The sequence below is a fragment of the Pantoea sp. MBLJ3 genome (genome assembly GCF_000816655.1).
In the GTDB taxonomy this organism is placed as follows: domain Bacteria; phylum Pseudomonadota; class Gammaproteobacteria; order Enterobacterales; family Enterobacteriaceae; genus Pantoea; species Pantoea eucalypti.
The window spans coordinates 1-57,671 of sequence record NZ_JSUT01000008.1 but is presented as its reverse complement, the minus strand read 5'-3'; the positions used below and the strand labels follow the sequence as shown (position 1 = coordinate 57,671).

Annotated in this window: 48 protein-coding genes and 1 pseudogene (1 of these 49 running past the window's edge); 32 read left to right on the top strand and 17 right to left on the bottom strand. The window is 56.7% G+C overall.

Annotated features, from left to right (window positions below):
• A protein-coding gene (locus NP77_RS14325; protein WP_039660652.1) for a GMC family oxidoreductase crosses the window boundary here: on the top strand, positions 1-992 show its 3' portion. Its footprint begins 793 nt before the window's first position; only the last 992 of its 1,785 coding nucleotides appear in the window; its start codon lies beyond the left edge, outside the window; the stop codon is at positions 990-992.
• Between the two features lie 10 nt (positions 993-1,002).
• A complete protein-coding gene (locus NP77_RS14320; RefSeq protein WP_039660692.1) occupies positions 1,003-2,313 on the top strand; it encodes a cytochrome c in 1,311 nt (436 codons plus the stop codon).
• A 45-nt stretch (positions 2,314-2,358) separates the two neighbouring features.
• Here NP77_RS14320 and NP77_RS14315 read toward each other — a convergent pair whose 3' ends face one another.
• A complete protein-coding gene (locus NP77_RS14315; RefSeq protein ID WP_003855702.1) occupies positions 2,359-3,768 on the bottom strand; it encodes an MFS transporter in 1,410 nt (469 codons plus the stop codon).
• A gap of 380 nt (positions 3,769-4,148) precedes the next feature.
• Here NP77_RS14315 and nadS point away from each other — a divergent pair.
• A pseudogene (gene nadS, locus NP77_RS24010) lies at positions 4,149-4,268 on the top strand (NadS family protein); the annotation flags it as partial.
• A gap of 80 nt (positions 4,269-4,348) precedes the next feature.
• Here the strand turns inward: nadS and abgT are convergent.
• The 3 genes from abgT to NP77_RS14295 all read right to left on the bottom strand — a co-directional run bounded on the left by abgT (position 4,349) and on the right by NP77_RS14295 (position 8,778).
• Positions 4,349-5,866 carry a p-aminobenzoyl-glutamate transporter gene (gene abgT, locus NP77_RS14305; protein ID WP_033763392.1) on the bottom strand — a complete coding sequence of 506 codons (1,518 nt, stop codon included), beginning with the start codon at positions 5,864-5,866 and terminating at the stop codon, positions 4,349-4,351.
• A 159-nt stretch (positions 5,867-6,025) separates the two neighbouring features.
• Positions 6,026-7,468: a M20 family metallopeptidase gene (locus tag NP77_RS14300; RefSeq protein ID WP_039660650.1), complete on the bottom strand. Its 1,443-nt coding sequence runs from the start codon at positions 7,466-7,468 to the stop codon at positions 6,026-6,028.
• Complete coding sequence (locus tag NP77_RS14295) at positions 7,465-8,778, bottom strand: amidohydrolase (protein WP_039660649.1); 1,314 nt, start codon at positions 8,776-8,778, stop codon at positions 7,465-7,467. The genes NP77_RS14300 and NP77_RS14295 overlap by 4 nt, the downstream gene beginning before the upstream one ends.
• A gap of 114 nt (positions 8,779-8,892) precedes the next feature.
• Here NP77_RS14295 and NP77_RS14290 point away from each other — a divergent pair, with 114 nt between their 5' ends.
• Both NP77_RS14290 and yjdN read left to right on the top strand, forming a co-directional pair.
• A complete protein-coding gene (locus NP77_RS14290) occupies positions 8,893-9,789 on the top strand; it encodes a LysR family transcriptional regulator (protein ID WP_003855692.1) in 897 nt (298 codons plus the stop codon).
• Between the two features lie 72 nt (positions 9,790-9,861).
• A complete protein-coding gene (yjdN, locus tag NP77_RS14285; RefSeq protein WP_039660646.1) occupies positions 9,862-10,299 on the top strand; it encodes a VOC family metalloprotein YjdN in 438 nt (145 codons plus the stop codon).
• Between the two features lie 119 nt (positions 10,300-10,418).
• Here yjdN and NP77_RS14280 read toward each other — a convergent pair whose 3' ends face one another.
• The 3 genes from NP77_RS14280 to NP77_RS14270 all read right to left on the bottom strand — a co-directional run bounded on the left by NP77_RS14280 (position 10,419) and on the right by NP77_RS14270 (position 13,576).
• Positions 10,419-11,285, bottom strand: coding sequence for a nucleoside-specific channel-forming protein Tsx (locus NP77_RS14280; RefSeq protein ID WP_033743432.1), 867 nt, complete (start codon positions 11,283-11,285; stop codon positions 10,419-10,421).
• A gap of 279 nt (positions 11,286-11,564) precedes the next feature.
• On the bottom strand, positions 11,565-12,920 hold the full coding sequence (locus NP77_RS14275) for a HAMP domain-containing sensor histidine kinase (RefSeq protein WP_003855688.1): 1,356 nt from the start codon (positions 12,918-12,920) through the stop codon (positions 11,565-11,567).
• A complete protein-coding gene (locus tag NP77_RS14270; protein ID WP_003855687.1) occupies positions 12,917-13,576 on the bottom strand; it encodes a response regulator in 660 nt (219 codons plus the stop codon). The genes NP77_RS14275 and NP77_RS14270 overlap by 4 nt, the downstream gene beginning before the upstream one ends.
• A gap of 463 nt (positions 13,577-14,039) precedes the next feature.
• On the opposite strand from NP77_RS14270, the gene NP77_RS14265 reads away from it, so the two are divergent.
• From NP77_RS14265 to NP77_RS14255, 3 genes are all read left to right on the top strand, one after another.
• Positions 14,040-14,408 carry a helix-turn-helix domain-containing protein gene (locus NP77_RS14265; protein ID WP_003855685.1) on the top strand — a complete coding sequence of 123 codons (369 nt, stop codon included), beginning with the start codon at positions 14,040-14,042 and terminating at the stop codon, positions 14,406-14,408.
• A 167-nt stretch (positions 14,409-14,575) separates the two neighbouring features.
• Positions 14,576-15,472, top strand: coding sequence for a LysR family transcriptional regulator (locus tag NP77_RS14260; protein ID WP_039660644.1), 897 nt, complete (start codon positions 14,576-14,578; stop codon positions 15,470-15,472).
• A 110-nt stretch (positions 15,473-15,582) separates the two neighbouring features.
• On the top strand, positions 15,583-16,788 hold the full coding sequence (locus NP77_RS14255; protein ID WP_039660643.1) for an MFS transporter: 1,206 nt from the start codon (positions 15,583-15,585) through the stop codon (positions 16,786-16,788).
• Positions 16,789-16,844: 56 nt separating this feature from the next.
• Here NP77_RS14255 and NP77_RS14250 read toward each other — a convergent pair whose 3' ends face one another.
• Together NP77_RS14250 and NP77_RS14245 are read right to left on the bottom strand one after the other, a co-directional pair.
• Entirely contained in the window at positions 16,845-19,235 is a 2,391-nt protein-coding gene (locus NP77_RS14250; protein ID WP_039660641.1) for a glucose/quinate/shikimate family membrane-bound PQQ-dependent dehydrogenase, read from the bottom strand.
• A 276-nt stretch (positions 19,236-19,511) separates the two neighbouring features.
• A complete protein-coding gene (locus NP77_RS14245; RefSeq protein ID WP_033763389.1) occupies positions 19,512-20,111 on the bottom strand; it encodes a hypothetical protein in 600 nt (199 codons plus the stop codon).
• A gap of 401 nt (positions 20,112-20,512) precedes the next feature.
• On the opposite strand from NP77_RS14245, the gene NP77_RS14240 reads away from it, so the two are divergent.
• Positions 20,513-21,760, top strand: a complete 1,248-nt coding sequence (locus tag NP77_RS14240) for an MFS transporter (protein ID WP_003855675.1) — start codon at positions 20,513-20,515, stop codon at positions 21,758-21,760.
• A gap of 459 nt (positions 21,761-22,219) precedes the next feature.
• Here the strand turns inward: NP77_RS14240 and NP77_RS14235 are convergent, their stop codons facing one another.
• Entirely contained in the window at positions 22,220-23,377 is a 1,158-nt protein-coding gene (locus tag NP77_RS14235; RefSeq protein WP_003855673.1) for a Gfo/Idh/MocA family protein, read from the bottom strand.
• A gap of 271 nt (positions 23,378-23,648) precedes the next feature.
• On the opposite strand from NP77_RS14235, the gene NP77_RS14230 reads away from it, so the two are divergent.
• Both NP77_RS14230 and NP77_RS14225 read left to right on the top strand, forming a co-directional pair.
• Complete coding sequence (locus NP77_RS14230; RefSeq protein WP_039660639.1) at positions 23,649-24,533, top strand: BadF/BadG/BcrA/BcrD ATPase family protein; 885 nt, start codon at positions 23,649-23,651, stop codon at positions 24,531-24,533.
• 40 nt (positions 24,534-24,573) lie between these two features.
• Entirely contained in the window at positions 24,574-25,692 is a 1,119-nt protein-coding gene (locus NP77_RS14225) for an ROK family transcriptional regulator (RefSeq protein ID WP_003855670.1), read from the top strand.
• Positions 25,693-25,750: 58 nt separating this feature from the next.
• On the opposite strand, the gene NP77_RS14220 is transcribed toward NP77_RS14225, so the two are convergent.
• Together NP77_RS14220 and NP77_RS14215 are read right to left on the bottom strand one after the other, a co-directional pair.
• Positions 25,751-26,842 (bottom strand): ABC transporter ATP-binding protein, encoded by a 1,092-nt coding sequence (locus tag NP77_RS14220; RefSeq protein ID WP_008926639.1) that lies wholly within the window; start codon positions 26,840-26,842, stop codon positions 25,751-25,753.
• 12 nt (positions 26,843-26,854) lie between these two features.
• Positions 26,855-27,454, bottom strand: coding sequence for a GNAT family N-acetyltransferase (locus NP77_RS14215; RefSeq protein ID WP_039660638.1), 600 nt, complete (start codon positions 27,452-27,454; stop codon positions 26,855-26,857).
• A 550-nt stretch (positions 27,455-28,004) separates the two neighbouring features.
• Between NP77_RS14215 and NP77_RS14210 the strand changes: the two genes are divergently transcribed.
• From NP77_RS14210 to NP77_RS14195, 4 genes are all read left to right on the top strand, one after another.
• Positions 28,005-29,336, top strand: coding sequence for an extracellular solute-binding protein (locus NP77_RS14210; RefSeq protein WP_003855662.1), 1,332 nt, complete (start codon positions 28,005-28,007; stop codon positions 29,334-29,336).
• A gap of 57 nt (positions 29,337-29,393) precedes the next feature.
• A complete protein-coding gene (locus NP77_RS14205) occupies positions 29,394-30,266 on the top strand; it encodes a carbohydrate ABC transporter permease (RefSeq protein WP_003855659.1) in 873 nt (290 codons plus the stop codon).
• Positions 30,266-31,081 (top strand): carbohydrate ABC transporter permease, encoded by an 816-nt coding sequence (locus NP77_RS14200; RefSeq protein ID WP_003855657.1) that lies wholly within the window; start codon positions 30,266-30,268, stop codon positions 31,079-31,081. Before NP77_RS14205 ends, NP77_RS14200 begins: the two co-directional genes overlap by 1 nt.
• Before the next feature lie 103 nt (positions 31,082-31,184).
• Positions 31,185-32,516 carry a glycoside hydrolase family 28 protein gene (locus tag NP77_RS14195; RefSeq protein ID WP_008926641.1) on the top strand — a complete coding sequence of 444 codons (1,332 nt, stop codon included), beginning with the start codon at positions 31,185-31,187 and terminating at the stop codon, positions 32,514-32,516.
• A gap of 1 nt (position 32,517) precedes the next feature.
• On the opposite strand, the gene NP77_RS14190 is transcribed toward NP77_RS14195, so the two are convergent.
• Complete coding sequence (locus NP77_RS14190) at positions 32,518-33,588, bottom strand: tartrate dehydrogenase (protein ID WP_008926642.1); 1,071 nt, start codon at positions 33,586-33,588, stop codon at positions 32,518-32,520.
• Positions 33,589-33,652: 64 nt separating this feature from the next.
• Between NP77_RS14190 and NP77_RS14185 the strand changes: the two genes are divergently transcribed.
• Positions 33,653-34,591: a LysR family transcriptional regulator gene (locus NP77_RS14185; RefSeq protein ID WP_008926643.1), complete on the top strand. Its 939-nt coding sequence runs from the start codon at positions 33,653-33,655 to the stop codon at positions 34,589-34,591.
• 201 nt (positions 34,592-34,792) lie between these two features.
• Positions 34,793-35,887 carry a YncE family protein gene (locus NP77_RS14180; protein ID WP_039660636.1) on the top strand — a complete coding sequence of 365 codons (1,095 nt, stop codon included), beginning with the start codon at positions 34,793-34,795 and terminating at the stop codon, positions 35,885-35,887.
• A 29-nt stretch (positions 35,888-35,916) separates the two neighbouring features.
• Here the strand turns inward: NP77_RS14180 and NP77_RS14175 are convergent, their stop codons facing one another.
• From NP77_RS14175 to NP77_RS14160, 4 genes are all read right to left on the bottom strand, one after another.
• Complete coding sequence (locus NP77_RS14175; RefSeq protein WP_003855645.1) at positions 35,917-36,210, bottom strand: DUF1330 domain-containing protein; 294 nt, start codon at positions 36,208-36,210, stop codon at positions 35,917-35,919.
• A 10-nt stretch (positions 36,211-36,220) separates the two neighbouring features.
• Positions 36,221-37,084 carry a glutathione-dependent disulfide-bond oxidoreductase gene (gene yghU / locus NP77_RS14170; protein ID WP_039660633.1) on the bottom strand — a complete coding sequence of 288 codons (864 nt, stop codon included), beginning with the start codon at positions 37,082-37,084 and terminating at the stop codon, positions 36,221-36,223.
• Between the two features lie 217 nt (positions 37,085-37,301).
• Complete coding sequence (locus NP77_RS14165; RefSeq protein ID WP_039660632.1) at positions 37,302-38,180, bottom strand: sugar phosphate isomerase/epimerase family protein; 879 nt, start codon at positions 38,178-38,180, stop codon at positions 37,302-37,304.
• Positions 38,181-38,198: 18 nt separating this feature from the next.
• Complete coding sequence (locus NP77_RS14160) at positions 38,199-39,242, bottom strand: Gfo/Idh/MocA family protein (RefSeq protein WP_039660631.1); 1,044 nt, start codon at positions 39,240-39,242, stop codon at positions 38,199-38,201.
• A 327-nt stretch (positions 39,243-39,569) separates the two neighbouring features.
• Between NP77_RS14160 and NP77_RS14155 the strand changes: the two genes are divergently transcribed.
• The 15 genes from NP77_RS14155 to NP77_RS14090 all read left to right on the top strand — a co-directional run bounded on the left by NP77_RS14155 (position 39,570) and on the right by NP77_RS14090 (position 57,605).
• Entirely contained in the window at positions 39,570-40,595 is a 1,026-nt protein-coding gene (locus NP77_RS14155; RefSeq protein WP_039660629.1) for a LacI family DNA-binding transcriptional regulator, read from the top strand.
• A 150-nt stretch (positions 40,596-40,745) separates the two neighbouring features.
• Entirely contained in the window at positions 40,746-41,663 is a 918-nt protein-coding gene (locus tag NP77_RS14150) for a TIM barrel protein (RefSeq protein ID WP_039660628.1), read from the top strand.
• 10 nt (positions 41,664-41,673) lie between these two features.
• Positions 41,674-42,843: a Gfo/Idh/MocA family protein gene (locus tag NP77_RS14145; RefSeq protein ID WP_003855639.1), complete on the top strand. Its 1,170-nt coding sequence runs from the start codon at positions 41,674-41,676 to the stop codon at positions 42,841-42,843.
• A gap of 1,007 nt (positions 42,844-43,850) precedes the next feature.
• On the top strand, positions 43,851-44,351 hold the full coding sequence (tssB, locus tag NP77_RS14140; protein WP_039660626.1) for a type VI secretion system contractile sheath small subunit: 501 nt from the start codon (positions 43,851-43,853) through the stop codon (positions 44,349-44,351).
• A 24-nt stretch (positions 44,352-44,375) separates the two neighbouring features.
• Positions 44,376-45,923: a type VI secretion system contractile sheath large subunit gene (tssC, locus tag NP77_RS14135; protein WP_039660624.1), complete on the top strand. Its 1,548-nt coding sequence runs from the start codon at positions 44,376-44,378 to the stop codon at positions 45,921-45,923.
• 17 nt (positions 45,924-45,940) lie between these two features.
• A complete protein-coding gene (gene tssK / locus NP77_RS14130; RefSeq protein ID WP_039660621.1) occupies positions 45,941-47,281 on the top strand; it encodes a type VI secretion system baseplate subunit TssK in 1,341 nt (446 codons plus the stop codon).
• The gene (gene tssL, locus NP77_RS14125) at positions 47,278-47,967 is read left to right on the top strand and encodes a type VI secretion system protein TssL, short form (protein ID WP_008926652.1); all 690 of its coding nucleotides are present in this window, start codon (positions 47,278-47,280) and stop codon (positions 47,965-47,967) included. Before tssK ends, tssL begins: the two co-directional genes overlap by 4 nt.
• Positions 47,964-49,676 (top strand): OmpA family protein, encoded by a 1,713-nt coding sequence (locus tag NP77_RS14120; RefSeq protein WP_039660619.1) that lies wholly within the window; start codon positions 47,964-47,966, stop codon positions 49,674-49,676. Before tssL ends, NP77_RS14120 begins: the two co-directional genes overlap by 4 nt.
• A 4-nt stretch (positions 49,677-49,680) precedes the next feature.
• Positions 49,681-50,172 (top strand): type VI secretion system effector Hcp, encoded by a 492-nt coding sequence (gene hcp / locus NP77_RS14115; RefSeq protein WP_008926654.1) that lies wholly within the window; start codon positions 49,681-49,683, stop codon positions 50,170-50,172.
• A gap of 172 nt (positions 50,173-50,344) precedes the next feature.
• Complete coding sequence (gene tssH, locus NP77_RS14110) at positions 50,345-53,002, top strand: type VI secretion system ATPase TssH (RefSeq protein ID WP_039660617.1); 2,658 nt, start codon at positions 50,345-50,347, stop codon at positions 53,000-53,002.
• Complete coding sequence (locus NP77_RS14105; protein WP_039660616.1) at positions 52,999-55,377, top strand: type VI secretion system Vgr family protein; 2,379 nt, start codon at positions 52,999-53,001, stop codon at positions 55,375-55,377. The genes tssH and NP77_RS14105 overlap by 4 nt, the downstream gene beginning before the upstream one ends.
• Complete coding sequence (locus NP77_RS14100; RefSeq protein WP_039660615.1) at positions 55,378-56,163, top strand: DUF4123 domain-containing protein; 786 nt, start codon at positions 55,378-55,380, stop codon at positions 56,161-56,163.
• Between the two features lie 110 nt (positions 56,164-56,273).
• Positions 56,274-56,807 carry a DUF3304 domain-containing protein gene (locus NP77_RS14095; RefSeq protein WP_039660613.1) on the top strand — a complete coding sequence of 178 codons (534 nt, stop codon included), beginning with the start codon at positions 56,274-56,276 and terminating at the stop codon, positions 56,805-56,807.
• Positions 56,795-56,920 carry a hypothetical protein gene (locus tag NP77_RS23965; protein ID WP_255351909.1) on the top strand — a complete coding sequence of 42 codons (126 nt, stop codon included), beginning with the start codon at positions 56,795-56,797 and terminating at the stop codon, positions 56,918-56,920. Before NP77_RS14095 ends, NP77_RS23965 begins: the two co-directional genes overlap by 13 nt.
• 154 nt (positions 56,921-57,074) lie before the next feature.
• Positions 57,075-57,605 (top strand): DUF3304 domain-containing protein, encoded by a 531-nt coding sequence (locus tag NP77_RS14090; RefSeq protein ID WP_039660612.1) that lies wholly within the window; start codon positions 57,075-57,077, stop codon positions 57,603-57,605.
• Positions 57,606-57,671 lie beyond the last annotated feature (66 nt).

The window sequence follows — 57,671 nt, the reverse complement described above, 5'->3', positions numbered from 1 at the left end:
CGCTGCGTCAGGAGCCGAAGTTTGAGCTGCGCAACAACTCCTATGTACTGCGGGTCAATCTCAGCGATGACAAAACGCGTGCCACCGGCGTGACCTATGTGGATGGACAGGGCCGTGAGCAGGTTCAGCCCGCAGATCTGGTCATTCTTTCCGCCTTCCAGTTCCACAATGTGCATCTGATGCTGCTGTCGGGCATTGGCAAACCGTACAATCCGATGACCAACGAAGGCACTGTGGGCCGTAACTTCGCCTATCAGAACCTCTCTACGCTCAAGGCGCTGTTTGATAAAAACACCACCACCAATCCGTTTATCGGTGCGGGTGGTGCAGGCGTCGCGGTGGATGATTTCAACGCGGATAACTTCGACCATGGGCCACTGGGCTTTGTCGGCGGTTCGCCATTCTGGGTCAACCAGGCGGGCACCAAACCGATCTCTGGCCTGCCAGTGCCTGCGGGTACGCCTAACTGGGGCAGCAAATGGAAAGCGGCGGTAGCGGACACCTACACGCATCACCTGTCGATGGATGCGCATGGCGCTCACCAGTCCTATCGCGCCAATTACCTCGATCTCGATCCTAACTACAAGGATGCCTATGGGCAGCCGCTGCTGCGCATGACCTTTGACTGGCAGGATAACGACATCAAAATGGCGCAGTTTATGGTCGGTAAGATGCGCAATATTGCTGAAGCGATGAATCCAAAGATGATCATCGGCGGCGCGAAAAAGCCGGGCACCCATTTTGACTCCACGGTGTATCAGACCACCCATATCAGCGGCGGGGCGATCATGGGCGACGATCCCAAAACCAGTGCGGTTAACCGTTATCTGCAAAGCTGGGATGTGCCGAATGTCTTTGTTCCAGGCGCATCTGCCTTCCCGCAGGGACTGGGTTACAACCCGACCGGCATGGTGGCGGCGCTGACTTACTGGTCAGCCAAAGCGATTCGCGAACACTACCTGAAAAACCCCGGCCCACTGGTGCAGGCATAAGGATATGGCGATGAAAAATAGCATTCTGGCTCTGATTCTTGGCTCTCTGACGTTTGCCGCACTGGCGGAGAGCAACCAGGACGATCTGGTTAAACGGGGTGAGTATCTGGCGCGTGCCGGGGACTGTGTTGCCTGCCACACCAGCAAAGGCGGCGCGGCGTTTGCCGGTGGTCTGCCGATGGCGACACCCATTGGCACTATCTACTCCACCAACATTACGCCCGATCGCGACACCGGCATTGGTGAATACAGCTACGACGACTTCCAGAAAGCGGTGCGTCACGGCGTAGCGAAAAACGGCGAAACGCTCTATCCGGCGATGCCCTATCCCTCCTACGCCGTGGTCAGCGATGAAGACATGAAGGCGCTTTACGCTTACTTCATGCATGGCGTTGCGGCGGTTAATCAGCCAAATCGGGAGAGCGACATCCCCTGGCCGCTATCGATGCGCTGGCCGCTGGCGGTCTGGCGCGGGATTTTTGCGCCCGACGTGAAAGCATTCCAGCCTGCAGCAGAGGAAGATCCGGTGCTGGCACGCGGTCGCTATCTGGTTGAAGGACTGGGCCACTGCGGGGCCTGTCATACACCGCGTAGCATCACCATGCAGGAGAAGGCGCTGACTAACGAAGAGGGCAGCGACTATCTGGCGGGCAGCAGTGCACCTATTGATGGCTGGACCGCCAGCAACCTGCGCGGCGATAACCGCGATGGGCTGGGGCGCTGGAGCGAAGACGATCTGCGTCAGTTCCTGCGTTATGGCCGCAACGACCAGACTGCCGCGTTCGGTGGCATGACCGATGTGGTGGAACACAGTCTGCAGCACCTGAGCGAGTCTGATATCACGGCAATTGCGCGCTATCTGAAGTCACTGGGTGCGAAAGATCCCCATCAGGCAGCGTTCAGCGTGGATGATGCCACGGCAAAAGCGCTGTGGCGTGGTGATGACAGCCAGACGGGTGCTGCAACCTACGTTGACAGCTGCGCGGCATGTCATAAAACCGATGGCAGTGGCTATAAACGCTTCTATCCAGCGCTGCGCGGTAATCCGGTCGTTCTGGCGGACGATCCCACCTCCCTGATCCATATCGTGCTGGTGGGCGGGCAGTTGCCTGGCGTGAATGGCGCGCCCTCGACCATTACTATGCCAGCATTTGGCTGGCGTCTGAACGATCAGCAGGTGGCGGACGTGGTGAACTTCGTGCGCAACAGCTGGGGCAACACGGCGTCAAAACAGGTCAGCGCGAAACAGGTCGCTGAGCTGCGTAAAGATGAGAAAGATCGGCTGGGCAGTGCGGATATCAGCGTACTGGAAGGTAAATAACCGACAGTAACAGAGGCCGTCATCAACAGGATGACGGCCTTTTTTTTAAATATTCTCCAGATCGATTCCGCGTGTTTTCGGCCCGTAAATCCCTACCGACAGCATCACCATCACCATGCTCAGCACGATAAAGGTGATTACGCCTGGCGTGCCGGCATACTGCAATATCACCCCAATCAGAATACTGCTGAAGACCGTAGAAAGGCGACTGAAGGAGTAGCAGAAGCCGACTGCCCGCGCGCGGATATGGGTCGGGAAGATCTCGGTCTGATAGGCGTGGAAGCTGAAGGTCAGCCAGGCGTTGGACCAGGTGATCAGGAAGCCGCAGAGAATCAGCAACACTGGCTGCGTCTGGAAGGCGAACAGCGTGCCGAACACCACCGTCATCAGCGACGACAGGACGATCTGCCACTTATTCTCCAGCTTGTCAGCGTAGCGGCTGCAGATCAGCGAACCGAGCGGATAGGCCAGCGTGATGAAGAAGGCATAAAGCAAACTGTGCGTCACCGTGGCACCGTTTCCTGACAGCAGCGCAGGCAGCCAGTTACCAAAGCCGAAAAAGCCGATCGCCTGGAAAAAGTTCATCACCACCAGCATCAGGGTGCGCTTGCGGTAAGCGGGTGACCATATCTCGCTGAAACGCCCTCGTTTTGGCAGCTGCCCTGCGGCGTCATCGGGCTGAACAGCGGGGCCAGCCGGGATACCACAGCGCTGCTCCATCGTGGACAATACCTGATGCGCCTCCTGATGACGGCCCTGCTGCGCCAGCCAGCGTGCCGACTCCGGCAGATTTCTGCGCACCAGCCAGATCACCAGTGAACAGACCGCGCCTGCGATCACCACCCAGCGCCAGCCTTCAAGACTGAGCAGCGTTTGCGGAATCAGCCACCAGGACATCAGCGCCACGGCGGGTACCGACAAAAACTGCACGAAAAAAGAGAAGGCAAAGGCGCGGCTGCGAAGATGGGTCGGCACCCACTCCGACAGATAGGTGTCAATGGTCACCAGCTCGACGCCCAGCCCGATCCCCACCAGGAAGCGGAACAGAATAATCATCTCCGCACTCTGCTGGAACGCCATCAGCAGTGAAAACAGCCCATACCACAGCAGCGCACACATAAAGGTCAGACGGCGACCAAAGCGGTCAGCGTAGGGCGCCAGCAGGCTGGCACCGAAAAACAGACCGAGAAAAGTGGCCGAGGCGAATGCCGCCTGATCGGAGAAGCCCAGCACGCCTGCCGCGCCGGTGTGAAATACGCCTGCGGATAGCAGGCCGGTGCTGATATAGCCGGTTTCAAACAGGTCATAAAGCTCAAAAAAACCGCCCAGCGCCAGCAGCGTAATAAAGCGCCACAAACCCGTGGAGGAGGGCAGCGCATCAACCCGTGCGGCTAAGCTGTTGCGGGCCGCCGGTGAAGCGTGCAGTGGCGGCAGGCTGGTGGAGGTAGTGGTCATTTCAGCATGAACCTCAGGCAGTGTGAGACGACTCGCAGCCGGTCAGATAAGGATTAACAGAGTTAACCGTTAGCAAGCGAAGAAATAGCAGAATAATCAATTCATCCGCCGTTGCCGAGCGGGGCGTTGCTGACGATTTAACAATGTACGTTGCAGGTTTTGCCATCTGTGGCGCACGTACTCCGGCAGCGACGACTGGAGCAGGATCTGCATGCCGCAAATTCCGGGCTGTCTCTCAGCCCGGTCACGTGAGGGCAGGTCCGCATGGATGCAAATGGCGTCCTTGCGCTAGCATAGTCCCGCTTTGTGACACTTTCTTCACGGACGCGAAAAAAGCTGAGCTGAAGAAGCAGACCCAATTACGGAAAGATGAGGTTAACGTGAGTTTTTTTGACGAGCTGAAAGCATCGCTGGAAGAAGCTGTTGAGATCAAAAACGGCGTCCGGGTGCCTGGTCGTGTTACGCGCTATACGGTGGCCGATGTGAAGGCTATTCGGGCACTCAACCCATGCCCCGATATCCCCCAGCCGGAAAAGAGAGAAAGCGCCACCGATAATGCCTGCATCGGTGGCACTGAGACTTAAGGCAGTTTCGGCCAGACACCCGGCCCAATTGGCAGACCCAGCAGATACCACACCATCAGCAGCGCTATCCAGCTGATAAAGAACACCAGCGGATAGGGGAAAATCAGCACGTAATAGGTGCCGAGCTGCGCATCTTTCTGATAACGCTGCAAAAAGGCCAGGAACAGCGGCAGGAAGGGCGACATGGGTGCCAGCGGCAGTACGGCGGAGTCAGCGATGCGGAAAATCATCTGAGCGAAGGCGGGATGAAAGCCGAGCAGCATAAACATCGGCACAAAGACCGGCGCCAGAATTGACCAGATTGCTGAGCCGCTGGCGATAAACATACAGAGAAACGCCGACAGGAACATCAGGCCCAGAAAGGCGGGCGCGCCGCTGACGCCTGCGCTTTCCAGCACATCGGTCAGCCCGATTGCCATGAATTTTCCCATGTTGCTCCAGTTGAAGAACGCCACGAACTGCGACAGCGGAAACACCATCACAATAAAGCCCGCCATGCCCTTCATCGGATCGACCAGCAGCTGCGGGATATCATCCGGACGGCGGATCTGCCGTGTCACCACGCCGTAAGCAATCGCCACCACAAAGAAGAACAGAATGATGATGGGCACAATGCCCTGAATAAAAGGCGAAGGAATGATGGCGCCGGTGGTGGGATTGCGTAGCGGTGCATTTTCGGGCACCACCAGCAGCGCCATCAGGGCGATAAACAGCAGCGCGGCGATCCCGGCGGCCCGCAAACCGCGGTTCTCCAGAGGCGTCAGTGCCGCCAGCTTCTCACCGTTGCCCTGCCACTGCGGCAGGCGCGGCTCGACGAATTTATCAGTGAGCAGCGCGCCCACTATCGTCAGCACAATCACCGAGGTCGCCATAAAGAACCAGTTGTCGATGACGCTGACATGCACCGTGTCGCTGACGGCTTTGGCCGCTTCGGTGCTGATGCCCGAGAGCAGCACATCGGTGGTGACAATCAGCAGATTGGCGGTAAAGCCAGAGGCGACGCCGGCAATGGCCGCCAGCAGGCCTGCAACCGGATGACGGCCCACTGCCAGGAAGATCAGCGCACCGAGTGGCGGCATCACCACCAGCGCGGCATCCGAGGAAATATGGCTGAAGAAGGCGATAAACAGCACCATATAGCTGGCGTAACGACGGCTGACGCGCGACGCCATCTTCACCATCAGTGACTGTAGCAGGCCGACTTTTTCCGCCAGACCGGCACCAATCACCAGCGCCAGAATCGATCCCAGCGGGGTGAAGCTGCTGAAGTTTTTGATGATATTGGGCAGGATCCACTGAATGCCTGCGACGCTCAGCAGGTTGTTCACCCGCACCATTTCACCGTTACTGGGGTTCTTTACCGCCAGATCCATTGCGCTGATAATGGCGGTTGCCACCATCAGCACCACGATCAAATAAACAAACAGTAAGAACGGGTTGGGCACTTTATTGCCCACACGCTCGATCCAGCTGAAGAGCCTGCCGGGGCTTCGGTTCTCGGATGTTGCTTCCATGGTATGGGTTCTCGTCTTGTGTTTCCCTTATCGGCGCAGGCCCGGTCTGGCGTCGGTCATGGTATATGACCGACGGTGAGTTCAGAGTCGGCTCCGCTGAAGCAGGGATGTGTTTGCACTATTTTTATAGTGGTCCGTGTCAGAGACACGGCCGGTGGCTCATTCGGCCAGTTTTGTTGGTGTGATCCCCGCCGGGATCGGACAGATATAAGGCTGCGCGGCGCGCACCCGTTCAAACTCGGCCCGGCAGCCAGCCAGCGCCTGCGGATCCGTTAGCAGTGTTAACACCGTGGCCGCCATCACTTTGCCTGCCAGAAACATCCCCTTATGCCCGATAGTGGTGCGGCCCTGCGCCACCAGTTGCCAGGTGTGCAGCGGCGTGCCGAAGGTAAAACAGGGAGCAAAGCACTGTGCGGTCGGCGTCATCCAGCTGACATCGCCGACATCGGTGGAGCCATACAGCAGCTCACGCGTAACCGCATAGGGCGCGACCTCATCCATGAACAGCTTATTGCCCAGTTGCGCAGCCCAGGCATGACCGGCTTCGCCACCCGTACGGGCGGCATTGAGCCGGGCGTTGCGCAGATCGTCATCGGTCAGAGTGGCACGCAGTTCCGCCGCAAACGCGCGCTCTTCGTCGCTGTAGTCGGGCAAACCAAACTGATGCAAATAGCGCTCCATGACCGCTTCAAGTGCACGATTAGGCACGTAGTCTGAACAGGCTTTGTCAAAACGCACGGTCAGCGTGGTGTCGGTCATCAGTGCAGCGCCCCTGGCGATGTTAATCACCCGTTCGTAGATCGCCTGCGCCTGCGGCAGTTCCGGGGCGCGAATCAGGTAAAGCACCTCTGCATCGGCCTGCACCACATTCGGTGAAACGCCACCGCTATTGGTGATGGCGTAGTGCAGACGCGCTTCCTGCACGATATGCTCGCGCAGAAAGTTGGCACCGGTATTCATCAGCGTGACGGCATCCAGCGCGCTGCGGCCCAGGTGGGGAGAGTTGGCCGCGTGCGCCGCGATGCCTTTAAAGCTGAACGCCGCCTGGATATTGGCGAGCGTGCGCAAATTGAACATGCCGCTGAAGCCTTCAGGATGCCAGGTCACCGCGGCATCAACGTCGTCAAACAGCCCTTCGCGCACCATAAAAGTTTTGCCCGATCCGCCTTCTTCGCCAGGGCAACCGTAAAAGCGAACCGTGCCGCCCGTGTGATGCTGTTCCATCCAGGCTTTTACGGCGCACACCGCGGCTACACCTGCTGTACCGAGCAGGTTGTGGCCGCAGCCGTGTCCGTTGCCGTTAGCCTCCAGCGGCTGCGGCCGTGCACAGCCCGACTGCTGGCTCAGACCAGCCAGCGCATCGAACTCGCCGAGGATAGCGAGCACCGGCTTGCCGCTGCCCACGCTGGCGATAAAGGCGGTGTCGATGCCACCCACACCGCGTTCCACAGTGAATCCTTCTTTTTCCAGCGCGTCAGCCAGCAGAGCAGAGGATCGGGTTTCGGCAAAACGGGTTTCCGGCGTGTCCCAGATGGCGTCACTGAGCGTGCTGAAGCGGAGCTGATGGCGATCGATATACCCGGCAATAAATGCTTCAATCATTGTGATCCTCCGAACTGTGCCTGATTCAGCGCCAGCGTTGCCAGCAACGTGATGGCGTCTGGCATGACCCGCTCATCAAAGTCGAATTTCGCATTGTGGTGACCCGCCGCCAGTTCACAGCCAAAAATGACGTAAGAGGCCTGACCGCCACGCTGCTTTACGCGCTCCATCATGTAAGTGGCATCCTCCGAACCTGCCGCCTGCGCTTTACGATCGACCACAGAGTCGAATATGCCGAGTGCATCTGCCTGCTGATGGATAAAATCGACCCACGGCTGTGTCGGGGTACAGCTGCGTGCAGCACCCATTAATGAAACCTGCTGCTCAACGCCATACATCGCGGCTGCACCGGCAATCACTCGCAGCGCCTGCTGATAAATATCGTCATTCACCTGATTAGTGACGCCACGGGTTTCGACTTTCAGCAGGGCGCAGTAGGCCACCACATTGCGGCCGGTTCCTGCCTGTAGCACGCCAACGTTAACCCGCGCCACGCCGCCGCTGTGCTGTGTTAAGCCATGCAGCGCCAGCGTCGCCTGTGCGGCAGCCAGCAGGGCGTTGCGCCCCTCTTCCGGGCGACCACCCGCATGAGCACCGACGCCGGTGAAGTGAACATCCAGCTTGGTAGTAGCCAGGAAGCTGTCGCTGCCGCATACCACTTCGCCTGCCGGCACGCCGGTACCGATATGAATTGCGGTGAAACGCTCAACGTCATCGACCACGCCCGCCGCGACCATCGCTTTGGCACCACGCACACCCTCTTCGGCGGGCTGGAAGATCAGTTTAATTGTGCCGCTGAGTTCATCTTTCATCGCCATCAGCACGGAAGCGAGGCCCAGACCAATGGTGGTGTGACCGTCATGGGCGCAGGCGTGCATCATGCCGGCGTTGCAGGAGGCGAACCCTTCACGCTGTGGCAGATGATCGTCGGCCTGGCTTTCATTGAGATCCAGTGCATCCATATCGACGCGAAAGCCCATCACCGGACCGGGGCGACCGGTCTCAAGTGTCGCCACAATGCCGCAGAATCCGCCGGAGAAGTGGCTGATCCACTGCGGTAGCGCGCCCTGCTGTAACGCGCGCGCCTCCTGCTGCTTCAGTACGGCTTCGTCAGGTAAGCCCATCCGCGCATCGGCGTCGATCACTTCACGGCCCAGCTCCAGTTGATAACCGAGCTTATGCAGTTCTTCTGCGACTAACGTCGCGGTGCGGAACTCAAGCCAGCCCGATTCGGCGTAGTGATGGAAGTCGCGACGCCACTGTTGCAGCTTTGGCAGCAGGGCGCAGACATGCTCTGAAAGGGGTCTCATCGGCTCTCTCCTCGTTGTTGATTTTTTATGCACTGCATCGAATCTACACAATGGAGTTGGGCGGCATAAGATGCGAATATCTTGTGACTGATAAACAACGGTTATCGCAAAACTATGTCTGCCAATCTCAAACTTCATCAGCTGCGCGCCTTCACTGACGTGGCGCGACAGGGCAGTATCCGGGCGGCAAGCCGACTTTCCGGGCTGTCGCAACCGGCGTTAACCAAAGCGATTCAGGAGCTGGAGCGCGAGTTGGGGGCAAAGCTGTTTATCCGCCGTCAGCAGGGTGTCGTGCTGACCGATATCGGTGATAACTTTTTTCGTCATGCCAGCCTGGTACTGGCAGAGCTGCGGGTCGCCGAAGAGGATATCCAGCAGCGACTGGGGCTGGGCGGCGGTCAGGTGAATATTGGCGTGGGTGGCAGCGTGGCCCGCACCATCATGCCGCAGGTGATAAACCAGTTTCATCGCGAATACCCACTCGTGAAGGTGCGCATTGTTGAAGGCCAGCTGGTCTCTATGGTGCATGAGCTGCGTCAGGGGGCGCTCGATTTCACTATCAATACGTATGACCAGAGCCATCTCGATCAGGAGTTGATGTATGAGCGGGTAATGGAGCGCGAGTACAAAGTGGTGGTGCGCAAAGGCCATCCGCTGGAGAAAGCCCGTTCTCTGGCAGAATTACAGCAGGCAGACTGGACGATGCCAACCCCGAAAGGCAGTTACTATCGCTTGCTGCACGATCTGTTTGGCGAGCGCGGCATGGCACCTAAAATCGTGGTGACCTGTGAAACCTTTATGGCCTGCACCAGCCTGGTGGCACAAAGTGATTTCATCAGTATTCTGTCGGTCGACGTGATTGACGATCCCATTCTGGGCCGTTCGCTGGTGGCACTGTCGCTCGATGACCCTTTGCCGAAAGCGATCTTCTATCTGATTCAGCGCAAAGACACGACGCTGACCCCAATGAGCAGTTATATGGCACAACTCTTTCGCCGTTATTGTCAGTAAAATCAGTACGTAAAGTCGATCGTCTACACTGTTAAGGTACTGAAAAAATCCAACCGACAAATAGAGGTTACGATGCAAGTTAGTCCTTATCTGTTTCTCTATGGCCGTTGTGAAGAGGCTATCGACTTTTACCTGCAGGCAACCGGTGGAGAGTTACTCTCTAAAATGAAATTCGGTGATATGCCGGATCAGGGTGAGCAGGTCGGCGATGAGTCCGCAGCGCCACAGCCGCCAGAAAAGATCATGCATGCGCAATTACGCATTGGTGACGGTGAGCTGATGCTCAGCGATGGCAATACCGAACATCCGCCAGCGTCAGAGCATGCGGGTTACGCGGTCAGCCTCTCTACCCATGATGTTGAAAAGGGCAAAGCCTGGTTTGAGAAATTATCGGCAGGCGGCAAAGTGACGACGCCATGGCAGGAGACGTTCTGGTCGAACGGATTCGCGATGTTCATTGATAAATTCAACATTCCATGGCGCATCAATGTTGAGAAGCCGCAGAATTAAATGCAGAGCAGATGCAGTGCTTATCAGATTAGCCTGCAGCTGAAAAGCTGGCCCTGATGCGTGATGTCCTGGGCCAGCTCACCGACTAAACGGGCGGTTGTTGCAACCGCCCGCTATTATCAGAAGTTATAACCCGCCACCAGGTAGTAACCCCAGCCGGTCGATTTCACTTCAAACGGACCCTTGCCGAAGTTCAGCTCCTGGCCATCCGCCCACTGTCCGCCGTTATGGAAGTAACGCGCCACCGCAGAGAAGTGCCAGTGATCGTAACCCAGGGACAGAATGTGGCTGGAGGCAATAGAGTTGCTGGTGCGTGATGAACCGCCTTTCTCATTGAGATCGGAACCCCAGTCGAAGTTGGTGAAGCCCACATAGCCCAGGTTACCACCCCACAGCGTGGTGATTGGCACGAAGTATTTCACCTTAAAGCGATAGCCATCCCAGCTGTTTTCGTTCGCCGCGCCGTAGTTTTCCCACTGATATTTGGCATAGACGTTCAGCGACAGGCCGACATCGCTGTGCGTATCGATATCGGTGCCCAGACCCATGTACCAGGTGTTCTGGCGGTTATCGCTGTTACGGCCCATGTCGTAAATGTAGTTGTTGGCGAAATACCACTCTTTGAACGGGCCAAAGGCCAGGCTGGTGCCGGTCAGCTTGTCGATAGAGAAGCGTGGTTCAATCTCCATAAACATCGGTGAACCGTGGTCGAACACGCCATTGGCATTGCTGTTGCCCACGCCGAAGAAGTTAGGCACGTCGAGATAGCCGTAGAAATCAAACCAGTCTTTCCTGGCAAACGCTTCATATTCCAGATAAACGTCGTTGTTAAACTGCGGTCCGAAACGCGTGTGGTAACTACCGACCACGTTTACGCTCTGATGCCACCAGTCGGAGACATACTGCGGATCGCTTTCCGCTGCCTGCGCAGCACCACTCAATGAACATGCCAGCACGGCACCTGCTATCAACGTTTTATATTTCATTATTATCAGCCACATGCTTTTGACCGCCGCACAGCAGACGCAGTCAGAGAAAAATCGGTCCCTTGATGGGAATGAGGGTTTCACAGCAAATAACAGCCAGTTCTTCAGCCCGCGTAGCGTGCCTGTAACAGATCGATAGAAAATAGATTTTGCTCACGTTTGTCAAAAAGTGTTGCATTACAATTCAGCTAAAATGTGATGAGCTTCACAATAACGGCGTGGATCGAACGGAACCAGGCAACCGTTTACGTTGTCTGGTTCGTGATCAAACAGCGGGAATCAGGGAAGTGTAACGCGAACCTGCAAACCACAAATTGCACCCTGTGGCGAGAGGCAATTGGAAAGGGCGACGTGAATCTGATGCTTTTGAGCGACGTTGCGCACAATGGATAATCCCAGGCCGCTACCCTGGGCTTTAACGTCAGGCGAACGGGTAAAGCGATCAAATGCGCGCTCGATAAAGGATTCCGGCATGCCCGGCCCGTTATCCACAATATCGACCACGGTCTTTCCGGCAACCCGATGCAGCAGTACATCGACCAGGCTACCTTCCGGGGTGTGTAGCATGGCGTTACCAATCAGATTATCGAACAGGCTTCGCAGCTCGGAACGGCTGGCCTGCAGACGGTACTGCGTGGAGCCATTAAAGCCGATATCGATGCCGCGTTTATCCGCCACGACCATCAGCTGCTCAATGCTCTCTTTCAGCAGATCTTCCAGTTCGATATGCTCAACGCTGGCGACCACGCTCTGGTCATCCTGGCGTGAGACATTGAGTAATTGCGTGACCAGGTGACGGGTACGTGTCACGCCCGCTTCCAGCTGGCTGAACTGCCGGCTCGCTTCGCCTGGCTGAATATGCTGACGCAGGTTTTCCAGCTGTAACGTCACGGCCGTTACCGGCGTGCGCAGTTCATGGGCGGCATCTTCCAGGAACTGACGCTGTGACGACCAGGCCTCACGCAGTTTACTCAGCAGCGAGTTATAGGCGGCCACCAGCGGCAGGATCTCATCCGGCAAGCCTTCGGGTGAGACGTTGTGCGGATGATGCGTCTCCTGCGCCGCAATCTGACGCGAAGCGACCTGCAGATCCCGGGTGATCTTGCGTACGACCAGCCAGATCACCAGCAGCGACAGCGGCATCATCAGGATCATCGGAATGATCGCCGACAGCGCCCGCTTGACCATCAATGCCTTCATGTAGCTGAGGTTGTGCATCACCTGAATGGTTTTAATCTCACTGCCAGGCAAGCCGGGCCGGGTATAGATGCGCCATTCACAGTCGTCGCACTGACCGATATGGACGTCGCGATAGCCACGCTGGTTTTGCAGCGGGGCCTGCAGCTCCGGCCATGAGCTGGCGCGCAACTGACCCTGATCGTCCCATAGCTGCACCACAAAGGCGCTTTTCGCCTTGTCAGGCGCAATAAGCATCGGCATCAGGGCGGGCATCTGTTTATTGGTGGACCAGGCATCCGCGATTTTCGCCAGCTGATCGTCCTTCATGGTGCCGACCATATCGCCGTAGCAGCTGAAGAAATACCAGGTGACGCCACCGATCATCAGCAGATGAATAATCAGCAGCGTAGAGAGTAATTTGTTGCGCAGTGAGCGCATAAAGCGAAAAGGTTTCATATTGCCGGCACCCGCCAGCCCAGACCGCGCACGTTGCGGATCACGTCGTTATCCAGCTTGCGGCGCATCCCGTGGATCAACACATCCACCGCGTTGCTGCTGACTTCATCGCCCCAGCCATAGATACGGTTTTCCAGCTGCTCGCGTGACAGAATAGCGCCCGGCCGCTCCAGCAGGGCGTAGAGCAGGGCATATTCGCGCGCCGTAAGCTGCTCACGCTGGCCTTTGTAGAGCACTTCACGGGTCATCATATCCAGCTGCACATCGCCGCTGCCCAATACGGAATCTGCCGCGCCGTGGCTGCGTCGGGTAATGGCGCGCATCCGGGCCATGACTTCCTGTAAATCGAACGGTTTAAGCAGGTAGTCGTCAGCACCGCTGTCGAGTCCCTGAATCCGCTGCGCCACCGTGTCGCGTGCAGTAAGAATGAGTACTGGCGTCGCGTCGCCGCGCCCGCGCGCCCGGCGCAGGACCTGCAGGCCATCATCCCGTGGTAAGCCGAGATCGAGCAGCACGCAGCTGTAGCCGCCTTCGCTCCAGGCGTTCTGGGCATAGACGCCATCGCGCACCCAATCCACCGACCAGCCCGCGCCCTGCAGTGCCTGCTGCAGGTTAGCGCCGATCATTTCATCATCTTCAACCAGTAACACGCGCATGGCTGATCTCCTTCATAAAGATAAGAGAGAGTTTACTCACTAATTGTTAGGCCAGAATTATCCTTCCGCCGTCATACTTCGCACTATGGCGGCGTTGGCTGCGACTTACCGCCCAGGTCACTGACTGAAGTCAGCTCTCTGGGACGGCTGCGTCTGGCCGCCTTGCTACAGCACGAATTATTTTGGCGGACCGCAGCCGTCATACTTCGCACTGTGGCGGCACTGGCTGCTTTTGCTCACCCCATTCACTGACTGATGTCAGCTCTTGGGGATTCGCCCTTGCCTCAGCACAAATTATTTTGGCAGTCTGCCGGCCTTAACGTTTTGCTGGAGTCGCGTCTGGCCGCGCAATGCGGCACCCGTTTCCGTCCTTGCTAATTCTGCGCTAATTTTCTGCTAATTAAGGGATAAATTTAAACAAGTAAAGTGGTTCCACTGCACATCAGAATCGACAGGAGGAACCATGAATCAGCGCGAGTTTATTCGGAGTTTGCTGGACTGGATTGAGAATAACTTAGGACACGATCTGCACCTGGATGAAGTGGCGCGCCGCTCAGGCTATTCGCGCTGGCATCTGCAACGCCTGTTTCGACAGCATACTGGTTTTTCACTGGCAGAATATATCCGTCAGCGCCGCCTGACCGAGTCTGCGCTCACGTTGCTGAGCAGCAACGAAGCGATACTGCAGGTGGCGATGAACTACGGCTTCGATACCCAGCAGGCCTACACCCGCACCTTTAAAAACTATTTCATGATGACGCCGGGCCAGTTGCGCCGTCAGCGTCGCGTCGAGCCGGATCGGCTGCTGTTCCCCCTGGCGATGGCCAGCTGATGCCTGATAAGATCTTCCCGTCACAGCCAGCAGACGGGAAGGTCGGCCCGCGCTCTGCACTATTCTCCTCCTGCCTCTGCCTCGCTTTTTTTCCCGCCCGCCACAGCGTCCCAGCCTGAACGTGTTAGTTTGTTGCCAGCATCCCTTTATTTTCGGAGTCGGGAAACATGGAAAACGGCGCGAATTTAACCGCCATGCTGGTATTTGCTCGGGTAGTAGAATTACAGAGTTTCAGTGAAGCGGCCCGCGCACTGGGCTGGTCCAAATCCCATGTCAGTCGGGAGATCGCCCGGCTGGAGTTGCGGCTCGGTATCCGATTATTGCAGCGCACTACGCGGCGGCTGGCACTCACCGAGATGGGCCAGGCATACTATCCCTACTGTGTGCGAATGCTGGCTGAAGTGCAGCGTGCCGAAGCCTTTGTGCAGCAGTTGCATCAGCAGCCCGCCGGCCATATCCGACTTCAGGCACCCGTCACCTTCGGCTGCCAGTGTGTCGTTCCTGTTCTGAACCGTTTTCTGCGTCGTCATCTGCATATCAACGTTGATCTTGATCTGACCGATCGCAATCATGATCGGCTGGACGATCAGACGGATCTGGCGATTGTGATCCGATCCCGATCCCCGCAGCAGGGCAATTTCCGGGTATTGAGCGATATCGACTGGGGACTCTATGCCGCGCCCGCTTATCTGGCGCAGCGGCCCGCCATCACCCACCCCGAAATGCTGCCGCGCCACGACCTGCTGATGTTCCATGGTCCGGCACACACCGCCGCGCTGCCGTTCCGCCGGGATAAACAGCGACTGGCGCTGGACGTGCGCAGTCGTTTTCGCGCCAACAACAGCATGGCGCTGCTTAATGCCGCGCTGGCGGGCAGTGGCATCGCCTATTTGCCTTCCTACATGGCGCAGGAGGCGATGGCGCGTGGGGATATCCAGCAGCTGCTGCCGGAGTGGCAGATGGATCGCCTGCAAAGCTATCTCCTGCTTCACGACCATCCCGACCCGGTGTCACCGGTGACGCTACTGTGTGATGCACTGGTTGAGGCCCTAAATCCAGGTTGATTGTTGCCTGCTGACAACAATCAGCGCCACAGAGTAACTATTCTGCCAGGACTGTTGTTGCTGTGCGACTCCGGTTAGCCTGTATCCCTGATCATTCAACAGATATCACCATGCAACAGTTACCCGAAACGGCAGAGTTTCAACACTGGAAACGGAATTTAGCAGTCTGCGTCGCTGGCTCTTTTACCACTATCGTGGCGATGACGCTGCTGCTGCCGTTTCTGCCGCTCTATATTCAGCAACTGGGTGTTGAGCAGCCTGCGGCTATTGCCCGCTGGTCCGGGCTGGCCTATGGCGCAACCTTTTTCAGCGCCGCGCTGACGGCACCGCTGTGGGGCCGGCTAGCTGATCGTTATGGTCGTAAACTGATGCTGATTCGGGCCAGTCTCGGAATGGCGATTGCGATGTCGCTGATTGGCATGGCGACGGCGCCGTGGCAACTGGTGGCGCTGCGCCTGCTGGCGGGGCTGCTGGGCGGCTACGCATCGGGATCGACCATTCTGGTGGCAGCGCAAACCCCAAAAGCGCAGACCGGCTGGGCGCTGGGCATCCTCTCCTCGGGCATTATGGCGGGCAACGTGGTCGGGCCGCTGCTGGGGGGCGTCTTGCCGCCGCTGATTGGCATCCGTCAGACTTTCTGGCTGACGGGCGCGGTGATTTTTCTCGCTTTCCTCGCCACCACATTTTTACTCAGGGAGTTGCCGCGTGCTGCGGCGACGTCGCGCGGCAATCCGCAACAGCTGCCTGCAGAGCAGCCGGTTAACCACAATCTGGTGCGGCTGATGTGGCTCTCGGGCATGTTGCTGATTTTCGCCAGCATGTCGATTGAGCCGATTATCACGCTCTATGTGGGCGAGTTTGTGCGGGGTGACCATCAGGTCACAGTGGTAGCCGGACTGGTGATGTCTGCTGCGGCGCTGGGCACGATCCTGGCGGCACCCCGACTGGGTCGTCTGGCCGATCGGGTGGGGCACTGGCGGGTACTGACCGGCGGTCTGGTAATCAGCGGGCTGCTGCTGATTCCACAGGCATTTATCATGGCAGCCTGGCAACTGGTGTTATTACGTTTTCTGATGGGGATGGCCCTGGGCGGATTGATGCCGTGCATCACGGCAATTATTCGCCATAACGTGCCGGCCTCACAGGTGGGGCGGATGCTGGGGTTTTCGACCTCGGCGCAATATATCGGCCAGGTGAGCGGCCCGCTGTTTGGTGGGGTGATCGCCGGTGCGTTTGGGATGCGACCCGTTTTTCTGGCAACCTGCGGAGTAATGTTATTTTGCGCGTGGCTTAACTGGCGCGGAATGCAGAAATAGCGCGATCAAAAAAAGGCGGACCGGAGTCCGCCTTTTGTTATTCACTTTCCAGTGAATTACTTCTGATCAGGCAACGCGTAGGCAATCACATAGTCGCCCAGCTTGGTACCAAACGAACCGTGACCGCCTGCCGCGATGACAACGTACTGCTTGCCATTCACTTCATAGGTCATCGGCGTGGCCTGGCCGCCTGCTGGCAGACGTGCCTGCCATAACAGCTCGCCGGTGTCGGTGCTGAAAGCACGCAGGTAGTTATCTGCGGTCGCACCAATGAAGAACACCTTACCTGCGGTGGTGACAGGACCACCCAGCATTGGCATACCCATTTTGAACGGCAGCGGAACCGGTGCGCTGTCGCGAACGGTACCGATACGCTGTTTCCAGACCACGTTGTTGGTCTTCAGATCCACCGCGGAGACATAACCCCAGGCAGGCTGTTTGCAAGGCAGACCAAACGGTGACAGGAACGGGTTCAGCTCGACGCCATACGGCACGCCATACTGTGGCTGAATACCGGTTTCCGTACCTGAACCACCCTCAGCGCCTTTCGGCGGCTCAATCGGGTTGCCCGGGCCACGTGGAACCAGCTTAGAGACAAACGGCAGCGCCATTGGGTTAGCAATCGCGATCTGACGATTAGGATCGACTGCGATGCCGCCCCATTCGAACATACCGAGGTTACCCGGGAAGACCAGCGTGCCCTGCTCAGATGGCGGCGTAAACGGACCTTCATAGCGCAGACGCTTGAAGATCACGCGGCACACCAGCTGGTCGAACATCGTCGCGCCCCACATGTCCTTGTCCGTCAGGTTCTGTTTCGGACGGAAGGTCAGCTCAGAGTAGGGCTGAGTGGCAGCAACGTGGTCGCCTTTAGCGGCACCCTGTGGCACTGGCGTTTCTGGCGCGGGAACTACTGGCTTGCCGGTGCGACGATCCAGCACAAAGATATTGCCGGTTTTGGCTGGCGCGTAAACAACCGGTACGGTGTTGCCATCTTTATCTGTGATATCAGCCAGTGTCGGCTGAGACGGCAGATCCATATCCCACAGGTCGTGATGCACGGTCTGATAAGACCAGACCAGCTTACCGGTCGTGGCGTTCAGGGCCAGTACGCTGCTCGCATAACGTTCCTGCTCTGGCGTGCGGTTGCCGCCCCAGATATCCGGCGTGGTCACACCCATTGGCAGGTAAACAGTATCCAGTTTCGGATCGTAAACTGCCGGGGCCCATGAGTTAGGAGAGTTCATGGTGAAGGTGTGTTCATCAGCCGGAATAGCATTCGGGTCTTTCGCGCCCGGATCAAATACCCACAGCAGTTTGCCGGTATTCACATCAAAGCCACGAATCACGCCTGATGGCTCGCGAGTCGAGAAGTTATCGGTAACCGCACCCGCCATCACGATGGTGGTATTGGTAATCACCGGCGGAGAAGTTGGCTCGTACATACCCGCTGTGGTGACAGGCTGTTTATGCTGGAGATCCAGCTCGCCGTTGACACCAAAGGACGGGCAGCGTTCGCCAGTCTCTGCGTCCAGCGCAAACAGACGGCCATCGTTCACAGGCAGATAAATACGACGTGAGCAGATTGCAGGCTGAGTGTTCGCTGCATCGGCTGCTGCGGGCACTTCGTGGTAAGAGACACCGCGACAGGTCACGTGCTGGAAGGTTGGGTTCACCTTCATGCCCGGATCGAACTTCCACTTCTGCTTACCGGTTGCCGCATCCAGCGCAAACAGAATCTGGTGTGGCGAACAGAGATAAAGCGTGTCGCGGATTTTAATCGGGGTCACTTCGTCGGTGATTTCACCGGGATCGTTAGGGGTTTTCATGTCGCCTGTCTGGAACTGCCAGGCAACCTGCAACTCTTTCACGTTCTGGTGATTAATCTGCTTCAGCGGCGAGAAACGGGTCCCCTGCTGATCGCGCGCATACGCGGGCCAGTCAGCATCCGGGATGTTGCTCAGCGGCGTAGCCTGCGGAGCGTTGTCAGCGGTTTCTGGTACAGACCCGTTGATAACCTGCGGATCGTTGAATACCGCATAAGCCAGCACGATGGCACTGGCAATCAGCGCGACAGCCATCGAACCCAGTGCCGCTTTGCTGCCGGCATTGAAGCTGCGATAAACAAACGGCAGGATCAGCCAGACACCGAAGATCACCAGCACATCAGTGCGTGGTGCCAGTGCCCAGAAGTCGGTACCCACTTCCCACACGCCCCAAATCAGGGTGCCGATCAGCAGCAGCGCATAAAGAACCAGCGCGGTGCTTTTGCGACGGGAAAGCAGATAAGCGGTGATAAGCATAATCACACCGCCGAAAACGTAATACCAGGAACCACCAATGGCGGCTAACCAGCCACCGCCAATCAGCATAAACGCGCCCGTCAGCACTGCGAACAGTACTGTCAGGAAACGAATTACGCCAAAAGATGAGGAGTTTTTCCCCATAATATCGACCTCGTTTCGTTGCCATAAAACACACGAAAACAACCAGATAGGCTGTTTCCAGTTATCAAGTACAAATGATTAAAGGTGTTCTTGAGTATCTCTTCCGATAAGACAGACGGTCCCTTTGTGTTAAATGTTATAGCAAAATTAGATCGAGGTTTGATTTTTTTAGCTTAAAGCGCTTAACAATTGGAGTAATACGACATTTTATGAGGGATTAAAGGACGTTAAGCGCACCGCCATGTGCCCTTAACGCCGGAAGGCAGGATTTGTGAATCAGCCGCTAATAAGATCGCCATCCGAGCGTTGCTGTTGCCAGCCGCTGATGTTTATCTCAGTAAACTGTTCAGCGGTTAAAGGCGGCGTATGACATCGCACGATGACCTCTGCACCTTTTTCACGGAATGTCGCCATAAAAAAGGGAAAGGTAAATTTTTCGTAATTATCACTGAAGAAAGATTCAGTTAAAACAATACCTGAAAAAGGAAAGGATTCAAGTAGTCGCCAGTCTGCTCCCGGCGGTGCAAAATCATAAAGCCAGAAATCAAATTTCGTTGTTAATTCAAGCAGTGACGCACTGTTCGCAGCTAAGCTGGAATAATTTATTCCAATCCGGACGCGCTCATTTTGTAAATGTGCATAGGCGTCCGGAATCGCGATCATTTCCTGCAAACGAATATCGCCAACCGGAACAATCATTAATGCTTCTTCACTTGCAATTTTGTTGTGTAATGAAACAATGTTGTTTGTATTAAGTATATTTCCGCGGTCCTGGTTTTGCTCAAGATAAGGCACGCTATAGCAAATGCCTGTGACATTACGCTTAACGTGATGAATAGGTTCAGTAACATAAGGGTTATATAAACTGTTTTTCATTATCTCTACGAAATGCAATAAAAAGGATTTATTGATAATTAAGCATATAAAAAATCGCATTTTTTTAAACGCGTGAATAAATATAGATCAACTGCATAATCCAAATCACCCTTTTGTTGGATTAGAAAGTAAATATACCTATTAACAGTGAGATGATAATTCCTTTGGTATCTGATGATGTGCTGGAATATATTCAATGGTAGGTATCAATAGGTTGTTAATAATCAGGATGGGGCTGACACACCGTTACTGCAAAGTAATGCTGTGTATTGCGCAGTAAGACAGGGCTGGAGCCGCAGGCCATGCGCTCTCATCCGGGTCTGTTAACCGGGTATCGTCAACATTTACACCAATAACACCGCGCAACGACGCGGGTTTTCTCACCTGATTTGGGATAAGACATGGGATTTATGGCATCCGCAGCGGAAGAGTCGCTGTGGCGACATCGGACTTTTGTCGCCTTCTGGCTGGCGCGCACCTGCTCATCATTTGGTTTTCAGATGTTCTCGGTGGCGATCAGCTGGCAGATCTATGCGCTGACCAACAGCGCAATGGCGTTAGGGATGATTGGCCTGATGCAGTTTCTGCCGTCGGTGTTGCTGGCGCTGCCAGCGGGTCATCTGGCGGATCAGTATGACCGGCGGCGCATCGTCCTGTTCGGCCAACTGGTGGAATTTGTCGCACTGCTGGCATTAGTGGTGCTTACCTTATTTCATACTGCCGATAAGACCGCGCTTTGGGGGCTGGTCTTTATGATTGCGGTGGCAAAAGCGCTGGAGTGGCCGGCGATGTCTTCGATGTTGCCCTCACTGGTGCCTCCTTCGATTCTGGCACGAGCCATGGCGATGAATTCAGTTGGCGGGCAGGCGGCTGTGATTGTCGGGCCAACGCTTGGCGGGCTGCTTTATGTTGCTGGCCCGCATGTGGTGTATGGCGTTTCCGGACTCTTTTATCTGATTTCGCTGACGCTGGTGAGTCTGCTGCGCTATGAGCGCCCGGTGCAGGCCCGTTTGCCAATGAATTTAAAGAATCTGTTTGCCGGTATTCACTTTATCCGTGACCGTAAAGATGTGCTTGGGGTGATTTCACTCGATCTGTTCGCGGTGTTACTGGGCGGCGCGACGGCGCTGCTGCCGATTTTTGCCAAAGATATTCTGCACACCGGGCCCTGGGGGCTGGGGATGTTGCGCGGTGCGCCATCGGTGGGGGCGTTGCTGGTGGGTATCTGGCTGAGCCGTCATAAACTGGAAAAACATGTCGGGATGATTATGTTTGGCTCAGTAGCAGGCTTTGGCGTTGCGACCCTGCTATTCGCGCTTTCCACGCAACTCTGGCTGTCACTGCTGGCGCTTTGCGCCCTCGGCGGCTTTGATATGGTGAGTATGGTGATTCGCGGTGCGCTGGTGCAGCTGGATACGCCGGATACCATGCGCGGGCGGGTGAATGCGGTTAACGCGATATTTATTAATACCTCGAATCAGCTGGGTGAATTTGAGTCGGGGTTGCTGGCCGCCTGGGTGGGCGCAGCACCTGCGGCAGCAATTGGCGGCATCGGTACGCTGATTGTGGTGGCGTTGTGGATGAAGTTGTTTCCGCATCTGCGGCGGCGTCAGAAGCTTGAGAATGAGGTGGATCCGGTTCAGGACTAGCGTTGTAGCGGGTTGGGTTGGCTGAGGAGATGTGTGCGGTTATGGTCTGCGGTGCACGCTCAGGGAACATACGCCTTTCGCAAAGACGCAAAAGCGCCATTCCTGGCAGGCTCAGCGCGGGCGATTACGCACCTCATCCCTGAGGTGCGCCCGTTGCCGGGCCAACGCGTTGCGTTGTTCAAAAACGCTCCCTGCGTTTTTATCCGGGCGGCGCGATGCTTTGCTACAGGCGTATGCTCCCATCACTATAAGTGCGTAAGTTTCCTCGGGCTGAGGAGCGGTTTGTTTGGCTGGTTGTGGGGATTTGTGCGGTGAGTGCGTGGTCGCTGGCGCAGGTTTTATTAGCTGGCTCAGTACAAAGGTTGTAACTGGCCCGAAGGCCAGTACAGGAAGTTACCAGTCATACTGCCATTCAAATCCCGGGATCAGAGGGGGAGGCTGACCCGCAGGATGGGGCTATCAGGCCCCGGTTTTTCCCAGGTTGGCGTCAAATGTTTGCCAGCTTTCACGCATATCCACTACGCTGCGGGTTTTGCGCGCCTCATCGATTTTTATGGCGGTGAGGCCCGCTTCCAGCGCGTCCACGACTGAAACTTTCAGCGGTGTTCCCTGTTTAATATGTTTAACGATCTCTTCGGCCATCAGCGCATCTGCGCCATAGTGGCCATCATAAGCGTTGCCGCTGTAGGCGGTGTCGACCTCTTTCTCACCGCTGCGCGCGTTATGTACACGGAAGTAGTTTCGTACGAAGTCGCCTTCCGCCATGCCGTCAGTGCCCATGACACAGAAACGGCGGAACTCATCCGGCACGTTCAGGTTGGCGTGGAAGGCGAGTGTTGCGCCGCCTTCGTACTCAATCAGGGCAGTCTGGTAGTCGACGATATCAGCGTCGCTGTCGAAGACGGCGTCGGTGCTCGACCAGCCGCTGGGTTTCACGTGGTAGAGCTCTGACTCCGCGGTGATCGCACCCTGCGGCGCATGCGCGGGGGTAAAGGATTTCCGGCCACCAAAGCTGGCGACGCGGATCGGACGCTCCTGTAACAGCCCCTGGTAGAGGTCGATGTCGTGGCAACATTTTTCCAGAATATAGGGACCGGCGTACTTCTCCAGACGTCGCCAGTCGCGCTGGAAGAATGCGCCGTGGTAAGGCTTGATATGTTCTGTCGCCTCGATCGAGGTGATCTCACCCAACTGTCCGGCATCGCGTGCCGCCAGCAGATCGTGATAGAGCGGGGAGTAACGCAGCACCAGACCAACCAGAATGCGTGCCTCGCCATACTGGCGCACCAGTTTCGCCATCTCCATGGTCTGCTCTTCATTAATCACCACCGGCTTTTCGGTAAACACGGTGTAGCCCGCCGCCAGCGCCTGACCCACATGTTCCAGATGCAGGAAGTTGGGTGAGCCAACCAGCACCACATCCATTCCGCCGTGTTCAAGCAGCGCGTCGATGGACGCAAAGGACTGGCCGGGCGCGATACCAAAGCTGTGCAGATTAGGCAGTCCGGCGGGCGCCGGATCGTAATAACCCACTACCGAGAAGGCGTCGTCGGCTTTGCTGAACTCTTTGATCACGTGGGACAGACGAAAGCCGAGACCGATAATGCCTACTTTCATGTTAAACCCCTGCTCCTGAATTCGGATGATGCATAGCCCGCCTGTGTCCGGACGCGCCTGTTGATAATCTGACCACCAACTTATTACGACAGAAAAACTAATGTCAATAACGTGCTGCGCATTTTGCGAGGGTGATTTTTGTTATAACCATGTAAATTAAGGAAAAAGTGTCGATATGTTTTTGCCATATTTATTTGTTATTGCGATTTAAGTTTTTTTATCCTATCGTTCGCTCATTATGGCTATAACCCTTAATCAGGGAAGGAAGCGCGTGCAACCACACTATCTCCTTGGCATTGATGGCGGCGGTACACAGTGTCGTGCGCGGTTAACCGACCTGCAGGGCCGTGTGCTGGCGGAAGCCACTGGCGGTCCAGCTAACGTCTGGTCAGATTACGACGCGGCGCTGACCTGCGTCGGGCAACTGATTGACCGGATATTGTCACACGCGGGATTAGCCCCGGAGGCTCTGGCGCAGACCGCGCTGGTTGCCGGATTAGCGGGGGCCAATGTCGCCTCGGTGCAGGCAAGGCTTGCCAGCTGGCAGCCTGCCTGTGCGGCGTTACAGGTGGTCAGCGATGTGGAAATCGCCTGTGCGGGCGCACATTCCGGCGCACCGGGCGCTGTCTTTATTATCGGCACCGGCAGTCAGGGAGCCGCGTGGGATGGCGAGCAGTTTACATTGCTGGGTGGCTGGGGCTTTGCCCTCTCTGATCAGGGATCGGGTGCTGAGCTGGGTCGTCGTGCACTGCGTCTGGCGCTGCTGGCCCATGAGGCGATCATTCCACAGAGCGCCTTTACACAGCAGCTGATGACGCAGTTTGACGACAGCCCGGAAACCATGCTGCTCTGGACGCGCTCAGCGACGCCTGCAGACTGGGCCCGCGTAGTGCCGCGAATTTTTGCAGCCGCCGACGCAGGCGATCGTCACGCTCAGGATCTGCTGCATCAGACTGCCACCGATATCGGCCTGATGGTGCGCCGTCTGATTGCGCTGAGCAGCGGGCGGGTGGCACTGATGGGTGGCCTGGCCACGCCGATTCAGCGCTGGCTGGACGACGATATTCAGGCCCGGCTGGTGAGGCCGCAGGGCGATGCCCTGAGCGGCGCGCTGATACTGGCGCAGCAGCTGGCGCCTGTCCGATTACCGATCTGACGCTGGCGGAGCCTCTTCCGCCAGATAACCCGAGGAACTTATGACCGCTCCCAACGTAACCGCGCGCATTCTGCGGTTGATTGTTGAAAATGCGCCGATCAGCCAGTCAGACCTGAAAGTCCGAAGCGGACTCAGCATGTCGACCGTGTCGCAGGCCACTAATCGCCTGCTGGCGCAGGAGATTGTGCAGGAGCTGGGGCTGCGTCGCGTATCGATGGGGCGGCCAAAAACCCTGCTGGGCCTCAATCCCGATCGCGCCAGCGTGATTGGCATTCAGCTCAATGCGGAACGTAATCTTATCGTCATGACCGATCTCAGCGGCAATCTGCTGGGCGAACAGCAGATGCCCACTGGCACGCTGACACCCCGCCAGCTTGGCGATGCGCTGGCGAAATTCCTGCGCGGCGTGGAGGAGAAGCGGGTCGGTGCGATTGGTCTGGCACTGTCGGGTCTGGTGGATGCTGAAAATGGCTACTGCATCCGCTCTAAAGTGCTCGACTGGGACAACGTCCCGATTGCGCGTCTGCTGGAAGAACGTTTCTCACTGCCGGTATTTATCGAGAACGACGCCAACGCGATGGCAATGGCGGCGCTGGTGTTTGGTCAGCTTGGCAATGCACAGTCGGCGGTGATCGCCACCTATGGCAAAGGGATTGGTGCGGGCATCATCCTGAATCGTCAGCTCTACCGTGGCCGTCACGGCAAAGCGGGCGAGATTGGCAATGGGCTGGTGGGGGACGGCTCGCTGCGTCTGCTGGAGGATGTCGCCTCATCGCGTGCCATTCTGCAGCGGCTTGCAGCGCAGGAACCGGTGGAAGGCCTCACGTTGCAGGCGCTGGATCAGCGTCCTGCGCCTGAGGTACTGGCGGTGCTGGAAGAAGCAGGACGTGAGCTGGGCATTTCGCTGGCGAACCTGTCAGTGGCCTACGATCCGGATGTGGTTTATCTGGCGATGGAGCCGCACATGGCGTCGCGCATTCTGCTCGATCACATCACTCAGAGCTTCCAGGCCTACCGGCTTAAACTGACGCCACAGATGACGCCGCTGCAGTTCCTGACGGAATCGAACCGGATGTGGGCGCTGGGTGCGGCGGGTTTTGCCGTCAACCGGCTGCTTGATCTGCTGGCGGCGCAGGCCGATGAAGAGCCGGTCACCTGAGTGATCTCTCAAATAAAAAAACGGGCGCTGCGGCGCCCGTTTTTGTTTCCACGCGTCCTTAGCGCAGGCGCATTCCCTGCTCATCAAACAGCAGGCAGTGCGCGGCAGAAAAGCCCAGTTCAACCTGGGTTCCGAGCTCGCGCGTCGTCGCCTCGCGCTCTTCCACGACCAGCATCTGTTCACGCCCGATATCCAGGTAGAGATAGTTGGTGTGACCCAGCATCTCGCCATAAGCCAGCTCGCCGTGAAAGCGCAATGCGTCCGGCGTCTGCGCGGCAGGCTGGAAATGTTCAGGACGAATGCCCAGCGTGACGGTTTGTCCCTCGCGGCAGTCGGCGGCGATTTTCAGCACCAGCCCCTCAATCTTCAGTTCCGGCACCCGCAGTTGCACTTCCCCCGCGCCCGTGGCGCTGATTTCCGCCCGCAGAAAGTTCATTTTTGGTGAGCCGATAAAACCGGCGACAAACAGATTATCCGGGTCGTGATAAAGCGTCAGCGGTGCACCGACCTGCTCAATGCGGCCCTGACGCAGCACCACGATGCGGTCAGCCAGCGTCATTGCCTCCAGCTGATCGTGGGTGACATAAATCATGGTGTTGCCAAGCGAGGCGTGCAGCCGGGCAATCTCAATGCGCATCTGCAGGCGCAGCTCTGCATCAAGGTTAGAGAGTGGCTCATCAAACAGGAAGATGCGCGGATGACGGATAATCGCCCGGCCAATTGCCACGCGCTGCCGCTGTCCGCCAGAGAGCGCACGCGGCAGGCGGTCGAGCAGTTCGGTGAGATGCAGGCGGGCGGCCGTCTGGGCTATCGCCTCGTTAATCTCCGCTTTGGACTTTTTCATTACCTCCAGCGGATACGCCAGGTTGCCGCGCACCGTCATGTTGGGGTAGAGCGCATAAGACTGAAACACCATCGCGATGCCGCGCTCAGTAGCGGGCTGCTGTGTCATGTCCTGCTCCTCAATCAGCAACTGCCCGCTGCTGATCTCCTCCAGCCCGGCGATCATCCGCAGCAGCGTCGACTTGCCGCAGCCAGATGGCCCAACAAACACGACAAATTCGCCACTGTTTATCGTCAGATCGATGCCATGAATGACATTGACGTGTTCATACGACTTCTTCACATTCTGCAAGCGCAGGCTGGTCATCGGCTACCTCACTCAGAGTAACTGGCCCATGTAGATGGCATTGCTGCGCATGATTGGGGTAAACCCCATGCGCGCATAGAAGGCACAAACCTGCTCGTTCTGCAGGCTGACGCCAAGATGAACACCACTGACGCCAGCAGCGCGGAGCGCCGCCAGTTCATGCTCAATCATCCGGCGACCCCAGCCGCCTTTCTGTGCCGCCGGCAGCAGGTTGATATGCAGATGAGCAGGCCACTGCGTCACCAGGATCTCAGCGGCCTGGTCGGGATGGCGTATTGAATCGAGCACTTTGCTGTCGAGCGGGGCACTGGCGCTGCGATCGCGATATTTCTCCTGCAACTGCGGCCACCATTCGGCCTGAAGCTGCGCTTCAAACGCGCGGGTATCCGGCGCGGCGACCACGTAACCCTGCACCTCACCGTCCTGCTCCAGTACAAAAGCAAAGTCCGGCGCAAAATGCGCATAGGGCACGGCAAAACGCTGGCCGGGATAGTCAGGATCGGAGTAGAGCGCGCGGGCATCGCCGCCCGCATCGGCTGTTTCCAGGCAGATGCGGTAGAGCGCCGGGTAGTCCGCCGGTGTGGCCGGACGAATGACACCTTGATTCGCCATGGTGAGTTCTCGTGAGTGAGGGAACCGGTCAGGGATTGAACAGCTCCGCAGGTAAAAGTTACGTTAATGAAAGTGGACTTAGTTTTCAAGATAGAATAATTACCTTATCGCACTAACGCAGGCGGTTCGGCAATGTTTACCGGCATCGGGATGCACAACTGTGATCGCCAACACGCCCGGAACAGGGCGGCTGGCGGCAGATTCACGGCCGGTCAAAAGAGAAAAGTGTGAGCGTGATAGGATTTTCATATGTTTTATCAGGACGTTATTTTGCGATTATTCCTCTGGCATCTCCTGCTGCAGAAAAAGTGGCTGGCGACGTGCCGCCACGGTTAATGGTGTAAATGCCAGCGCGGCGTGCTGATTTTCACGCCATGTCACTGTTTATTTGCGCGTGCTCACAGCCTGACAATTCGGTCGGCAGGCTGTTTGACTTTATTTTTCTATTAAAGTAAGTATGAGTGAGTGCGTTTGTGTGCGGCTGCAGCCTGCAGGATGTCAGGCGGTGAGATGAAAGGATGCCGACCCTGGTCTGAAGAAGGTGAGCATAATGTCTGTTTCTTCCGTTCGTTCGTTCCGAATTCGCAATGTGGGTCGGCTGCTGGTAGCGGGCCTGCTGGCGGGCAGCGTCTCTCATGCCGCCCACGCTGCTGTCACTCTGAATGAGTGGGATATCTACAACTACCCTGAGCAGACCGCTGCGGTGGATGAAGGGATTAAAGAGTTCTCACAGCAGAATCCCGGCATCGTGATTAACCGCTCGGTTCACTCCTTTGAAGATACCCGTATTCCGCTGAAGCTGGCACTGACTGCCGGTGATGGCCCGCAGATCGCCCAGGTCAACCAGGGCGGCGGCGATATGGGTTCGCTGGTTAAAGATAAGCTGTTGCTGCCGCTCGATAGCTATGCCGCCAGCGACGGCTGGACTACCCGCTTCCCGGACTCGATTCTGAAACGTAACCGCTGGTCAGACAGCGGCGAGTTTGGTAGCGGCAAGCTGTATGGCATCGCCAGCCTGGGCGAAATGGTCGGGCTCTATTACAACAAAGCGGTGCTGGACAAAGCGGGCATTGCGGTGCCGAAAACGCTGGCTGAGCTGGAGAGTGCCATGGCGAAGCTGAAACAGCAGGGCACCGCGCCGATGATGCTCGGCCTGCTGGATGGCAACATGGGCCAGCAACTGCTTAGCACGCTATGGCAGGCGCAGATTGAAAGCCATGACCGCAAGACGCTGGATAATCTGATTTACGATGTGGGCGGCACCTTCAAAGACAGCAAGCTGGTCAATGCCGCCACGATGATGAAGAGCTGGACCGACAAAGGCTACTTCTTCCCTGGCTTCCAGGGCATTGGTCACGACGATGCGGCGACGCTGTTCCAGAACGGTCAGGCTGCGTTCCTGGTCAGCGGCACCTGGTATCTCGGCCAGTTTAAAGACAACAAAGATATTCACTTCGCCGCGATGCCTGCCGGTGAAGGCGTGAAACAGCCGCTGATGGTGGGCGGGACCGATCTGGCGTTCTCAATTACCAGCACCGCCAAAGGCAAAGATCAGCAGGAGGGTGCAGCGAAGTTCATCAACTATATGGTCTCTGATGCCATGGCGAACCGCTGGCTGAAAGTGGGCTTCCTGCCGGCCAGCACGAACAAAGCGGCCAAAATGCCAGCGGATAATCCGCTGCTGGCGGAAGCGTATCAGGTCTGGCTGACGCTCAACGACTACGACGGTTTAGGCCACTACGTGGACTGGGCAACACCGACCATGAACGCCGAGCTGAATCAGAACGTCCAGCTGCTGCTGGCGGGTCGTCAGACCCCCGATCAGATGGTGGTGAATTTTGATAACAACTATCAGCGTTACCTGAAAACCCTGAAGCATTAAGCCGGAGGCCCGGCGAACAGCCGGGCCTGAGCATCGTTCTGAACCACGAGTAGGGTTATGTTGAATTTAAGCAGCTGGCGTAATTTCCTCTATGTTCTGCCTGCGGTGCTGGTCTATGCGGTGTTTCTGCTGTTCCCGCTGCTGGCCTCGCTGGGCATCAGTTTTACCGAATGGGACGGCACCTCACTGCCGGTGTTTAGTGGCATCAGCAACTACATGCGGATGTTCAGCGATCCGGTGTTCTGGATTGCGCTGGGCAATAACGCCATCCTGATGCTGTTCTATACCCTGTTGCCGATTGGCGTCGGCCTGCTGCTCTGCAGCTTTCTGTATGACACGCGCAACAATAACGAACGTAGCGTGCTGCGCATTCTCTTCTTCCTGCCCTATATCATGCCAATGGCGGTGCTGGGTGTAGTATGGCGCTGGCTCTATAACCCGGCGTTTGGCCCCATCGACCAGATATTACGCGCGATCGGATTGCCCCAGCTGGCGCTCTCCTGGCTGGGTGATTTTACCTGGGCGCTGCCCGCTGTCGGTCTGGTCGCGACCTGGTACTTCTTCGGCTTCTGTCTGGTGCTGTTTATGGCAGGCCTGCAGCGTATGGATCCCTCACTGCTGGAAGCCGCCGATCTGGATGGCTCATCGCGCCGTCAGAAATTTATGCGTATTACGTTGCCCGGCCTGCGGCCCGAGCTGCGGATTGCGCTGCTGCTGACGGTGATCGCCAGCCTGAAAGCCTTTGACCTGGTCTATGTGATGACGCAGGGCGGCCCAGGCACCTCCACCATGGTCACCAACATCTTTATGTATAAGCAGGGCTTTGACCTGCACTATTTTGGCTACGCCTCGTCGGTGGCGGTGTTCAGCATGATTATTGTTTTAGGGATCAACTATCTGATTCATCTGGCCTTAAAGGAGCGTTACTGATGCGAAGCACGCCGGTGATTTCACGCGCGCTGATCTGGATCGTGGCGCTGATGACGATTCTGCCGTTTCTGATGGCGCTGATGACCTCGTTTAAAACCCAGATGGAGCTGTTTCAGGGCATCTTCACGCTGCCAGCCTCGCTGAATTTCAAAAACTACGTGACCGCGTGGCAGCAGGGACACTTTAACGTCTACTTCCTCAACTCGGTGCTGGTGGTGATTCCGGTCGTACTGTTCAGCGTGCTGCTGGGTATTCTGGCTGGTTTTGGTTTCGCCTGGCTGAAGATCCCCGGTAAAAAAGTGATTGGGGCGATGCTGGCCCTGGGGATGGTGCTGCCGAGTGAAGCCTTTATCATTCCGCTCTATCACGAGCTGCGCTGGATGGGGCTCACCAACACCTATCTGGCGCTGATCCTGCCGCAAATCGCCCTGTCGCTGCCCTTTACCACGCTGATGATCGCCAGCGCGTTTCAGCAGGTGCCGAAAGAGCTGGTAGAAGCGGCGGTGATGGATGGGGCGTCGCGGGTCAAAATTCTGTGGGGCATTCTGGTGCCGGCAATCTGGCCAACGCTGTCGACGCTGGGGCTGCTGCTGTTTATCTGGACCTGGAACGAGTTTCTGATCCCACTGATTCTGGTCAACAAGGATGAGCTGCGCACGCTGCCGATTGGCATGATGTTTTTCCAGAACAAAAACACCATCGACATTCCGGTGCTGATGGCGGGCGCAATGATTGTGATTATGCCGCTGATCGTGGTGTTCCTGATTTTCCAGCGCAAGTTTATCAGCGGCGTCACTGAAGGGGCCGTGAAGTAATTTGTGATATCCCGCACGAAACGGCGTACTGGCGACCAGACAAAGGTTTCCCGCGCCGTGTCGTGCTGGAATTTCTCCTCCTCAATCCTGCGGGAGACGCATGATGCACCTTTCCCTTGCTGATTTTCATCCTGTCGCCGATGGCGAAACCCCGGACACGGCCGTGCTGCAGCGCGCCATGGATCAGATTGCGGCGGCCGGCGGGGGGCGTCTTACCCTGCCTGCCGGGCGTTATCGCAGCGGCTGCCTGAATCTGCCATCTGATTTTGAACTGCACCTGGAAGCGGGTGCGGTGCTGATCGCCAGTCCGCGGCTGGCTGACTACCAGGCGGTGCAGGCACTCAGCTGTGCTGAGAAGTCCCATAACGTGCTGCTCTATGCGCTGGGCCAGCGCAATATCACTATCAGCGGCACTGGCCGCATCGATGGCGAGGGTGAAGCCTGGTTCGCCGCTGAGCGGGATGAGCAGGGTTATCGCCTGCCGCGTCCTGACCGGCCGCGCATTATCGTGTTTGAAGATTGCGAGCAGGTGACGCTGACCGCCTTTACCATCGTGCAGGCGCCAATGTGGACGGTGCATCTGGTGAGCTGTCGCCATGTGCATATCGACCATCTCACTATCGACAACGCGATGACTATGCCGAATACCGATGCGCTGGATATTGACGGATGCGAGGCGGTGTTTGTCAGCAACAGCTACCTCAGTGCCGCTGATGACGCTATCTGCATTAAAACCACCCACAAACCGGCTGCGCTGCGGCGTCCGGCGCGGCAGATTATGATCACCAACTGCCTGCTTCGCAGTTACAGCTGTGCCTTTAAAATCGGCACCGAAACCTGGGATGATGTGGAAGATGTCACGGTGACCGGCTGCACCATTTTTGATTCCAACCGGGGTATCGGCATTCTGTCGCGTGACGGCGGTGCAATGCGGCGTCTGCTGTTCAGTAACCTGACCTTTGCCTGTCACCATGCGCCGCCCTGTCACTGGGGCAAAGCCGATCCGCTGCATATTTCTGTGCGCCATCGCGATCCCGCCATCACACCTGGCGTCGTGGAGCAGGTGCAGTTCAGCAACATGACGGGCGTGGCGGAAGGGGCGATTAATCTGCATGCGGCAGAACCGGGCTGGATACGCGATGTGGTTATCAGCCAGCTTCAGATGCGGCAGACCGTGTCGCCGATGACGCAGGGACACTATGACGTGCGACCACCCTGTAACCCCGACTCACCGACCGGCATGGGGCTGGATAACGCCTACAAACTTGACCCGAAAACCGGTGAAGCCTTTGGCGTAGAGCGCTATCCCGGCGGTTTGCCGGGCCTGTTTGCGCGCGGGGTAGAGAACCTGCAACTGCACAACCTGGTGATCAACAGGCCCGCGCCGTTACCGCCAGGCTGGCATGCTGAATGCGTGGTGCAGTTGCCGGACTGATTTACAGCGCGGCGGCGATGGCCGCGCCGAGCTCTTCGGTGCTGGCGTTGCCGCCGAGGTCGCGCGTCAGATGCTCTCCCGCCGCCAGCGTACGTTCAATTGCATTTAACACCGCATCACCCGCCGCTTTGTAGCCGAGATGCTCCAGCATCATCGCCCCACACCAGATCTGCCCGATAGGATTGGCGATGCCTTTGCCTGCGATATCCGGCGCAGAACCGTGAACCGGCTCAAACAGGCTGGGAAACAGGCCTTCCGGGTTAATATTGGCGGAGGGCGCAATGCCAATGGTGCCGGTACAGGCCGGGCCGAGATCGGAGAGGATATCCCCAAACAGGTTGCTGGCCACCACTACATCAAACCAGTCCGGGTGCAGCACGAAGTTGGCGGTAAGAATATCAATATGATACTTGTCGACGCGAACCTCGGGGAACTGGCCGGACATCGCTTCGACGCGGCTGTCCCAGTAAGGCATGGTGATAGCGATGCCGTTGGATTTGGTGGCGGAGGTCAGGTGCTTCTTCGGCCGGCTCTGCGCCAGCTGATAAGCAAACTTCAGGATGCGGTCAACACCAGTGCGCGTCATCACCGTCTCCTGAATCACCACTTCACGGTCGGTGCCAGGGAACATGGTGCCACCCACGCTGGAGTATTCACCTTCGGTGTTTTCACGCACCACATAGAAGTCGATGTCGCCAGGCTGACGGTTTGCCAGCGGCGCTTTCACCCCTGGCATCAGTCGCACCGGACGCAGATTGACGTACTGGTCGAACTCACGGCGGAACTGTAGCAGCGAGCCCCACAGTGAAACGTGGTCGGGCACCACATCGGGCCAGCCGACCGCGCCAAAATAGATCGCGTCAAAGGCTTTCAGCTGCGGAAACCAGTCGTCAGGCAGCATTTTGCCATGCTGCTGCCAGTAGTCAGCGCTGGCGTAATCGAACCACTCCCAGCGCAGCGGAATGTTAAATTTCTCAGCAGCCGCATTCATTACACGGACGCCTTCCGGCATCACTTCTTTGCCGATGCCATCGCCAGGGATCACAGCAATAGAGTAGATTTTATCAGTCACAGGGCACCTTTCCGGTTGATGTTCGAATTGTGTACGCAGTATAACTGTCGATTCCGGGGAAATAATGAGCCTGAAAGGCAATCCATTGTTGAATCAAAGTAGAGAATCCCGCACCTCCACTGATGACTTAGCCTTCTTTGTTCGCCTGGCCGCGCTGGATAGTCTGACTGCGGCGGCGCGCGAACTGGGCCTGTCACTGGCAGCGGTAAGCAAACGTCTGAGCCAGCTGGAGCAGCGCCTTGGTGTGCAATTGCTGCGCCGCACCACACGCCGGCTGGAACTGACGCCGGAAGGCCGCCGTTATCTGGCGGGCGCGCGTCCGCTGCTGGATCAGCTTGCGGCGCTGGAAGAGGCGGTCAGCGGTGAAACAGCCCAGCTGCGCGGCACCCTCAACATCAACGCCTCCTTTGGTTTTGGCCGTCGCCATATCGCGCCCTGCGTCTCGGCTTTTGCCGCGCTGCATCCGCAGCTCTCACTGTCGTTACAACTCAGCAGCCAGCCGCTTAATTTTCTTGATGCGCACATGGATATCGATATCCGCGTTGGGGAGCCGCCTGACTCGCGGCTGGTGGCACGTAAGCTGCGAACCAATCCGCGTATCCTCTGCTGTTCGCCCGCCTATGCTGCCCGGCACGGCCTGCCTGCCACTGTGCGCGATTTGGCGCAGCACAACTGCATTTTACTGCGTCAGCACGACAGCGATTTTACCCTGTGGCGGCTGACCTGCGGTGAACAGAGCATCAGCCAGAAAGTGCGCGGCAGCCTGATCACCAACGATGGTGAAGTAGCGATGCGGCTGGCGATGGATGGACATGGCATTCTGCTGCGTTCCTGGTGGGATGCGCAACACAGCCTGGCTGCGGGCGAATTGTTGCCGGTGCTACCGGACTGGCAGGCACCTGATGGTGATATCTTTGCGGTCTGGCAGGCGCAACGCCAGCTTCCGGCTCGTATTACCGCGTTTGTGGCGTTTTTGCAGAATAATCTTCAGGTTGTTGATTAGTCGAGGTTATAAATTGAGTGACGGGCACAGAAAAGCGCCTGTGGACAATAAATATACCGCATTAAGCTGATTCGGTTGCTTCAGGGTGCCGTTGCGTTTACACCCTTTTTAGTGATGCGTATGATTCTCATTCTTTTTCTTCCCTGCCTGCCCGCTGTGTTGCGGCCTGCCGGGAGCAGCAGATGGATAGGGGAGTTAACTATGAAAGCGTTGTTCAGCTCGCGTAAAGCGGCACTCGCACTGGCGATAGTCACCACCTTCAGCCTGACGGCGTGCCAGATGAGAGCGAAAAAAGTGGATGGCAATGCGCTGATGGTGATGCAGCCCTCCAGCCCCGACAATCTGATTCAGCGCGAGCTGGGCGACGGATTATATGAGATGGCGTATCTGCCCGCCAAAAATACGCTCTATGTGGCCAGTGCGCCCGAGGGCAAGGATATCAGTGGCGGTATGATCTATCGTCTTGATGGCACCACGCTGCAAAGCACCGGGGCGGGGCATTACGATCTGAAAAATGCGGGTCTGAGCAGTGGACAGGATGGCAGCGCGCTTTACACCACCCAATCAGTGGATGGTGGCATCGCTAAGATCGATCCCGATACCGGCAACGTGCTGAAGCGCCTGATGTTTGACGAGAAGAATGAGAAAGGATCGCCGGTGAAAACCCGCGAGATCTTTCTGCATGACGGGCTGCTCTATGTCGGCGGCGCAGACGAACCTGGCGTGATCTGGGTCGTTGATGCGAAAACCCTGACGCTGAAAGCCCGGATTAAAAATGCTGGCAAAGGTGTTACAGGCATTATCTTCTCGCCAGTCAGCGATCGCATTTATGCGGCGAACGGCAGCGGTGAAATCCTGGTGATCAATCCGCGCAATCACAAAATCGAGCAGCGCCTGACGGCAGGTGATGGGCAGGACACTCACTTCCTGAATATGGCAGAAGATCCGGCAACCGGTCGCCTGTTTGTCACGGATAACGCCAAAGAGAAAAATACCCTGGTGTTTGATGAGCGCAGCGGCAAGGTGATTCAGCGCCTTGATCCAGGCGATTCAGTGGGGATTAAGTTTAACGGTAAGCGCAATGAGATTTATATCAGCCAGCGCGAATCGAAGAAGGTGCTGCAGCTGGATGGCACCACGTATGAAGTGAAAAACAGCTGGTCGTTTGAGGGGCATCCAGAAAGCCTGCTGGTCTCACCGGACGGCCAGACACTGTATGTGACTCTGAAGCAGGGCTTCAATGACGACCACAGCCATCAGCTTCTGGATGGCGTGGCGCGTATCACGCTGCAATAAAAAAGGCGGCATCGCTGCCGCCTGAAGTCTTACTTAGCTACACCCTCGACCAGCACCACGCGATAGTTCGCGCCTTTCAGACGGTGCGCTTTGGCAGCCTGATATTCCGGGCTGTCATACCATGCATGTGCTTCTTCACGGCTCGCGAATTCCAGAATTACCACACCTTCTGCTTCCTGACCTTCCAGCGTTTCCAGCTCGCCATAAAAGGCGAGAGGATTGATCTGATGATCGCCGCGCGCCTGGCCCGCTTTCTCGGCGTAGATCGCCATTTCGTCCTGGTTCAGGGTGTTATCACGAATAAATACAACGTATGCACTCACAGGTCTCTCCTTACGCTTTTTTATCCTGGGTTTCGGTATCGAAGTCAGCAGCATCATGACGCTCATGCAGCTGATCGGCCGGGTCGCCCATGACGCGGTTGACCTTGCGGCCACGAATAACGGCAGGACGCTGTGCGATCTCTTTCGCCCAGCGCACCACATTTTTATAGGACTGCACATCCAGGAATTCGGCTGCGCCATACTGGTCATTCAGCACCATGTTGCCGTACCACGGCCAGGTGGCGATGTCAGCGATGGTGTAGTCATCACCCGCCAGATAGCGGTTATCAGCCAGCCGACGATCCAGCACATCAAACTGACGCTTCGCTTCCAGCGTGAAGCGGTTGATGGCGTACTCAATTTTTTCTGGCGCGTAGTGATAGAAATGACCGAAACCGCCGCCGAGATAAGGCGCTGAGCCCTGCAGCCAGAACAGCCAGTTCAGGGTTTCAGTTCGGCCAGCGATATCTTTCGGCAGGAAGTAGCCAAACTTTTCCGCCAGATAGAGCAGGATATTGCCGGATTCAAATACCCGAATCGGCGGCGTTGCGGAGTGGTCGCTCAGCGCAGGGATTTTCGAGTTCGGGTTCACATCGACAAAACCGCTGGAGAACTGATCACCTTCGCCGATACGGATCAGCCAGGCATCATATTCAGCATCGTTGACGTTAAGTGCCAGCAGCTCTTCCAGCAGGATGGTGACTTTCTGGCCGTTAGGCGTGCCGAGCGAATAGAGCTGTAAAGGATGTTTACCGACCGGCAACGCTTTTTCATGGGTGGGACCTGCGAACGGACGATTAGTTTTCGCGCCGTTACCTTTGGCTTCAGGGTCCCAGGTCCAGACTTTTGCGGGCTGATATGCATTTTCCGACATAATGAAAGTTCGCCTTATGGTGTGGTATTGGTCTGGAGTGTAGCAGGTGCTGCAAAGGGGGTTTAACTCTGCTGGCTGTGCGAGGGTGTGCTAAAACGGGGCGAGCTCAGGCGGGTCGCGGCATCAGAGAAAAGTGAATAAAAGTGTGTCAGGCGGGGCGTTTGTTGTCCTGAACAGACATTACCGTGCAGCCAGCCATGACTGCACGGCAGGTCGGTTACAGCAGTTCGCGCTCAATCAGTTCGCGGGTTTCAATCGCCTGAACTTTCATCTTTTCCGGATAGCCAAACAGAGACGCTGCGATGATCGGTTCACCGCCGACTTTATGGGTGCGGGTAGCAAAGCCGGTGTCGCGCAGCGTTTTGAACAGGGTATCGAAGTTCACTTCGCCTTCGCCCACGCCAACATGCTGGTGGATGGTGGCATCCACGCCTGGCGGGTTAACGATATAGCGACAGTGTTTTGTATGGTTCATGGTATCGGCGATCAGCATGTGCGACAGATCGTCACCCGCGTACTCCAGCATCGGTTTCACATCCCCTTTGCCTTTGTCATAGAAGAAAGTGTGTGGCGCGCTGTAGATATACTTTACGTTATCGCTGCGGAACGACTTCACGATATCCACGGTTTCGTTGTTCTCTTCGCAGAAATCCCACGGATGCGCCTGAATTTCGACGCGGATGCCTTCACGTTCGATGATCGGCAACAGCTCTTCCATTGAGCGATAGAACATCTCTTCACAGATTTCCGGTTCGTTAGGGGTGCCGGAGAGTTCGGTGTTAATCACCTGCACACCCATCTCAACCGCAATCTCAATCATCCGTTTCCAGTTCTTCACCGCTGCCTGACGGCGCAGTTCATCCGGACCTGACCAGCGGTAAACAACGATAAACGAGGAGATCTCCAGCCCGGTGGCGCTTAACGCATTTTTGTACTCGGTGATGATTTCACGGCTGGCTTTAGGATGTTTATAAAACGGGTTGATCTGCGGATGTGGCGACTGTTCGATATATTTGTATCCCCAGTCGGCCACCTGATGAACCATACGGGTGATGCCTAAATGTTTGATTACATCCACATCAAAAGCGATTTTCATCTTTCTGCTCCGGGCACATTAAAGTTGCTGTTCTTCATTGAAGGTGATGCCAATCTGCTGCCTGACGTTGTCCATCGCAGCCAGGGTGATAATCGCCTGGTCAAGCGAATGGACAGGGGAGTCGGTCAGGTTCTGGCCGATACACCAGGCGAAGTGGTTAATTTCATGGCTGAGCTGTTCATAGCGGTTAGTGGGTTCCTGCCATTGCAGACGGTGACGCCGGTCGCTGGAGGTCAGAGTAAAGTCACCAGGCGCATAAAACTGGCCTGCCAGCTCCAGCGTGGCGTCGCGACCGGCGATCACCGCACCGCCTGGCGTGTTGCTGAACAGCGTGGTATTCAGCACCGATTGCATGCCGTGCCGATGGGTAAACAGCATCGACGTCTGACCGTTAACGCGGCCATTCGGGACGGGCTGGCCACGGGCGACGATCGTTTCAGGCGCACCGCCGCCCACAAACACACTCAGCGCCACCAGATAACTGCCGAGGTCAAGCATTGGGCCGCCCGCCAGATCGGCATTGAAAATGCGATGATCCGGCGTGAAAAACTCACCATGATCGGCAATCAGGGTGTGGACCTCACCGGGTACGCCATCCTCCAGCAACTGACGGATGACGTCATACTTCGGCGTGAAGTTGCACCACATCGCCTCCATGCAGAGCAGGTTCGCGGCAGCGGCGGCCTGTTTAAGCTGCGTTGCCTGCTGCGCATTCAGTGCCAGCGGCTTTTCAATCAGCAGAGACTTTCCGGCGGCAATCGCGCGCAGACCGTCGGGGAAATGGTGGTTGTGAGGCGTAGCGATATAGACCGCATCAACATCCTCCCGCGCCAGCAGCGCATCCAGGCTGCCTGTGGCATGGCCGATTGCCCATTTGTCAGCAAAGGCCTGTGCTTTTACCGGGTCACGTGCGGCGACTGCCGTGATCTGCTGCCGGGTATGCCGACGTAGAGCATGGGCAAAATGATCGGCTATCCAGCCTGGCCCGATAATGCCCCAGCGCAGACGCGGAACCTGGCTGGCATCCGTTATGCGTGGAGCCGGAAGCGTTGAAGGGAACATAGCTTTTCCTTTTTTACGTACGGGCAGGTGGTGCTCAGGACTCCACTATAGAAAGCCCGCCGTCGTCGCTCTAACCTTTTAATGATGTGATCCCATCAACCGAATCGGTGTGGGATTTTTATCCGTTTTAGCAAATAGATGTTTTGAAGAGAATGCAGAAAGAAATGAATGTTTCATTTTGCGAGGGTGATCAAGGTTAGCACTGATTTTCTATCAAAAAAATGAGAGGAAATGGCCGTGTCACGATAAAGTGTTGATGGCTTATTTAACAGAATCTAAAAGCGTAGCCGTCAGCTAACGCTACCGATAGCAGCAGGGAGAAGGATAATGTCTAAAGTGACGATGACCGCGATCGCGCAGGCGGCGGGCGTGGGTGTGGCGACGGTAGACCGGGTGCTGAACCGCCGTGCGCCGGTTCGCAGCGTGACTGAGCAGAAGGTGCTGGCGGCGGCGCGCGAGCTGGGTTATCGCCTGACGCAGGCACACAGTCAGGCCATCCCGACCCTGGCAGAGGCTCCACTGCGCGTGAGCTTTATCCTGCTGCCTGCCCGCTATTCATTTTATCAGCAACTGGGCGAAGCGCTGAATCAGCAGCTTAAGATGCAGCAGCCACAGGGCCGCGAACCTGAATTCTGCTGGCATGACATTCACGAAGTGGACGCGGTGGCGCAGTCGCTGCGTCAGCTGGCTCAGCGCAGCGATGTGATTGCGCTGGTGGCGCTGGACCATCCGCTGATTCGTCACGCCATTCAGGATGTGTCACGACTGGGTGTACGAGTCTACGCGCTGTTCTCCGATTTCTCGCCCTGTGAGCACGCGGGGTTTATCGGCATTGATAATCAAAAAGCGGGGCGCACTGCCGCATGGATGGCGCAGCATCTGCTGCGTAAGCCGGGATGCGTCGGAGTACTGCTGGGCGATCACCGCTTTACCTGCCAGGAGAGCAGCGAGATCAGTTTTCGCTCCTATCTGCGTGAGTCGGGCATCAGTCAGCGGGTACTGGAACCGTTAAAGACTTATGAGTCGTCAGAGGGTGGCTATCAGGCAACCCGCCAATTGCTGGAGACCCATGATGATCTGGTGATGATTTATGCGCCCTGCGGCGGCATAGAGGGTGTGGTGCGGGCGCTGCGTGAGAGCGGGCGCCGGGAGATCGATCTGCTGTGCCACGGTCCGCTGCCGGGTGATGAACTGGCGCTGATTGACGGCACCATCACGCTGATGCTGCGTCATCGCCTTGATGCCATGGCAGAGGCGGTCATACATACCTGTCTCCACAGCCGATCGGAGCAGCACGACCATTTTGCGCAGGTCACCGTTCCGTTTGAGATCGTGACGCGTGAAAACCTGTAAAAAGAGCAGGTTAGCCTATATTTGATAGTAATCTATCATTTATCGCAATTTTTAAACGCGATCTCTATCAAAAAATGAAACTTTCATTGTTGTCCAGGATGAAATTTTTATTTGATACTGCCCGCAGTTCTCACTGCACAGGCAGATATCATGACCTTTCATATTGCTAATGCGCCCTGTAGCTGGGGCGTGGATGATCCCGCTAATCCCTGGCTACCGCCGTTTCACAAAGTCCTGACCGAGGCCGCGCAGGCTGGCTACCCCAGCATCGAACTCGGCCCCTGGGGTTATCTGCCAGTGAATGCCGATGAGCTGACCCGGCAGCTTAATGCCCACTCGCTTTCGCTGGTGGCGGGAACGATTTTTGATGATTTAGTCAGTGAGGCGCATTTTCCGGCGCTGGTAACGCTGACTCACAATTTGTGTCGCACGCTCGCCAGCGTGCCGACAGCCGCCAGAACACCTGGAGCCAGCGCGCCTTATCTGGTGATCATCGACTTCGGCAATCCGGAGCGGGCGAAATATGCGGGTCAGTCAGAAAAAGCGCCACGCCTTTCCGCGGATGACTGGCAGTGCATGATGCAGCACATCACTATTCTGAGCGAGATTGCCTGGCAGGAGTATGGCGTGCGGCCGGTAATCCATCCGCATGCGGGTGGCTGCATAGAGTTTGCCGATGAGCTGGCGCAGCTGGTCTCTGACATTCCGCATGAGGTCGCTGGTTTATGCCTGGATACGGGCCATCTCTATTACGCCGGCATGGATCCGGTGGCGTCGCTGGAACAGTACTGGTCGCGCATCGATTACCTTCATTTTAAAGACGTCAATCAGCAGATCTGGCGTGACGCGCTCTCTCGCGGACTCGACTTTTTCACCGCCTGCGCACAGGGCGTGATGTGTCCGCTCGGGCAGGGCGCAATCGACTATCCGGCGGTGCGTAGGCTGCTGACTGAGCGTAATTATCAGGGCTGGATCACCATCGAACAGGAGCGTGATCCGCGCCATGCCGACACCAGCCTGCGGGATGTTAAAGCCAGCCTGGACTATCTCCGATCAACCGGATTCTGAGGACAACAGCATGATTAACGGTAAAAAAGCGGCTAATCGCTCACTTCGCTGGGGCATGATCGGTGGCGGCGGCACCAGTCAGATTGGATATATCCATCGTTCGGCGGCACAGCGTGACGGTAACTTTGTGCTGCTGGCGGGCGCGTTTGATCTTGATGCGGTACGTGGGCGCGAGTTCGGTCAGGCGCTGGGTGTGGCACCTGAACGCTGTTATCCCGATTATGCCAGCCTGTTCGCCGGGGAAGCAGGGCGCGAAGATGGCATAGAAGCGGTGTCGATCGCCACACCTAACAATACCCATTTCGCCATCTGTCGGGCGGCACTCAATGCCGGGCTACATGTTGTATGCGAGAAGCCGCTCTGTTTTACGGTCGAAGAGGCCGATGAGCTGGAGCAGCTAAGTCGTGAGAAGCAGAAAATTATTGGCGTCACTTATGGTTATGCCGGGCATCAGTTGGTTCATCAGGCCAGAGAGATGATTGCCGAAGGGGCCCTGGGAGAGATCCGCATCGTGAATATGCAGTTTGCTCATGGCTTCCATAATGAAGCGGTGGAGCTACAGAGTGAAAGCACCCGCTGGCGGGTCGATCCGCGTTTTGTTGGCCCGAGTTACGTGTTAGGCGATCTGGCGACGCATCCGCTATTTATCGCTGAAACGATGTTGCCGCAGTTAAAAGTGACGCGTCTGCTCTGTTCCCGCCAGAGCTTTGTCACGTCGCGTGCACCACTGGAGGATAACGCCTTTGTGATGATGGAGTATGACAACGGCGCGGTCGGCACGCTCTGGGCGTCGGCGGTAAATGCCGGATCGATGCATGGGCAGAAGATCCGCGTGGTTGGATCGAAAGCCAGTCTGGAGTGGTGGGATGAGCAGCCAAACCAGCTGCGATACGAAGTGCAGGGCGAACCCGTGCGGATTCTGGAGCGCGGCATGGGCTATCTCAGCCCGCGCGCGCTGGAAGAGGACCGCATTGGCGGAGGGCACTCCGAGGGATTATTTGAAGCCTGGTCGAATCTTTATCGCCGCTTCGCACTGGCTATGGATGCGACCGATCGCCACGACTCTGCCTTCCTTGAGGATTTCTGGTATCCCGATGTGCATGCCGGATTAGCGGGCGTGCGCTGGGTGGCGCAATGCGTGAAATCAGCGGACGCCGGAGCGGTGTGGGTGGCGTGCTGAAGCGAATATAACGTGAGCGAGCAGACTTTACGGCTGCGGTATAAAGTTAAGCGCTATCTCCTGTGACTGAGCATAAACCGGTTGGATATGGGCCAGACAGCCCGTATTGGCCGGTTAATTTACTTAAAGCCCGGAACGATGGCTGACAGGAAAAGTAAGCAGCAGAGCATGAGGGGTTCCAGAAATCCGATTACCTGTGCAGAGATATAGTACCTGGACGCATGACCGCCGGAGCATTAAATAATTCTGTTAAACGCTGCACATCTCATCATTGTCTGACTCACTCTGTCTGCATCCGAACGATTGTTGTTCCTGCTCATGTTTATTCAGCAGCGGCTAACATGTGCAGGTCGCAGACGTGATTTCTATTTCCCCCTCATTCATATCGTGTCATTGCACGCGTCATTTCACTATTCCGGAAACAATCTGTTAACCAGCGTTGTCATTTTAGTTCAGCAAAATAAATAACACCGATTTAACCAAGCGATTAATTTTTATTGAAACACAGTAAATGCTGTTTGTTTTTTTAAATATTTATCTTCTCCTGCTTTCCGTTTATTGAATAAAGCCATAAATCAGATATTTCGCGCAACTGATGGAAAATCGTACTGCTTAGTGATTAATGTAAATCAGCCGCTTACTGCACACCCTTATTCTGTAAGACCTTATCGGGGTTCGCAGGAAAATTCTTATAAATCATCATGATGATTCGGGCTTGTTAAAATCAGCATTGGTAATATTCTGTTACATCTTTCCGTTTACGCTCAGGCATTCAACGTTCCTACACTCCGCCTACTGGGTTTTATCTGAATTTTTTCATTTCAGACAAATGACTCAGAAATACCGTGTCGACATGCTGGTGAAGGGAATACGCCCGCTTTTAATTCCGGATTTGTGATTTACGTCGGATGACGTGAAACGTGAAGCTGTTCTGGCAGGGTCTTACTTTTCCGTTTATTTCTCACTGGCACTGACCGCTTCTGTCAATTCATAGAACAGGGACAACCATGTCTGACTCTTCCTTTCAGTCCGAAATACCCAAAGCGCGCATTAATTTAAAACTTGATTTGCACACGGGAGGCGCAGGCAAAAAAACCGAGCTCCCGCTGAAATTACTGGTGGCGGGCGACTTCAGTAACGGTCAGGCGTCTGCGCCCCTGTCCGAGCGCAAAAAAATTAACCTGAATAAAAATAACTTTGACGCCGTGCTTTCTGAATATTCCCCGAAAGTAAACCTGACGGTTAAAAACACGCTGGCCGGTGACGGCAGCGAAGACAACATCAGCCTGACCTTCCGTAGCATGAAGGATTTCACCCCGGAACAGGTCTCCCGCCAGATTCCCCAGCTGAAAGCCATGCTGTCCATGCGCAGTTTACTGCGTGATTTAAAGGCGAACCTGCTGGACAACCAGACGTTCCGCAAAGCACTGGAAAACATCCTGCTCGACCCGGCGCTGAGCGCAGAGCTCAGAGCCGAACTTTCAGCCCTGGCCCCTGAACAGCCATAACGATTTAACGGATTAATAAGGAAGATGCTGATGTCTGTACAAAACGGCAGTGCCGCGGCTGGCGAAGGTGTGGTGCAGGAACGTCCTGCAGCCGGCGGGATTTATGCCTCGCTGTTTGAAAAAATCAATCTGACGCCGGTCTCTGCGCTGAGTGCGCTGGACACCTGGCAGGACGCGCGGGTGATGTCGGAGGCCACGGCGGACGAGCGGCTGACGGCGGGCATGCAGGTTTTTCTGGAGTGCCTGACCAGGGCGGGCTCAAAGGTTGAAAAACTCGACAAACACCTGATTGACCACCATATCGCGGAGCTGGACTGGCAGATTAGCCGCCAGCTTGACGCCGTCATGCACCATGAGGCCTTTCAGGCAACAGAGAGCCTGTGGCGCGGCGTCAAATCCCTTGTCGACAAAACCGATTTTCGCCAGAACGTGAAGATTGAGCTGCTGGATATGTCCAAAGAAGATCTGCGTCAGGACTTCGAAGACAGCCCGGAAATCATCCAGAGCGGCCTCTATAAACACACCTATATCGATGAGTATGACACGCCGGGCGGGGAGCCGGTTGCCGCGCTGATTTCCGCTTACGAATTTGATGCGTCTGCGCAGGATGTCGCCCTGCTGCGCAGTATTTCCAAAGTGTCTGCCGCCGCGCACATGCCGTTTATCGGCTCTGCCGGCCCGAAATTCTTCCTGAAAGAGAGCATGGAGGAGGTGGCGTCCATCAGGGACATCGGCAACTACTTTGACCGCGCCGAATACATCAAGTGGAAATCGTTCCGCGAGACGGACGATGCCCGCTACATCGGTCTGGTGATGCCGCGCGTGCTGGGCCGGCTGCCGTACGGCCCGGACACCGTGCCGGTGCGCAGCTTCAGCTACGTGGAGGAAGTGAAAGGCCCGGATCACGACAAATACCTGTGGACCAGCGCCGCGTTTGCCTTTGCGTCCAACATGGTGCGCAGCTTCATCAGCAACGGCTGGTGTGTGCAGATCCGTGGCCCGCAGGCCGGGGGCGCCGTTCAGGACCTGCCGATTCATCTGTACGATCTGGGTACGGGTAATCAGGTGAAGATCCCGTCAGAGGTGATGATCCCGGAAACCCGCGAATTTGAGTTCGCAAACCTGGGCTTCATTCCGCTCTCTTACTATAAGAACCGCGATTACTCCTGCTTCTTCTCGGCAAACTCCACGCAGAAGCCGGCCCTGTATGACACCGCCGATGCGACGGCCAACAGCCGCATCAATGCCCGTCTGCCGTACATCTTCCTGCTGTCGCGTATTGCCCACTACCTGAAGCTGATCCAGCGCGAAAACATCGGCACCACCAAAGACCGCCGGCTGCTGGAGCTGGAGCTCAATACCTGGGTTCGCAGTCTGGTCACGGAGATGACCGATCCGGGCGACGAGCTGCAGGCCTCACACCCGCTGCGCGATGCGAAAGTGGTGGTGGAAGACATTGAGGATAACCCGGGCTTCTTCCGCGTGAAGCTGTATGCGGTGCCGCATTTTCAGGTGGAAGGGATGGACGTCAACCTGTCACTGGTTTCCCGGATGCCGAAGGCAAAATCGTAAGCTAAGGCAGGAAGCCAATGAGAACGGAACAGCCGTTATGGGGAAGAGGCGTGATGGTCTCTCCCCAGCACTTCCAGCAACAGGTCGCGTATGCGGCCTGGTCTGCCGAAGGTATCGCCCGAATGGGGTTATCACACCCCTGGGGCGTGATAAATGTCGCTTTTGAACCAGAAACGCTGAGGCTGGGCCGACTGCAGGCCCGCCATCTGCACCTTCGGTTCCCGGACGGCACGCTTATCGACACGGATAATGCTGACGATCTGCCACCGGTACTGGCACTTGAGGATGAATCACAGGACGTGGTGGTCGTTCTGGCTCTTCCGCTGATGCGCGCGAATGGCGGTAACTGCCTTAAACCTGATGAGGTGGCCGAGCGTCCGGTGCGCTACCGCCAGTGCTGGCGGGATGTCCGGAATATATTCGGGGAAGACACCCGTCAGATTGCGGTGATGCAGCCAGTGCTGACGCTGCGTTTCGCCCATCAGAACAACAGCGATTACCTGACCTGTCCGGTTGCCCGTCTCCAGCAGGATTCGCAGGGAGGCTGGGCACTTGATGATACCTGGCTTCCGCCCCTGCTGGCTCTGCAGGGCAGCCGCTGGCTGGTGACTCAGCTGGAGCAGCTGATGACGCAACTGCGTGCTCGTCTGAGTCGCCTGATGAATTTGCGTCGTGAAAGTAACGAACGCATGGCCGATTTTGCCGTGGCTGACGTCTCCCTTTTCTGGCTGCTCAATGCCCTGAACAGCGCTGAACCGGTACTCGGTCAGTTTCAGCGTCACCCGCAAAGCCCGGCTGAACGTCTGTACCCGGAGCTGGCGCGGCTTGCGGGAAGTCTTCTGACCTTCTCGCTGGAACACCAGGTCAGTGCCATTCCGGTCTGGCAGCATGAGCAGCTGAATAACGTCTTCCCGCCACTGTTTGATTTACTGGGCGATCTGCTTGAGGCCAGTCTGCCGTCGCGGGTGGTGGCTATTGAGCTTGAGCATGATGCACGGCTTCACTTCTGGCAGGCCCGGCTGCATGACCCACGGCTGCGCGAAGGGGCTGATTTCTATCTCTCCGTGCGTTCACCCATGCCGGTGGCCCGGCTGCAGGAACAGTTCCCGCGCCAGTGCAAGGCCGGCAGTCCCGATCACGTCAGGAGTATCGTCAATTCGTCACGGACAGGCGTACCGCTGACGCCACTGCGCCATGTGCCTGCCGCCATTCCACTGCGTCTGGAAAACCAGTATTTCAGCCTTGATGTCTCTCATCCTCTGGCTATTGAAATGCTTCAGGGTGGCACCTGCATGTTTTACGTTCCGGGCATGCTCGGCGAGCCTGAACTTGAACTCTTTGCGGTACTGAGAACATGAGTAAGCGTAAACGTGGCGTGTCCGCGTCCATTGATATTGATGCCCTGCTGCAGAATACCTGGTTGCAGGTGATTAGCCTGTGTCACGGTCCGATATTCCAGGAGGGAGAGGGACGCCTGTTGTGGGAGTACTGCATTGCTGATGTCGAACGGGTGCAGCAGGCGCTGAAAGCGAAGGAACTCGATGAAGTCAGCTGCCAGCATATTCTCACTGCACAGTGTGCGCTGCTTGATGAGGCAGTCAAAGGTCGCGGTGTGGAGGATGATGCCTGTGTGCAGTGGTATGACATTCCCCTGCAGGGACATTTCCTTGGCACCATGGACGCTGGCGATACGCTCTGTGATCGGATGCGGGATGTGCTGCGTGAGCCCGATCCTGACCACGCTGTCGTGACCTGCTTCCAGCGCGTCATGATGCTGGGATTTCTCGGCAGTTTCCGATCGCTGAGTGACCCGGAGCGCCAGAAACTTGTCAGTGCACTCAGCGAACATGTCACGCCGTTCAGTTATCCACAAACCCATCCGGTGCTGGCGGAAAGCCTTGCCACAGGCCGAATGGGCGGCTGGCTGGCGTCATGGCCCGTGCGTATTGGTCTGAGCGTAGTGGTGGTGGCTGCACTCTGGTGGGGGCTGAACTACTGGCTGGATCAGACGCTGCTGACCCTGTTGCCGGGAGCCGTGACATGAGTCCTGCACAACAGCGCGGACTTGCGCTGTGGGCCGCCCTGCTGAGTGCAGTGATCTGCCTGGGGTTTCTGCCGCTATCCCGGCTGATGTCCGTGCTCGTTCTGCTTACCGTTCTGGGGCTGATCCTGGCGATCCTGACTGTCGCCAGTCGTCGTGCGGCGCAGGATGTCATCCTGCATCTGGATGGTCTTCCGGAGGCGCCTTATCGCCATCCCGTGGTGCTGATCTGTGGCGATCTTCCGCAAGCCTGGACGCAGCCGTCACCGGTGCTCACGGTCGCGCAGGGTTGCTGGATCCGTGTGGAAGATCATCAGGATCTGGAGCAGGCAGCCCGTCAGGTATTGTGGCTTCGTCCCGACTGGGGGCGTCAGCTGTCGGTGATGGTTACTGTCTGCCCGCAGAAACATGCCGACAGCGAGCGCCTTACCCAACACCTGCTGGCTCTGCGCTGGCAAATCAGCCAGCTGCGTAAAGCAACGGGCCATTCTCTGCCGCTGGTTCTGAATGGTCAGGTTGGCAGCGCGATGATGAATGACATGCTCTGGCAGGTGGCCATACCGGGGGAAAGCGTGAGGATGTGGCGTGCGTCTTCAGCACCGTGTTCCATCGCTGCATGGATCACCACCGGTGGGCTGCCTGCGATGCAGCAACAGGTGCTGATGAACAGTCTGATGAGCTGGTTCCATCACCACGTTGAAGCTGTCTTTACAGATGAGAACCCCGATGTTCCTGCCATTGCACCGCTGGCGATGCTATGGGGAATGGGACCAATTCTTGCCGGAAGTCTGGCCACATCAGCCTGGACAGCATGGCTTTCCCATCGCACGGCGATGCAGCAGGTGGCAGGCTGGCAGTCAATGGGGTCCGACAGTACGGTTTTATCCCCCTTCCCGGATTTTGTCCTGCCGCTGCTGCCAGAAGGAGAGGGCCTGACCTCGCGTGGACGCAGCTGGCGTTGTGCTCTCGGTATTTTCACGCTGGCGGCAACCGCAGCACTGCTTAGCAGTGGCTGGAACAATCGTCAGTTGCTGCAGCGTGTGAGTTTCGATATTGCCCGCTATGACCGTATTCGGATGCAGGATTCCGGACCAAAAGCCAGCGCCGTTGCCACTCTGCGTGATGATGCGACAGAGCTGGATGGCTGGGCGCGGAATGGGGTACCGGCACGGATGAGCCTCGGCCTGTATCAGGGTGAGCGTCTGCGAATGCCTGTGCTGGATGCCATCCGTTCTTATGAACCCCCGTCACTGCCGCCTGAACCCCAGCCGATCCCTCAACCGGTAACGAAAATTGTCCGTCTCGACAGTATGTCGCTGTTTGACTCCGGCAAAGCGGTGCTGAAAACAGGCTCCACCGGAATGCTGGTCAATTCTCTGGTCGGCATTAAGGCAAAACCGGGCTGGCTGATTGTCGTGTCCGGGCATACCGACAACACCGGTAATCCGCAACTGAACCAGACGCTGTCACTCAGGCGTGCCGCCGCGGTTCGTGACTGGATGCGGGACACCGGTGGCGTGCCGGAAAGCTGCTTTGCGGTGCAGGGCTATGGCAAAAGCCGCCCTATTGCAACCAATGACACCCCGGCGGGGCGGGCGCTCAACCGCCGTGTCGAAATCAGTCTGGTACCGCAGGCGAACGCCTGTCAGATACCGGGCAACACCCAGGCGTCATCGCAGGATGATGACGTATCACAACACAATGGAGAGTAATGCCATGGCAATTCCTGTTTATCTCTGGCTGAAAGACGACGGTGGCGCGGACATTAAAGGGTCTGTGGACGTGCAGGACCGTGAAGGCAGCATCGAAGTGGTGGCGCAGGAGCATAATCTGTACATCCCGACCGACAACAACACCGGCAAGCTGACCGGCACCCGTATCCACACGCCGTTCCTGTTTACCAAGGAAATCGATTCGGCCAGCCCGTATCTGTACAAGGCGGTGACCACCGGCCAGACCCTGAAATCTGCGGAGTTCAGGTGGTACAGAATCAACGATGCGGGCCAGGAAGTGGAGTACTTCAACACCAAACTGGAAAACGTGAAAGTGGTGAAGGTCAATCCTGAAATGTATGACGTCAAGGACCCTTCTTACGAGAAGCACAACCACCTTGAGCGCATCGAACTGCGCTACGAAAAAATCACCTGGACCTACAAAGACGGCAACATCATCCACTCCGATAGCTGGAACGAACGCGCCACCGCGTAAGCCCGATGCGGACGGGATTTCCTGTCCGCAGTTTTTTGCTGAGCGCCTGTCTGAAACGGGCTTTCAGCAAAGAAACTCACAATCTGCCTGCTGACCGAATGCGCTCTGGTCCCCTTAACGGGAAACAGCGATGGGCGGTAGCGTGTCCAGGAACCGACAAAGAGAGAACTTCATGGAAAATCCAGCCATCCTGCTGCGACGTCTGAACCCTTACTGTGCCCGCGCGATGGAGGGGGCGGCTTCGCTCTGCCAGACCCGCGCACACGCAGAAATTCTGCCGGAGCACTGGCTGCTGAAACTGCTGGAGCAGGGCGAGGGCGACCTGACGGTGCTGGCACGCCGCTATGAGTGGGATATGGACGCCATCTGGCAGGATTTGCTGGGCTGGCTGGACAGGCAGCCGCGCTCGGTTCGCCATCGCCCACAGCTGTCTGATGTTATTCAGACTCTGCTGCAGGAAGCCTGGCTGATTGCCTCACTTAATGGTGAAGCGCAAATCCGAAGCCAGCATCTTTTGATGGCTCTGGTGGAAAAACAGAACCTTGTACGCTGCGATGGGCTGTGGCCACTGCTGACGCTGGGCCAGAGCCAGCTGGAACGTCTGCGTCCGTTGCTCGATGCACAATCGGACGAACGCCTGGAAGTACAGCAGGAAGCGGAACTGGCACAGAATCATGGCGGAGACGTGGAGTTAATAACTGGCCGACCGGTTGGTGCAGAACTTAAAGAGGGCGAACTGTACCCGGCGCTGCAGAATGCGCTGGATAAATTCACCCTGAACGTTACCGCTAAGGCAAAGGAAGGAAAGATTGATCCTGTGTTCGGCCGTGACACGGAAATCCGCCAGATGGTGGACATTCTCTCCCGCCGTCGCAAGAACAACCCGATCCTGGTGGGCGAGCCGGGTGTGGGGAAAACCGCGCTGGTGGAAGGTCTTGCACTGCGTATCGCCGAAGGCAACGTGCCGGAAAGTCTGAAGCCGGTTATTCTGCGCGCCCTGGACCTCGGCCTGCTGCAGGCGGGCGCAGGCGTGAAGGGAGAATTTGAACAGCGGCTGAAAAACGTCATCGATGCTGTACAGCAGTCGCCTACCCCAATTTTGCTGTTTATCGACGAAGCCCACACCATCATCGGCGCGGGTAATCAGGCGGGCGGAGCCGATGCGGCCAACCTGCTGAAGCCGGCGCTGGCGCGTGGCGAGCTGCGCACCATTGCCGCGACCACCTGGAGTGAGTACAAACAATATTTTGAGAAGGATGCCGCGCTGGAGCGGCGCTTCCAGATGGTGAAGGTCGACGAGCCGGATGACGATACCGCCTGCCTGATGCTCAGAGGCCTGAAATCACGCTACGCGGAACACCATAACGTGCATATCACTGACGATGCGGTCAAAGCCGCGGTCACCCTGTCCCGCCGTTACCTGACCGGCCGTCAGCTGCCGGACAAGGCGATTGACCTGCTTGATACCGCAGCTGCCCGAGTGAGCATGAGTCTTGATACGGTGCCGGAACAGATTGTACGCCTTAAGGCACGGCTTACCGCACTGGCGCTGGAAGAGCAGGCGCTGCTGGACGACATCGCCGCCGGCAGCAACCGTCATGGTGATCGCCTGGGTGTCATTGAACAGCTGCGGACGGAACTGGATGTGCGCATCGGAGAACAGGAAGCGCGATTCAGCAGTAAAAAGGCGCTGGCGCAGCAACTGATAGCCGGCCGGCAGGATATCAGCAATCAGGCTAACATTTCCGGCCTGCAGCAGCAGCTTGAGCAGGCACAGCAGGGCGACGTGCTGGTTCAGGTGGATGTGGACACCCGTACGGTTGCGAACGTTATTGCTGACTGGACGGGTGTGCCACTCTCCTCACTGATGAAAGATGAACAGGCCGGACTGCTGACGCTGGAAAATGAAATGGGCCGGCGTGTGGTGGGTCAGGATGCTCCCCTCCATGCCATTGCGCAGCGCCTGCGTGCAGCGAAGACCGGGCTGACGTCAGAGAACGGCCCCCAGGGCGTGTTCCTGCTGGTCGGGCCGAGTGGCGTGGGCAAGACCGAAACCGCCCTGGCGCTGGCGGATGTGCTGTACGGCGGCGAGAAGTCGCTGATTACCATTAACCTCTCCGAATACCAGGAGCCGCACACCGTATCGCAACTGAAAGGATCGCCGCCGGGTTACGTCGGTTACGGCCAGGGCGGCATCCTCACCGAAGCGGTACGTAAACGCCCTTACAGCGTGATCCTGCTGGATGAAGTCGAGAAAGCGCATCGCGACGTCATGAACCTGTTCTATCAGGTCTTTGACCGCGGCTTTATGCGCGACGGCGAAGGCCGCGAAATCGACTTCCGCAATACCGTTATCCTGATGACCTCCAACCTTGGCAGCGACCCACTGATGCAGTTGCTTGATGAGCAGCCGGAGGCCACGGAAGGCGATCTGCAGGAACTGCTGCACCCAATTTTACGCGACCACTTTCAGCCCGCACTGCTGGCTCGCTTCCAGACCGTGATTTACCGCCCGCTGGCGGAAGCTGCGATGCGTACCATTGCAGAAATGAAGCTGTCACAGGTCAGCAGGCGCCTTCATCGCCATTACGGCCTGACCACGCAGATTGACGAGAGCCTGTATGGCGCAATGACCGCCGCCTGCCTGCTGCCGGATACCGGGGCGCGTAACGTTGACAGTCTGCTTAATCAGCAGATTCTGCCGGTGCTGAGTCAGCAGCTGCTGACTTACATGGCGGCAAGACAGAAACCCCGGTCATTACGCCTTAGCTGGAGTGAGGAAGAGGGAATCGGACTGGAGTTTGACCCGATACCAGGAGCGTCTGAATGAGCACCAATCCCCTGATCAGATTCAGCCACAGCCACCATCTGCTGACGGTAAAGGGATGTGAAGCCGATCTTGATGTGCTGGCGTTTGAAGGTCACGAAGCCCTGAGCACGCCGTTCAGCTACCGCATTGAATTCACAAGTGATAACCATGCCATCAGCAAAGAGATGATGCTGATGAAGGCGGCCTCTCTGACGCTGCAGGCCCCGGTTAATCAGGGTTACGGCATCAGAATACAGCAGCCGGTTCGGGTGATTCAGGGCGTGGTTACGGGCCTGGAACGGCTTGGCACCTCAAAAGATGAAACCCACTATGCCGTAACGCTCCGGCCGCGCCTGGCGCTGCTCGACCGTTCGCACCAGAACACCATTTATCAGGACATGTCGGTCCCGCAAATCGTGGAAAAAATCCTCCGTGAGCGCCACGGCATGCGCGGCCAGGATTTTCTGTTTTCGCTGAGCGGTGAGTACCCGCGCCGCGAGCAGGTGATGCAGTACGGCGAGGACGACCTGCATTTTATTACCCGCCTGCTGGGCGAAAACGGTATCTGGTTCCGCTTCACCACCGACACGCGCCTGAATATCGACGTGGTGGAGTTCTGTGACAGCCAGCAGGGCTATGCGAAAGGCCTGACGCTGCCCTCGGTGCCGCCATCCGGGCAGCATTCGCACGGCGTGGACGCGGTCTGGGAGATGGAGAGTCATCATAACGTAGTGCAGAAGCAGGTCAGCACCCGCGACTACAACTACCGGCAGGCCACCGAAGAGATGAATGCCCTGGCCGACGTGACCCGTGGTGATACCACCACCTGTGGTGAGGCCTATCACTTTGCGGATAACTGGCTGACAGCGGGTAATGTCCACGAACGTCATCCGGCCCCGGAGTCCGGTGCATTTTACGCCCGCATCCGGCACGAGCGCTATCTGAACGGCCAGACGCAGATCCATGCTGTCACCAGTTGCCCGACACTCTCTCCCGGTCAGGTCCTGAAAGTCAGCGGCGGATACGAAGTGGCAAAGGTGTTTGCGCATGGCGTGGTCATTACGGCAATGCACAGTCATGCGCGGCGTGATGAGGATTTTGGCGTCAGGTTTGACGGTATCCCGGACAGCGCAGATTTTTGCTTCCGTCCGGCCCCCGGCAATCGTCCGGTGATGGCTGGCACCTTACCGGCACGCGTCACCAGTACCACGGAGAACGACACCTACGGACATGTTGATAAAGAGGGCCGCTATCGCGTCAGCATGCTGTTTGACCGTGAAAAAAGGGAAACGGGGTTTGAGAGCCTGTGGGTCCGTCAGGCCCGCCCGTACGCCGGGGACAGTTACGGGCTGCACCTGCCGTTGCTGGCAGGCACTGAAGTGGCGATTGGCTTTGAGGACGGCAACCCGGACCGGCCCTATATCGCCGGCGTGCTGCATGATTCGGCGCACCCGGACCCCGTCACCATCCGCAACTACAAACGTAATGTGTTGCGCACGCCGGCGAATAACAAAATCCGTCTCGACGATGAGCGGGGCAGGGAGCACATCAAGGTCAGCACCGAATACGGCGGCAAGAGCCAGCTGAACCTGGGGCATCTGGTCGACGGCGAAAAACAACAGCGCGGCGAGGGTTTTGAGCTCAGAACCGACAGCTGGGGGGCTATCCGGGCGCAGAAAGGGATATTTATCTCGGCGGACGGACAGGCAAAGGCGCAGGGCGACGTTCTGGCGATGGAGCAAGCGATTAGCCTGTTGAAAGGTGCGGTCAATCAGGTTTCAGAATGGGGAGGGCTTGCAAGGACTCACCAAAACTTCGCACCGGATGCGCAACCCCTGAAGGCGCTTGTTTCAGGAGCCAGCGAACTCAAAGAACCGGTTTTGTTGATGTCTGCGCCAAAAGGTATTGCCGCCGTCACACCTGAAACAGCAGTAGTAAACACAGGGAAAGGTCTGTATCTGCAAAGCCAGGGTGAAGTTAATCTCAGCACGGCTCAGTGCTATTCGGTCAATGCCAGCCAGGCCATTTCGGTGATGGCGCATCAGGAAGGCATTCGCCTGGTCTCTGCCAAAGGCCCGCTGGCGGTGGAATCCCACGCAGATACGCTGTCGCTCACATCAATGAAGGATGTCACGGTGCAGTCCACTCAGGGGCATCTGCAGCTGACGGCAAAGAATGGGATCACGCTTGCCTGCGGTGGTGCTTACATCAAGCTCACGCCTGAGGGTGAAATCAACGTGCATGGTCCAGGCCTTTTAAGCCTCAAAGGGCAGCATAAATTACAGGGCCCGACGAGTGAGGATTATTCGTTGCCAGAATTGCCTTCGTCAGTATGTAAAGAGTGCCTGAAAAAGGCGCAACAGCTGGCACAGGGCTTTGTGCCAAGGGAGTCATAAGTGAATACGACACATATCGCTGACTGGGTGAATCTGCTTCAGCAAACCTGTGCTGATATAAAAATGACTCACCTGGATTTTGTTCTCGACCAATGCGGTATTGATTTTTCCGTCATTCCTGTACTGCGGGATTTTTCATCACCTCTGGTATGGCAGTCTCTTTATCAGGGCTTGCCGGAAGATGCTCTGCATGAAGAGTCGCCGCTGTTAATCAGGATCTCTTTACATGATCCTCAGCAAAAGCAGTGGTTTATGGAACTGGCTCAGAAAGTACAAAAGACTGCCCCGCTGTTGGTGGTCTGTTCTCCCTGGCCTTTCACTACTCTGGCTGAATGGTTAACTGCCTGCACTGATGCGACACATGAGGGACGTGCAGGGCTGTTCAGATACTTTGATGCCCGTATTTTCCCTTATCTGTTTTCTCATATTCTGGAGCCTGATCAGCAGGCCCAGTTGCAGCGTCCGGCACTGTTCTGGAGTTGGCTGGATCTCGACGAGAAGCCGGGAGTGCTGATGGGGCAGGGAGCCCAGCCTGGAATCAACGAGAAGTGTCAGAACATCGCCTTAAGCGATAGCCAGTTTGAAGCCCTGATGTGCATCTGCGACGTCAAGCTCATGCTTCGCCATCGTAATGTTCCCGATGCTGGATTTTCCTCTCAGGATCAGCGTTTTACTGCCTGTTTCAACGGTATGTTATCCGCTACCGCCAAAGGGATGATACTGGATGAAGAGCGAGAGGATTGGGTGATTGGGACCCTGACCGGACGGCCTTCAGCAGACGTCTGAAAGTGGGGTTATGTGGCTGCTCGCCTTCGGTAATGCTTAGTCATGTCGTTCCGAAAAGTCATGGCAAAGCAGGACGCACATCATCTGATTCTTCATTAAAGGAATGCAAAATGAAAATACGACATTACTTCGTGGTACTGGGTGCCCTGCTGCTGACGGGCTGCAGTCAGCCGGCGGCGAAAGCCGGAACCCGAAGCGGCGGTGGCGGGGTTATTGTCTCCATCAACCATACCAAATGGGCAATCAATCATTTCAGCGTCGATGGTCAGTCGGGGATTGATATTATCGGGCCGTATCAGGGCGGCGGCGGTGGCTGCTGCTACGGCGTGCCGGCGAAATGGCGGCCGGGAATGACGGTTAAAATCGACTGGGAAACGGGGGTTGGAGGCTCAAAGGGATTTCCGGGGTTTGCAAATAGGGAAAAATACAATGTTTGGCGAAACAAGATGAAAGCCCAGAATAAGCAGCACAGCACGGTGGTACCTGTACCGGACTACACGGGGCAAAAAACCTGTGGGATCACGGTGCACTTTATGCCCTGCGATGAAGTCAGGGTGACTACAAGCTGTGTGAGCCCTGGCAGACCGGGCTATCCAATCAATGAGCCGCTGCAGATGCCGGAGCCCAGAGTATGTCCGAAATAATCACCGAACTGGCGTGGTTCCCGCCGGTGTTTCCGGCTCAGGGGCGTTTACCCACTCAGGCTGCGCTGGCTGGTAAAAACTGCGCGCAGCAGGACAACTGCGAGATTTTATAAGGCATTGAATATCAAAGTTTTTCTACGAAATCGGCAATAATCTTAATCACCGTCTGGCCTTTATTCCCCTTTTGTAATGCTTAGCCATGCCATCCCACAGGGGCATGGCTAAGCAGGACGCACATCATCTGTTTCTTTATTAAAGGAATATAAAATGAAAATACGACATTACCTCGTGGTACTGAGTGCCGTGTTGCTGACGGGCTGCAGCCAGCAGCAGGCGAACGCGGAAAGCCGGGGTGGTGGTGGAACCATAGAGGCAATCAACCATACCAAATGGGCAATCAATCATTTCAGCGTCGACGGTCAGTCGGGAATAGACATCATCGGGCCGTATCAGGGCGGCGGGGGCGGCTGCTGCTATGGCGTGCCGGCGAAGTGGCGGCCGGGTATGACGGTCAAAATTGACTGGGAAACTGGTGTGGGATACTCAATGGATTTCCCCGGTTACGAAAATTGGGATAAATATCTGGCCTGGAAAAAAAAAATGAAGGCCCAGAATAAGCAGCATAGCGCGGTGGTACCGGTACCGGACTATTCGGGGCAGGAAACCTGCGGGATCACGGTGCATTTTCTGCCCTGCGATGAGGTAAAAGTGACGACCAGCTGTGCGAACTATGGCCATCCGGAACACCCGATTAAAGAGCCTCTTAAGATGCCGGAGCCCAGAGTATGTCCGAAATAATTACCGAACTGGCGTGGTTCCCGCCGGTGTTTCCTGCTCAGGGGCGTTGACCCACTCAGGCTGCGC

Coding starts and splice junctions, on each gene's coding strand:
- NP77_RS14320 (WP_039660692.1), top strand. CDS start 1,003: ATGAAAAATAGCATTCTGGCTCTGATTCTTGGCTCTCTGACGTTTGCC.
- NP77_RS14200 (WP_003855657.1), top strand. CDS start 30,266: ATGCGAAGCACGCCGGTGATTTCACGCGCGCTGATCTGGATCGTGGCG.
- NP77_RS14160 (WP_039660631.1), bottom strand. CDS start 39,242: ATGTTCCCTTCAACGCTTCCGGCTCCACGCATAACGGATGCCAGCCAG.
- NP77_RS14315 (WP_003855702.1), bottom strand. CDS start 3,768: ATGACCACTACCTCCACCAGCCTGCCGCCACTGCACGCTTCACCGGCG.
- NP77_RS14220 (WP_008926639.1), bottom strand. CDS start 26,842: ATGACCAGCCTGCGCTTGCAGAATGTGAAGAAGTCGTATGAACACGTC.
- NP77_RS14155 (WP_039660629.1), top strand. CDS start 39,570: ATGTCTAAAGTGACGATGACCGCGATCGCGCAGGCGGCGGGCGTGGGT.
- NP77_RS14210 (WP_003855662.1), top strand. CDS start 28,005: ATGTCTGTTTCTTCCGTTCGTTCGTTCCGAATTCGCAATGTGGGTCGG.
- NP77_RS14245 (WP_033763389.1), bottom strand. CDS start 20,111: ATGAAAAACAGTTTATATAACCCTTATGTTACTGAACCTATTCATCAC.
- NP77_RS14225 (WP_003855670.1), top strand. CDS start 24,574: ATGACCGCTCCCAACGTAACCGCGCGCATTCTGCGGTTGATTGTTGAA.
- NP77_RS14205 (WP_003855659.1), top strand. CDS start 29,394: ATGTTGAATTTAAGCAGCTGGCGTAATTTCCTCTATGTTCTGCCTGCG.
- NP77_RS14215 (WP_039660638.1), bottom strand. CDS start 27,454: ATGGCGAATCAAGGTGTCATTCGTCCGGCCACACCGGCGGACTACCCG.
- NP77_RS14300 (WP_039660650.1), bottom strand. CDS start 7,468: ATGATTGAAGCATTTATTGCCGGGTATATCGATCGCCATCAGCTCCGC.
- yghU (WP_039660633.1), bottom strand. CDS start 37,084: ATGTCGGAAAATGCATATCAGCCCGCAAAAGTCTGGACCTGGGACCCT.
- tssH (WP_039660617.1), top strand. CDS start 50,345: ATGGAAAATCCAGCCATCCTGCTGCGACGTCTGAACCCTTACTGTGCC.
- NP77_RS14290 (WP_003855692.1), top strand. CDS start 8,893: ATGTCTGCCAATCTCAAACTTCATCAGCTGCGCGCCTTCACTGACGTG.
- NP77_RS14195 (WP_008926641.1), top strand. CDS start 31,185: ATGCACCTTTCCCTTGCTGATTTTCATCCTGTCGCCGATGGCGAAACC.
- NP77_RS14240 (WP_003855675.1), top strand. CDS start 20,513: ATGGGATTTATGGCATCCGCAGCGGAAGAGTCGCTGTGGCGACATCGG.
- NP77_RS14095 (WP_039660613.1), top strand. CDS start 56,274: ATGAAAATACGACATTACTTCGTGGTACTGGGTGCCCTGCTGCTGACG.
- NP77_RS14165 (WP_039660632.1), bottom strand. CDS start 38,180: ATGAAAATCGCTTTTGATGTGGATGTAATCAAACATTTAGGCATCACC.
- NP77_RS14120 (WP_039660619.1), top strand. CDS start 47,964: ATGAGTCCTGCACAACAGCGCGGACTTGCGCTGTGGGCCGCCCTGCTG.
- tssB (WP_039660626.1), top strand. CDS start 43,851: ATGTCTGACTCTTCCTTTCAGTCCGAAATACCCAAAGCGCGCATTAAT.
- NP77_RS14275 (WP_003855688.1), bottom strand. CDS start 12,920: ATGAAACCTTTTCGCTTTATGCGCTCACTGCGCAACAAATTACTCTCT.
- NP77_RS14265 (WP_003855685.1), top strand. CDS start 14,040: ATGAATCAGCGCGAGTTTATTCGGAGTTTGCTGGACTGGATTGAGAAT.
- NP77_RS14255 (WP_039660643.1), top strand. CDS start 15,583: ATGCAACAGTTACCCGAAACGGCAGAGTTTCAACACTGGAAACGGAAT.
- NP77_RS14295 (WP_039660649.1), bottom strand. CDS start 8,778: ATGAGACCCCTTTCAGAGCATGTCTGCGCCCTGCTGCCAAAGCTGCAA.
- NP77_RS14185 (WP_008926643.1), top strand. CDS start 33,653: ATGAGCCTGAAAGGCAATCCATTGTTGAATCAAAGTAGAGAATCCCGC.
- NP77_RS23965 (WP_255351909.1), top strand. CDS start 56,795: ATGTCCGAAATAATCACCGAACTGGCGTGGTTCCCGCCGGTGTTTCCG.
- NP77_RS14180 (WP_039660636.1), top strand. CDS start 34,793: ATGAAAGCGTTGTTCAGCTCGCGTAAAGCGGCACTCGCACTGGCGATA.
- abgT (WP_033763392.1), bottom strand. CDS start 5,866: ATGGAAGCAACATCCGAGAACCGAAGCCCCGGCAGGCTCTTCAGCTGG.
- NP77_RS14235 (WP_003855673.1), bottom strand. CDS start 23,377: ATGAAAGTAGGCATTATCGGTCTCGGCTTTCGTCTGTCCCACGTGATC.
- NP77_RS14145 (WP_003855639.1), top strand. CDS start 41,674: ATGATTAACGGTAAAAAAGCGGCTAATCGCTCACTTCGCTGGGGCATG.
- tssC (WP_039660624.1), top strand. CDS start 44,376: ATGCTGATGTCTGTACAAAACGGCAGTGCCGCGGCTGGCGAAGGTGTG.
- tssK (WP_039660621.1), top strand. CDS start 45,941: ATGAGAACGGAACAGCCGTTATGGGGAAGAGGCGTGATGGTCTCTCCC.
- NP77_RS14105 (WP_039660616.1), top strand. CDS start 52,999: ATGAGCACCAATCCCCTGATCAGATTCAGCCACAGCCACCATCTGCTG.
- tssL (WP_008926652.1), top strand. CDS start 47,278: ATGAGTAAGCGTAAACGTGGCGTGTCCGCGTCCATTGATATTGATGCC.
- yjdN (WP_039660646.1), top strand. CDS start 9,862: ATGCAAGTTAGTCCTTATCTGTTTCTCTATGGCCGTTGTGAAGAGGCT.
- NP77_RS14150 (WP_039660628.1), top strand. CDS start 40,746: ATGACCTTTCATATTGCTAATGCGCCCTGTAGCTGGGGCGTGGATGAT.
- hcp (WP_008926654.1), top strand. CDS start 49,681: ATGGCAATTCCTGTTTATCTCTGGCTGAAAGACGACGGTGGCGCGGAC.
- NP77_RS14280 (WP_033743432.1), bottom strand. CDS start 11,285: ATGAAATATAAAACGTTGATAGCAGGTGCCGTGCTGGCATGTTCATTG.
- NP77_RS14260 (WP_039660644.1), top strand. CDS start 14,576: ATGGAAAACGGCGCGAATTTAACCGCCATGCTGGTATTTGCTCGGGTA.
- NP77_RS14250 (WP_039660641.1), bottom strand. CDS start 19,235: ATGGGGAAAAACTCCTCATCTTTTGGCGTAATTCGTTTCCTGACAGTA.
- NP77_RS14090 (WP_039660612.1), top strand. CDS start 57,075: ATGAAAATACGACATTACCTCGTGGTACTGAGTGCCGTGTTGCTGACG.
- NP77_RS14270 (WP_003855687.1), bottom strand. CDS start 13,576: ATGCGCGTGTTACTGGTTGAAGATGATGAAATGATCGGCGCTAACCTG.